This window comes from Aquamicrobium aerolatum DSM 21857 (assembly GCF_900113935.1).
In the GTDB taxonomy this organism is placed as follows: domain Bacteria; phylum Pseudomonadota; class Alphaproteobacteria; order Rhizobiales; family Rhizobiaceae; genus Aerobium; species Aerobium aerolatum.
The window spans coordinates 112444-167651 of the sequence record NZ_FORF01000008.1 but is presented as its reverse complement, the minus strand read 5'-3'; the positions used below and the strand labels follow the sequence as shown (position 1 = coordinate 167651).

Annotated in this window: 57 protein-coding genes (1 of these 57 running past the window's edge); 23 read left to right on the top strand and 34 right to left on the bottom strand. The window is 60.7% G+C overall.

Features of this window, described 5'->3' with window-relative positions:
* Positions 1–232 precede the first annotated feature (232 nt).
* Positions 233–1147, bottom strand: a complete 915-nt coding sequence (gene metF, locus BMZ42_RS08710; protein WP_091521094.1) for a methylenetetrahydrofolate reductase [NAD(P)H] — start codon at positions 1145–1147, stop codon at positions 233–235.
* Positions 1147–2166, bottom strand: coding sequence for an ArsR/SmtB family transcription factor (locus tag BMZ42_RS08705; RefSeq protein ID WP_091521146.1), 1020 nt, complete (start codon positions 2164–2166; stop codon positions 1147–1149). The genes metF and BMZ42_RS08705 overlap by 1 nt, the downstream gene beginning before the upstream one ends.
* Positions 2167–2253: 87 nt before the next feature.
* On the opposite strand from BMZ42_RS08705, the gene BMZ42_RS08700 reads away from it, so the two are divergent.
* On the top strand, positions 2254–2565 hold the full coding sequence (locus BMZ42_RS08700; protein WP_091521092.1) for a DUF2293 domain-containing protein: 312 nt from the start codon (positions 2254–2256) through the stop codon (positions 2563–2565).
* Positions 2566–2569: 4 nt separating this feature from the next.
* On the opposite strand, the gene BMZ42_RS08695 is transcribed toward BMZ42_RS08700, so the two are convergent.
* The 3 genes from BMZ42_RS08695 to ettA form a co-directional block, all read right to left on the bottom strand.
* On the bottom strand, positions 2570–3199 hold the full coding sequence (locus BMZ42_RS08695) for an MOSC domain-containing protein (protein ID WP_091521089.1): 630 nt from the start codon (positions 3197–3199) through the stop codon (positions 2570–2572).
* An 80-nt stretch (positions 3200–3279) separates the two neighbouring features.
* Complete coding sequence (locus BMZ42_RS08690) at positions 3280–4401, bottom strand: beta-ketoacyl-ACP synthase III (protein ID WP_091521086.1); 1122 nt, start codon at positions 4399–4401, stop codon at positions 3280–3282.
* A 223-nt stretch (positions 4402–4624) separates the two neighbouring features.
* The gene (gene ettA, locus BMZ42_RS08685; protein WP_091521144.1) at positions 4625–6274 is read right to left on the bottom strand and encodes an energy-dependent translational throttle protein EttA; all 1650 of its coding nucleotides are present in this window, start codon (positions 6272–6274) and stop codon (positions 4625–4627) included.
* A gap of 137 nt (positions 6275–6411) precedes the next feature.
* Here ettA and BMZ42_RS08680 point away from each other — a divergent pair, with 137 nt between their 5' ends.
* The 4 genes from BMZ42_RS08680 to BMZ42_RS08665 all read left to right on the top strand — a co-directional run bounded on the left by BMZ42_RS08680 (position 6412) and on the right by BMZ42_RS08665 (position 8608).
* A complete protein-coding gene (locus BMZ42_RS08680) occupies positions 6412–7056 on the top strand; it encodes a hypothetical protein (RefSeq protein WP_139207896.1) in 645 nt (214 codons plus the stop codon).
* A 111-nt stretch (positions 7057–7167) separates the two neighbouring features.
* Positions 7168–7602, top strand: coding sequence for a curlin (locus BMZ42_RS08675; RefSeq protein ID WP_091521082.1), 435 nt, complete (start codon positions 7168–7170; stop codon positions 7600–7602).
* Positions 7603–7668: 66 nt separating this feature from the next.
* Complete coding sequence (csgH, locus tag BMZ42_RS08670) at positions 7669–8034, top strand: curli-like amyloid fiber formation chaperone CsgH (protein WP_091521080.1); 366 nt, start codon at positions 7669–7671, stop codon at positions 8032–8034.
* 169 nt (positions 8035–8203) lie between these two features.
* Positions 8204–8608: a curlin gene (locus BMZ42_RS08665; protein WP_091521077.1), complete on the top strand. Its 405-nt coding sequence runs from the start codon at positions 8204–8206 to the stop codon at positions 8606–8608.
* 56 nt (positions 8609–8664) lie between these two features.
* On the opposite strand, the gene BMZ42_RS08660 is transcribed toward BMZ42_RS08665, so the two are convergent.
* The 3 genes from BMZ42_RS08660 to BMZ42_RS08650 form a co-directional block, all read right to left on the bottom strand.
* Positions 8665–9450 (bottom strand): ABC transporter permease, encoded by a 786-nt coding sequence (locus BMZ42_RS08660; protein WP_175556674.1) that lies wholly within the window; start codon positions 9448–9450, stop codon positions 8665–8667.
* A 2-nt stretch (positions 9451–9452) separates the two neighbouring features.
* A complete protein-coding gene (locus BMZ42_RS08655; protein ID WP_244523207.1) occupies positions 9453–10244 on the bottom strand; it encodes an ABC transporter ATP-binding protein in 792 nt (263 codons plus the stop codon).
* A gap of 103 nt (positions 10245–10347) precedes the next feature.
* A complete protein-coding gene (locus BMZ42_RS08650; RefSeq protein ID WP_091521072.1) occupies positions 10348–11382 on the bottom strand; it encodes an ABC transporter substrate-binding protein in 1035 nt (344 codons plus the stop codon).
* A 226-nt stretch (positions 11383–11608) separates the two neighbouring features.
* Between BMZ42_RS08650 and BMZ42_RS08645 the strand changes: the two genes are divergently transcribed.
* The 5 genes from BMZ42_RS08645 to BMZ42_RS08625 all read left to right on the top strand — a co-directional run bounded on the left by BMZ42_RS08645 (position 11609) and on the right by BMZ42_RS08625 (position 16099).
* Complete coding sequence (locus BMZ42_RS08645) at positions 11609–12538, top strand: alpha/beta fold hydrolase (protein ID WP_091521139.1); 930 nt, start codon at positions 11609–11611, stop codon at positions 12536–12538.
* 92 nt (positions 12539–12630) lie between these two features.
* Positions 12631–13806 (top strand): CaiB/BaiF CoA transferase family protein, encoded by a 1176-nt coding sequence (locus BMZ42_RS08640; protein ID WP_091521070.1) that lies wholly within the window; start codon positions 12631–12633, stop codon positions 13804–13806.
* Positions 13803–15452, top strand: a complete 1650-nt coding sequence (locus BMZ42_RS08635; protein WP_091521067.1) for a thiamine pyrophosphate-binding protein — start codon at positions 13803–13805, stop codon at positions 15450–15452. The genes BMZ42_RS08640 and BMZ42_RS08635 overlap by 4 nt, the downstream gene beginning before the upstream one ends.
* A 63-nt stretch (positions 15453–15515) precedes the next feature.
* Positions 15516–15794, top strand: a complete 279-nt coding sequence (locus BMZ42_RS08630; RefSeq protein WP_091521065.1) for a type II toxin-antitoxin system ParD family antitoxin — start codon at positions 15516–15518, stop codon at positions 15792–15794.
* Positions 15791–16099, top strand: coding sequence for a type II toxin-antitoxin system RelE/ParE family toxin (locus tag BMZ42_RS08625; protein ID WP_091521063.1), 309 nt, complete (start codon positions 15791–15793; stop codon positions 16097–16099). Before BMZ42_RS08630 ends, BMZ42_RS08625 begins: the two co-directional genes overlap by 4 nt.
* 8 nt (positions 16100–16107) lie before the next feature.
* On the opposite strand, the gene paaE is transcribed toward BMZ42_RS08625, so the two are convergent.
* The 5 genes from paaE to paaA all read right to left on the bottom strand — a co-directional run bounded on the left by paaE (position 16108) and on the right by paaA (position 19815).
* Positions 16108–17187, bottom strand: coding sequence for a 1,2-phenylacetyl-CoA epoxidase subunit PaaE (gene paaE / locus BMZ42_RS08620; protein ID WP_091521061.1), 1080 nt, complete (start codon positions 17185–17187; stop codon positions 16108–16110).
* A gap of 7 nt (positions 17188–17194) precedes the next feature.
* Positions 17195–17701 carry a 1,2-phenylacetyl-CoA epoxidase subunit PaaD gene (gene paaD, locus BMZ42_RS08615; RefSeq protein ID WP_244523209.1) on the bottom strand — a complete coding sequence of 169 codons (507 nt, stop codon included), beginning with the start codon at positions 17699–17701 and terminating at the stop codon, positions 17195–17197.
* 62 nt (positions 17702–17763) lie between these two features.
* Entirely contained in the window at positions 17764–18522 is a 759-nt protein-coding gene (paaC, locus tag BMZ42_RS08610; RefSeq protein WP_091521056.1) for a 1,2-phenylacetyl-CoA epoxidase subunit PaaC, read from the bottom strand.
* On the bottom strand, positions 18522–18809 hold the full coding sequence (gene paaB / locus BMZ42_RS08605; protein WP_091521054.1) for a 1,2-phenylacetyl-CoA epoxidase subunit PaaB: 288 nt from the start codon (positions 18807–18809) through the stop codon (positions 18522–18524). The genes paaC and paaB overlap by 1 nt, the downstream gene beginning before the upstream one ends.
* A gap of 10 nt (positions 18810–18819) precedes the next feature.
* Entirely contained in the window at positions 18820–19815 is a 996-nt protein-coding gene (gene paaA / locus BMZ42_RS08600; protein WP_091521052.1) for a 1,2-phenylacetyl-CoA epoxidase subunit PaaA, read from the bottom strand.
* 99 nt (positions 19816–19914) lie between these two features.
* Between paaA and BMZ42_RS08595 the strand changes: the two genes are divergently transcribed.
* Positions 19915–20334: a PaaI family thioesterase gene (locus tag BMZ42_RS08595; RefSeq protein ID WP_091521049.1), complete on the top strand. Its 420-nt coding sequence runs from the start codon at positions 19915–19917 to the stop codon at positions 20332–20334.
* A gap of 3 nt (positions 20335–20337) precedes the next feature.
* On the opposite strand, the gene BMZ42_RS08590 is transcribed toward BMZ42_RS08595, so the two are convergent.
* The 4 genes from BMZ42_RS08590 to paaI are packed head-to-tail and all read right to left on the bottom strand — an operon-like array spanning position 20338 to position 23608.
* Positions 20338–21204, bottom strand: a complete 867-nt coding sequence (locus BMZ42_RS08590; RefSeq protein WP_091521047.1) for a PaaX family transcriptional regulator — start codon at positions 21202–21204, stop codon at positions 20338–20340.
* A 38-nt stretch (positions 21205–21242) separates the two neighbouring features.
* Positions 21243–21842, bottom strand: a complete 600-nt coding sequence (locus tag BMZ42_RS08585; RefSeq protein WP_091521045.1) for a TetR/AcrR family transcriptional regulator — start codon at positions 21840–21842, stop codon at positions 21243–21245.
* The gene (gene paaK / locus BMZ42_RS08580; protein ID WP_091521042.1) at positions 21842–23152 is read right to left on the bottom strand and encodes a phenylacetate--CoA ligase PaaK; all 1311 of its coding nucleotides are present in this window, start codon (positions 23150–23152) and stop codon (positions 21842–21844) included. The genes BMZ42_RS08585 and paaK overlap by 1 nt, the downstream gene beginning before the upstream one ends.
* Positions 23153–23176: 24 nt before the next feature.
* Positions 23177–23608 (bottom strand): hydroxyphenylacetyl-CoA thioesterase PaaI, encoded by a 432-nt coding sequence (gene paaI, locus BMZ42_RS08575; protein ID WP_091521040.1) that lies wholly within the window; start codon positions 23606–23608, stop codon positions 23177–23179.
* An 87-nt stretch (positions 23609–23695) separates the two neighbouring features.
* On the opposite strand from paaI, the gene BMZ42_RS08570 reads away from it, so the two are divergent.
* The 5 genes from BMZ42_RS08570 to BMZ42_RS08550 all read left to right on the top strand — a co-directional run bounded on the left by BMZ42_RS08570 (position 23696) and on the right by BMZ42_RS08550 (position 30422).
* Complete coding sequence (locus BMZ42_RS08570; protein WP_091521037.1) at positions 23696–24934, top strand: cytochrome P450; 1239 nt, start codon at positions 23696–23698, stop codon at positions 24932–24934.
* On the top strand, positions 24931–26961 hold the full coding sequence (paaZ, locus tag BMZ42_RS08565; protein ID WP_091521034.1) for a phenylacetic acid degradation bifunctional protein PaaZ: 2031 nt from the start codon (positions 24931–24933) through the stop codon (positions 26959–26961). The genes BMZ42_RS08570 and paaZ overlap by 4 nt, the downstream gene beginning before the upstream one ends.
* Before the next feature lie 185 nt (positions 26962–27146).
* Entirely contained in the window at positions 27147–27896 is a 750-nt protein-coding gene (locus tag BMZ42_RS08560; protein ID WP_091521029.1) for a class I SAM-dependent methyltransferase, read from the top strand.
* 73 nt (positions 27897–27969) lie between these two features.
* Positions 27970–29088: a 5-methyltetrahydropteroyltriglutamate--homocysteine S-methyltransferase gene (locus tag BMZ42_RS08555; RefSeq protein ID WP_091521026.1), complete on the top strand. Its 1119-nt coding sequence runs from the start codon at positions 27970–27972 to the stop codon at positions 29086–29088.
* Positions 29089–29174: 86 nt separating this feature from the next.
* Entirely contained in the window at positions 29175–30422 is a 1248-nt protein-coding gene (locus tag BMZ42_RS08550; protein ID WP_091521024.1) for a glycerate kinase type-2 family protein, read from the top strand.
* Here BMZ42_RS08550 and BMZ42_RS08545 read toward each other — a convergent pair.
* From BMZ42_RS08545 to BMZ42_RS08500, 10 genes are all read right to left on the bottom strand, one after another.
* Positions 30419–31651: a mechanosensitive ion channel family protein gene (locus tag BMZ42_RS08545; RefSeq protein WP_091521021.1), complete on the bottom strand. Its 1233-nt coding sequence runs from the start codon at positions 31649–31651 to the stop codon at positions 30419–30421. The genes BMZ42_RS08550 and BMZ42_RS08545 overlap by 4 nt on opposite strands.
* A gap of 168 nt (positions 31652–31819) precedes the next feature.
* Complete coding sequence (locus tag BMZ42_RS08540; RefSeq protein WP_244523205.1) at positions 31820–32179, bottom strand: helix-turn-helix domain-containing protein; 360 nt, start codon at positions 32177–32179, stop codon at positions 31820–31822.
* A gap of 63 nt (positions 32180–32242) precedes the next feature.
* A complete protein-coding gene (proX, locus tag BMZ42_RS08535; protein WP_091521016.1) occupies positions 32243–33283 on the bottom strand; it encodes a glycine betaine/L-proline ABC transporter substrate-binding protein ProX in 1041 nt (346 codons plus the stop codon).
* Between the two features lie 82 nt (positions 33284–33365).
* On the bottom strand, positions 33366–34298 hold the full coding sequence (locus tag BMZ42_RS08530; RefSeq protein WP_091521013.1) for an ABC transporter permease: 933 nt from the start codon (positions 34296–34298) through the stop codon (positions 33366–33368).
* A gap of 2 nt (positions 34299–34300) precedes the next feature.
* A complete protein-coding gene (locus tag BMZ42_RS08525; RefSeq protein ID WP_091521011.1) occupies positions 34301–35479 on the bottom strand; it encodes a quaternary amine ABC transporter ATP-binding protein in 1179 nt (392 codons plus the stop codon).
* Between the two features lie 366 nt (positions 35480–35845).
* A complete protein-coding gene (locus tag BMZ42_RS08520) occupies positions 35846–36976 on the bottom strand; it encodes a substrate-binding domain-containing protein (RefSeq protein WP_091521008.1) in 1131 nt (376 codons plus the stop codon).
* Positions 36977–37013: 37 nt separating this feature from the next.
* A complete protein-coding gene (locus BMZ42_RS08515) occupies positions 37014–38003 on the bottom strand; it encodes an ABC transporter permease (RefSeq protein ID WP_091521007.1) in 990 nt (329 codons plus the stop codon).
* Complete coding sequence (locus tag BMZ42_RS08510) at positions 38000–38992, bottom strand: ABC transporter permease (RefSeq protein WP_091521004.1); 993 nt, start codon at positions 38990–38992, stop codon at positions 38000–38002. Before BMZ42_RS08510 ends, BMZ42_RS08515 begins: the two co-directional genes overlap by 4 nt.
* A complete protein-coding gene (locus tag BMZ42_RS08505) occupies positions 38989–40500 on the bottom strand; it encodes a sugar ABC transporter ATP-binding protein (protein ID WP_091521002.1) in 1512 nt (503 codons plus the stop codon). The genes BMZ42_RS08510 and BMZ42_RS08505 overlap by 4 nt, the downstream gene beginning before the upstream one ends.
* The gene (locus tag BMZ42_RS08500; RefSeq protein ID WP_091520999.1) at positions 40497–41348 is read right to left on the bottom strand and encodes a sugar phosphate isomerase/epimerase family protein; all 852 of its coding nucleotides are present in this window, start codon (positions 41346–41348) and stop codon (positions 40497–40499) included. The genes BMZ42_RS08505 and BMZ42_RS08500 overlap by 4 nt, the downstream gene beginning before the upstream one ends.
* Before the next feature lie 287 nt (positions 41349–41635).
* On the opposite strand from BMZ42_RS08500, the gene BMZ42_RS08495 reads away from it, so the two are divergent.
* Positions 41636–42685: an AraC family transcriptional regulator gene (locus BMZ42_RS08495; RefSeq protein ID WP_091520998.1), complete on the top strand. Its 1050-nt coding sequence runs from the start codon at positions 41636–41638 to the stop codon at positions 42683–42685.
* Between the two features lie 124 nt (positions 42686–42809).
* The gene (locus BMZ42_RS08490) at positions 42810–44012 is read left to right on the top strand and encodes a BaiN/RdsA family NAD(P)/FAD-dependent oxidoreductase (protein WP_091521137.1); all 1203 of its coding nucleotides are present in this window, start codon (positions 42810–42812) and stop codon (positions 44010–44012) included.
* A 20-nt stretch (positions 44013–44032) separates the two neighbouring features.
* On the opposite strand, the gene BMZ42_RS17980 is transcribed toward BMZ42_RS08490, so the two are convergent.
* Positions 44033–44182, bottom strand: a complete 150-nt coding sequence (locus BMZ42_RS17980; protein ID WP_175556673.1) for a hypothetical protein — start codon at positions 44180–44182, stop codon at positions 44033–44035.
* Between the two features lie 102 nt (positions 44183–44284).
* Here BMZ42_RS17980 and BMZ42_RS08485 point away from each other — a divergent pair, with 102 nt between their 5' ends.
* The gene (locus BMZ42_RS08485; RefSeq protein WP_091520995.1) at positions 44285–44857 is read left to right on the top strand and encodes a DNA-3-methyladenine glycosylase; all 573 of its coding nucleotides are present in this window, start codon (positions 44285–44287) and stop codon (positions 44855–44857) included.
* A 78-nt stretch (positions 44858–44935) separates the two neighbouring features.
* The gene (gene ku, locus BMZ42_RS08480; protein WP_091520994.1) at positions 44936–45736 is read left to right on the top strand and encodes a non-homologous end joining protein Ku; all 801 of its coding nucleotides are present in this window, start codon (positions 44936–44938) and stop codon (positions 45734–45736) included.
* Between the two features lies 1 nt (position 45737).
* Here the strand turns inward: ku (BMZ42_RS08480) and ligD are convergent, their stop codons facing one another.
* Together ligD and ku (BMZ42_RS08470) are read right to left on the bottom strand one after the other, a co-directional pair.
* Positions 45738–48254, bottom strand: a complete 2517-nt coding sequence (gene ligD / locus BMZ42_RS08475) for a DNA ligase D (RefSeq protein WP_091520991.1) — start codon at positions 48252–48254, stop codon at positions 45738–45740.
* 3 nt (positions 48255–48257) lie between these two features.
* The gene (ku, locus tag BMZ42_RS08470) at positions 48258–49091 is read right to left on the bottom strand and encodes a non-homologous end joining protein Ku (RefSeq protein ID WP_091520989.1); all 834 of its coding nucleotides are present in this window, start codon (positions 49089–49091) and stop codon (positions 48258–48260) included.
* 439 nt (positions 49092–49530) lie between these two features.
* On the opposite strand from ku (BMZ42_RS08470), the gene BMZ42_RS08465 reads away from it, so the two are divergent.
* Positions 49531–49737, top strand: coding sequence for a hypothetical protein (locus tag BMZ42_RS08465; protein WP_091520987.1), 207 nt, complete (start codon positions 49531–49533; stop codon positions 49735–49737).
* Between the two features lie 443 nt (positions 49738–50180).
* Here the strand turns inward: BMZ42_RS08465 and BMZ42_RS08460 are convergent, their stop codons facing one another.
* Positions 50181–50450: a DUF982 domain-containing protein gene (locus BMZ42_RS08460; RefSeq protein ID WP_091520985.1), complete on the bottom strand. Its 270-nt coding sequence runs from the start codon at positions 50448–50450 to the stop codon at positions 50181–50183.
* Positions 50451–50611: 161 nt separating this feature from the next.
* Between BMZ42_RS08460 and BMZ42_RS08455 the strand changes: the two genes are divergently transcribed.
* On the top strand, positions 50612–51052 hold the full coding sequence (locus BMZ42_RS08455) for a BA14K family protein (RefSeq protein ID WP_091520982.1): 441 nt from the start codon (positions 50612–50614) through the stop codon (positions 51050–51052).
* 62 nt (positions 51053–51114) lie between these two features.
* Here BMZ42_RS08455 and BMZ42_RS08450 read toward each other — a convergent pair whose 3' ends face one another.
* Positions 51115–52182, bottom strand: a complete 1068-nt coding sequence (locus BMZ42_RS08450) for an FAD-binding oxidoreductase (RefSeq protein WP_091520979.1) — start codon at positions 52180–52182, stop codon at positions 51115–51117.
* 4 nt (positions 52183–52186) lie between these two features.
* Entirely contained in the window at positions 52187–53413 is a 1227-nt protein-coding gene (locus BMZ42_RS08445; RefSeq protein WP_091520976.1) for an aromatic ring-hydroxylating oxygenase subunit alpha, read from the bottom strand.
* Between the two features lie 150 nt (positions 53414–53563).
* On the opposite strand from BMZ42_RS08445, the gene BMZ42_RS08440 reads away from it, so the two are divergent.
* Positions 53564–54442, top strand: coding sequence for a LysR substrate-binding domain-containing protein (locus BMZ42_RS08440; RefSeq protein WP_091520974.1), 879 nt, complete (start codon positions 53564–53566; stop codon positions 54440–54442).
* Between the two features lie 10 nt (positions 54443–54452).
* Here BMZ42_RS08440 and BMZ42_RS08435 read toward each other — a convergent pair whose 3' ends face one another.
* Positions 54453–55208, bottom strand: partial view of an NADH:flavin oxidoreductase gene (locus BMZ42_RS08435; protein WP_091520971.1) — the final stretch only. The gene runs 1281 nt beyond the window's last position; only the last 756 of its 2037 coding nucleotides appear in the window; its start codon lies off the right edge, out of view; the stop codon is at positions 54453–54455.

Below are 55208 nucleotides of genomic sequence, written 5' to 3'. Positions count from 1 at the left end.
GTCATCGGGGCAGGTTCGCCTAGAATCGACTGCGTTGTCAGCAGAGGAGGCTGTACGATGGGACTTGCCAAGCCGATCAACGCCTTGATGATTTGTGCTGCCTTTGCCTTTGTCGGCGCTCTGATTGTGGGCGTACTGGTCTGACGGACCACTCCGTCGCATCCCATAGCAATTACGCAACGAAAAGGCCGGAGAAACCCTCCGGCCTTTTTGTTTGAGCATTTCGCCTTCCTCAAGCAGCTGCCGCCGCACTTGCCTCCGGCGCAGGCCGTATGCCGATGAGGTGGCAGATTGCAAAGGCAAGGTCGGCGCGGTTCATCGTGTAGAAGTGGAACTCTTCGATGCCGCGCTCCACAAGGTCCAGAACCTGCTCGGCAGCAATCGCCGATGCGACCAGCGCATGGGTCTGCGGGTCACGCTCGAGACCGGCAAATCGCTCGGCAATCCATGCCGGAACATGCGCGCCGCAGCGCGCCGAGAAGTTTGCCACCGCGCCAAAATTATGGATCGGAAGGATGCCCGGAACGATCGGGATGTAGATGCCGGCGCGCCGGACACGCTCGACATAGCGCTCGTAAAGGTCGTTATCGAAGAAGAACTGGGTGATCGCCCGCGTCGCTCCATTGTCGACCTTGCGCTTGAGCATGTCGATGTCGGTGGCGAAATCCGCGCTTTCAGGGTGCTTTTCAGGGTAGGCCGACACAGACACATCGAAATCGCCGATGCGCCGGATCGCAGCGACCAGCTCAGCACCATTGGAATAGCCCTGCGGGTGCGGGCGATAGGCCTCGCCGACACCGGATACCGGATCACCACGCAGCGCCACGAAGCGCGTCACGCCCATCTCGGCAAACTCTCGGACCACCGCATCAACTTCGTCGCGGGTGGCATCGACGCAAGTCATATGCGCTGCGGGTTTGAGGCTGCTTTGCGCCAGAATGCGACCGACGGTGCGCGCCGTGCGCTCGCGCGTCGAGCCCCCTGCCCCGTAGGTCACGGACACATAATGCGGCGAGACGGTCTCAAGGCGCGTGATCGTCTCCCACAGACGGCTTTCCATCTCGTCCGACTTGGGTGGGAAGAATTCGAACGACACCTTGATGCGCTCACCGAGATCGGCACGGCGGGAGAGTCTTGGCTCGGCCATCAGACGATTTCCTTGGAATGTAGAGAATGAAGCTGGGAGGGATCTGCAATGAGGAGGCGCTGATCGCGCGCCATCCAGAGCTTGACGGTGAGGCCTGTCGCATCGTTCTCGGGCGCAAAGCTACGCTCTGCTTCAAGTTCGAGGCCGGCTTCTTCAAGCCAATCCGCGATCTGCCGGTCGGAGAAGCCGAGACGCAAATGGGCGTGTTCCTCGCGCAGAAAGTCATGCGCATGCGGCGCAAAGTCGACGATCATCAGCCGGCCAGCCGGACGCAGAAGGCGCGCTGCTTCGGCAACCGCAACGCCCGGCTCCTCAAGATAGTGCAAGACCTGATGCATCGAGACCAGATCGAACGCATCGCGCTCGACCGGTGGCGCGTAGAGGTCGCCCTGGCGCACCTGGGCGTGCGCAATCCCGGCCTTGTCGAGATTGGCGCGCGCGACCGTCAGCATCTCGCGCGACAGGTCGATGCCGACACCACGACGATAGAGCGGCGCAAAGAGTTCGAGCAGCCGGCCCGTGCCCGTGCCAAGATCGAGCATCGCCTGGAAGGGACGATCACCGACAAGTTCACGCATCGCATTTTCGACCGCGCCATCCTGCACATGCAGCGACCGGATCTCGTCCCAGCTCGCGGCGTTGGCGCTGAAATAGTCGGCTGCCTTTGTCTGCCGTTTGCGCTTGACCGCTTCAAGCCGCTCCAGATCCCGCTCGACGACCGGGTCGGCGGTGTCCACGCGCGACGTAATTCCATTCAGGAAATCACGCACATGCTCGCCATCCGCGACCCTGAAAAACGCCCACGATCCCTCCTGATAGCGGTCGATCAGCGCTGCTTCCATCAGCAGCTTGAGATGACGCGAGACGCGCGGCTGCGACTGGCCGAGGATCTCGGTCAGGTCGGTCACGGTCAGATCGCCACGTGACAGAAGCATCAGAATACGGAAGCGGCTGGATTCCGCTGCCGCCTTCAGCGTATCAACCATCACGTTCAGATTTATCGAGGAGCGCATCAGCATGGCAACGTCCAAAAACACATAAAGATATATTTATGTGAATCTGAGCGCTTTGACAAGTCGAATTCGCAGACGCGCGGTTACCACTCCATGATACGCAATACCAATCGACAAAGAGCCATCGCGAAGGCCCTGACCGCATTGCTGCCGATGGCGCCCTATTCGGATATTGAAAAGATACGGGAGATGGCGAGCGCGCGCGACCGGCGCGACCTGCCCGCGTCAATCGCAGTCTGGATCGCGGCGATCACCTATGTCCGCCACGAGCACAGCAGCTATGACGAGCTTCTTTCAGATGGATATGATCGCGACGCGGCGCGCTTCTTCGTCGTCGACGAGATCAACGAGACGCTGACGCGCTGGCGTGCAACCCGTCTTCTGGATGCGGATGATCCGGACTAGCCTGTCAGCGATAGATCCACTGATCCGGCAACCGGACCGAGACTTCTTCGCCAGCGGAAATCGTGCCCGGTTTTTCAACCCACGCAACGAGGCCGCGCTGGCGACGAGCCACTTTCGGGAACAACAGCGATCCCGCGTCGACATCCGCCATGCCGGCATGACGCGCGATGGAGCGCCCCGCGAGCCGGCAGGGAATGTTCTGACCGTCGACCTTCAGGGTCACGCCATTCTTGAAGAACAGGATCGTTCCCGCAGGCAACATTGACAGCCGGGCGATCCCCTCAAGCACCAGATTGGCCCCGATCCATTCCGGCATGACCTCTGTAAGGTCCATCTTGCGGGCCACGTCCGCAAGTTCATCTGCCGCCACGATGGTAAGCTGGCGCTCGTTGCGGATTTCAGTGCCGCGTGGATACCACGGCTCGCGCCCGCCCGAGCGGCGTGTAAGTCCCGTGTGAAAATCATTAGCGATGCCAGCGAAATCAAGTTCCAGCGTTTGCGTCGCAGCCGTCACGAAATCATTGTTGGCAGCGGTGAAAAGCCCGGCCACGCGTGCGCTGATCTTCTTGCCGGGTACAATTTCCGGCTCGTCGTCGCGGCGTTCGAAAAGCTCTGCTGTCACGTCAATCTCCATCAACACCGCGCTTTGATGGGTTGAAACGCGCGCAACGTCCAGAGAATTCGCCTGATCGATCTATTCGTGCCGTTGATGGCTCACATCATCCGCAGCAGCGCGCCGCCGATAGAGTACCCGGCTCCATAGGTGCACAACAGGCCATAATCGTCGGCCTTCATGTCCTTGTGGTTCTGGTGAAGCGCAACGATAGCCCCGGCAGCAGCCGTGTTGCCCAGTTCTTCCAGAATGGTCGGCGCAATGTCGTGACCGATCTCGCGCCCGAAGGCGAGCTTCAGGATCATCTGGTTCATGCGCGCATTGGCCTGATGCAGCCAGAAACGACGCACCGTTTCGGGCGTGCGGCCATGTTCCGCAAGGAAGTCGACGATGAAGCGGTGGCTGGCAACCGTCACATCCTTGAACACCCGGTTGCCCTGCTGCTTGATCAGGTTGCCTTCGCTCTGGATGACACTGGTGTCTTCTTGCGCGGCGCGGTTGAGATAGCTGAAATTGGAGCGGATATTGTTGGAAAACTGCGTCCAGTTGCGGGTGTCGAGAACTTCAAAGCGCCCTTCGACCTGGCGGTCATCATCGACAGCCTCCAGCAACAGCGCTGTCGCGGCATCGCCGAAGATGAAATGGGTTTGCCGGTCGCGGAAGTTCAGATGTGCGGTGATGAGCTCCGGCGTCACCACCAGCGCGCGGCGGTGGGCACCCGAGCGCAGAAGGTTGAACGCGACATGCAGGCCGGACGCAGCGGACGAGCAGCCGAGGCTGAGATCGAACGCAGCGCCCTTGGCGCCGATGGCCTGCTGGATCTCGATGCCGATGGAAGGATAAAGCCGTTGCAGATGCGAGCCGGCGCAGATGACCAGATCGACTTCCTCTGCGTCGATGCCGGCTTCCTGCAACGCGGCATTTGCCGCCTGCGCGCCGAATTCTGCGGTGACGGAAAGCTCGTCGTCGTCGCGCGCCGGAATATGCGGCGCCATCCGGTCGAGATCGAGAATACCTTCGCGCGCATAGACGTGACGGCGCTTGATCCCCGATGCGTGATAGATGAAATCCGCGCTGGATTTCTGAAGCGGATCGAGCCCCTGTGCCTGACGCGAAAGATTTTCACGATCGACCCAGCCATTGAAGCTCTCAACGAGTTCTTCGTTCGAAATCACCGCGTCCGGGATGCTGACGCCTGTACCGCTGATAATGACGCGTTTCATGTTCTTGTCCTGACAATGCAGCCACGAGACTGCGGCGCGGCCGTTCTCAGGTCACGTCACTTCAAATTATCTGCATCGCGTTTACGTAAGCTTAACCGCACTCTCAACCACCGCCCAACGAATTGCGCGCACATCTTTGTGTAGCGCACATCACCCCACCAACGAAAACGCCCCTCCAGCCGGTGAGGCCGAAGGGGCGTTTTTCAAAGATTAGCGCTTCTAATCAGCGCGTCAGGCGCTTGTAGGTCATCGCCTTCGGGTTCAGCGCGTCAGGGCCCAGACGGCGGACCTTGTCCTTCTCGTAGTCTTCGAAGTTGCCTTCGAACCACTCAACATGGCTGTCGCCTTCGAACGCCAGGATGTGCGTTGCCAGACGGTCGAGGAACATGCGGTCGTGGGAGATGATGACGGCGCAGCCGGCATAGTTTTCCAGCGCATCCTCAAGCGCGGCCAGCGTCTCGGTGTCGAGGTCGTTGGTCGGTTCGTCAAGGAGCAGCACGTTGCCGCCGGACTTCAGCATCTTGGCAAGGTGAACGCGGTTGCGCTGACCACCCGAAAGATTGCCGACCTTCTGCTGCTGGTCACCGCCACGGAAGTTGAACGACGAGCAATAGGCGCGCGTGTTGGCCTCGAACTTGCCGAGCTTGACGACTTCGGCACCGCCGGAAATCTCTTCCCAGACGGTCTTGTTCGGGTCGAGCGCGTCACGGCTCTGGTCGACATAGCCGAGCTGCACGGTCTCGCCGACGCGGATCGAACCGCTGTCCGGCGTCTCCTGCCCCGTGATCATCTTGAACAAAGTCGTCTTACCAGCGCCGTTCGGACCGATGACGCCGACAATGCCACCGGGCGGCAGCTTGAAGGAGAGATCGTCGATCAGCAGGCGGTCGCCAAAGCCCTTCGACACGCCATCGACTTCGATGACGACATTGCCCAGACGCTCGCCATACGGAATGACGATCTGCGTATCCGTCGGACGGCGGTTGTCGGCAGCCTCGAGCAGATCCTGGAACGCCTGGATACGGGCCTTCGACTTGGTCTGACGGGCTTTCGGGCTCGACGAAATCCACTCGCGCTCACGGCTGATCGCGCGCTGGCGTGCGTCGTCTTCACGGCCTTCCTGCTTGAGGCGCTTCGCCTTGGCTTCCAGATAGGCGGTGTAGTTGCCTTCGTACGGAATGCCACGGCCACGGTCGAGCTCGAGAATCCAGCCGGTGACGTTGTCGAGGAAGTAGCGATCGTGGGTGATCAGGATCACGGAGCCCTTATAGGCTCGCAGGTGCCGTTCCAGCCACGCGGTCGTTTCTGCGTCAAGATGGTTGGTCGGCTCGTCAAGCAGCAGCAGGTCCGGCTCGGACAACAGCAACTGGCACAGCGCAACGCGGCGGCGCTCACCACCCGAAAGCTTGGTGACGTCGGCATCCTTCGGAGGACAGGCCAGCGCTTCCATCGCCATCTCGACCTGCTGCTCCAGATCCCACAGATTGAGGCGATCCATCTCGTCCTGGAGATGCGCGGATTCTTCCGCGGTCTCGTCCGAGTAGTTCATCATCAGCTCATTGTAGCGCTCGATGATGGCGGTCTTCTTGGCAACGCCCTGCATGACGTTTTCGAAGACGTTGAGTTCGGGCTCGAGATGCGGCTCCTGTGCGAGATAGCCAACGGTCGCACCGTCTGCGAGCCAGGCCTCACCGCTCCAATCCTTGTCGATACCCGCCATGATCTTCAGGACGGTCGATTTACCGGCGCCGTTCGGGCCGAGAATACCGATCTTCGCATCGGGGTAGAATGAAAGATGAAGGTTCTCGAGAACCTTCTTGGCGCCGTAAGCCTTGGTCAGGCCCGACATGTGATAGATGAACTGGCGTGCCATGGCGCGCGAAAACTCCGTTGTTCCTGTGCGGGAAAAATCGTTGGGGCGTATGTAAGCGATCCAAAGCCGAAGGGCAATCGCTGCAACTGACCCGATGTCACCAAACTCTTGCCATTGTCGTGCTGCATGGGCCAGCAATGACCCGACCCCGCCATTTTCATAACGTCGCCATCCGATCCGGCATCAGTGCAATGGTGCTGCTTGTCCTTGCCGCCTGTCAGGCAACACCGGGCAGCGGCCTGGCATCGTCTGCCGCAGATGCGTCCATCGGGCCGCGCCAATGCGCAGCTCCCCTGCCCGATGGCCCACCGGCCAAACCGGATCGGCTGACGGCCTTTGGAACCGCAACAGCATGGAATGTCGGACGGACGGTCGGCCGCAACGCCATTGCCGGGGCTGGCGGAATGGTGGCCGGACCGGTCGGCGGTGCGGTCGCCGGCAAGCTTGCTGCCAGCGCTTTGCCCTCCGAGTTCGACATTCGCGGCAACTGGCAGATCACGGATGGCGTTCCCGATTGCGCTTGCGCCCTCTCGCTGGCTGCGCCCGGCTCGTGGTCCGGCGCAAACACGGAACGCGGCACGGCACGGGCTTCGGGATGCAACAACGCACTTCTGGCCAGCGCCAACGATTTCCGGCTCGACGAAACGATGACCGGACTTGATGCAGAGTTTTTAGTGTACGCCTCCAACGGAAACCGCATCGCGGTTCTGCGGCGTGACGGCCCGGACTATTATTCCGGCGCGCTGTCCAACGGGCGGACGATAACGATGTGGCGGGAGTGATTTTCGCGTGAACGCCGGCTGAACATCCGGTTCAGGTCTGGTTCGAGGGGCTGGGGAGATAGTGGCGTTGTTCTCGAAACGAAGCCAACCCCAGAGACCGGAGCCAAAGACATGAACAAGAATTTCTTTCTCACCGCCGCCGTCGCAGCAATCATGGGCTTTTCCGCAATCCCAGCCATGGCCAACAGCGTCTGGCTCGACCAATACGGCGTGCGCAACGAGGCCGGCGGTCGCCAGACCGGCATCAACAACAACATGGGCATCTATCAGGACGGCCGCCGCAACAGCGCCATCGGCAACCAGTTCGGCCGCAGCAACACCATCGCCATCGGCCAGAACGGCCGCCGCAACACCGCGCAGGCGCATCAGACCGGCCGCTACAATCAGGCTGGTGTCGGCCAGTTCGGCTCCAACCACAACGCCGTCGTGGTGCAGGACGGCAATGGCAACATCGCCGCAGGCGTCCAGGTCGGCAATGGCTGCAGCGGCAACGTCGCGCAGACCGGCAGCGGCAACGTCGCAGCCTTCGTCCAGACCTGCCCCTGATCGAGGTTCACCGCCGCACCGGAGCCCCCCAGCTCCCGTGCGGCACCGAACGAAAGGAACAGAGCGATGACCAATCTCAAGCAATTTTCGATCTGCGCAGCGCTTGTTGTGGCCGGGCTTGGCGCAGCATTCAGCACCGCGGGAGCCAGCCAGCCGGGCTCTCAGCCGGTGCAGTGCGAGATCGCGACGAAGAAATCGTCAGGTGGCATGACAAGCATCGAGGGCCGCGTGCATGCGTCCAAAGCGATCAGCGGCACCTACACGCTGCAAGTCAGCGGCCCCGGTGCCAATATCAGCCAGGGCGGTGATTTCGACGCCGGCGTCGGCAAACCGCAGGTTCTGAGCTCCGTCATGCTGAGCGGCAGCGGCCAGCGCATCAGCCTTGACGTTACCGTCGGCGGCCACACCACCTCATGCACCAAACGCCTCTGATGGTAGCGCAACACCAATGGTAAAGGCCTCGGATATCTCCGGGGCCTTTTCTTCATGCGGGCGTATGAACTCCCATTAACGCGCAATGAATGACCGGTTCCAAACCGGTTCAGACGCGGTGGTGCATTCTCCAGATATCGAAGCAAAAGACCTTCAGAGGAGAACGCAGATGACCACCCGCAACGCACTTGCAACCGCTCTCACCGCCCTCGCCGTCAGCACCGCTGCTCTGGCGGCACCAGCCCACGCCGGCTCGGTCAGTTTCAATCTGCAGCCGCGCAACGCTGATGAACACCGCGTCATGCGTGCCGGGCTCGGCATCTACGCGCTCGTCAACGCAGTGCAGAGCGGCAGCATCCGCCAGATCGGCAGCGGCAATTCCGCCGGGCTGGCGCAGAACGGTTCGGGCAATCTCGGCATCGTCCACCAGGAGGGCCAGGGCCACAGCGGCACGCTGGCGCAGAACGGCAATGGCAACCGCTACGGCCTGTTCCAGTTCGGTCGCAACACCAGCAGCAACGTCACCCAGAACGGCAATGGCGGCACCGGCGCGACATTCCAGTTCGGCTGGTAATGGAAAAAGGGCGCGGAGTGATCCGCGCCCTTTGAGTTGATCGCTGACCTTCGGGATCAGGCGTTGGCCAGCTGGCTGCGGTGTGCCCAGCCTGTCATGCGGGTTTCGACCCAGGCCATCACCGCGTACATGACGATACCCTCAATCGCGAGCATAATCAGACCGGCGAACACGAGCGGCACGTTGAACTGGCTTTGCGCCGCCGCCATCATGTAGCCAAGGCCGGAATTGGCGGCGATGGTTTCGGAAATCACCGAGCCGACAAAGGCCAGCGTGATCGCCACCTTCAGCGAACCGAAGAAATACGGCATCGAGCGGGGGATACCGACCTTGAGCATGATGTCCATCTTGCGGGCCCCAAGCGCGCGCAACACATCTTCCGTTTCCGGCTCGATGGTGGCGAGGCCGGTCGCGACGTTCACGACGATCGGGAAAAACGCGATCAGGAATGCCGTGAGCACTGCCGGAATCGTTCCTATGCCGAACCAGATGACGAGAATCGGCACGACAGCGACCTTCGGGATGGCGTTGAAGCCCACCATCAGCGGGTAGAGCCCCGCATAGATCATGCGCGACCAGCCGATGAGCAGGCCCAGCGCCAATCCGCCAACGACCGCAAGACCAAACCCCAGCGTGGTGGTGAACAACGTCTGGATCGAGTGCCGCTGGATTGCCGGCCAATACTGATAGAGCGCGCCAACGATGGCCGACGGCGCGGGAAGGATCGTCGGACGGATCGCGAACAACCGAACCGCCAGCTCCCAGACGACGAACAAACCGATCGTGTAAATCCACGGAGCAAGCGCGATCCAGTTGATGCCTGACTTCTTTGTACCTGACATGCTCATGCCACCTGCCTCGCATCTGCGATTTCGCCGCGCAACTCCTGCACTTTCTTGGTGAATGCGGGATCGTACATCAGCTCGAGTTCGCGCGGACGCGGGAAGTCGATCTTGTGTTCGTGAAGCACGCGGCCCGGTCGTGCGCTCATCACGAACACCCGGTCAGCCAGATAGACGGCTTCACGCAGATCGTGGGTCACCAGAACGATGGTCACGTCCTGCTGCGCGTGAAGATCGCGAATGACCTGCCACAGTTCTTCGCGGGTAAATGCGTCGAGCGCGCCGAACGGTTCGTCCAGCATCAGCAATTCCGGCTCATGAATGAGCGCCCGGCACAGATTGGCGCGCTGCTGCATGCCACCCGAAAGCTGCCATGGAAACTTGTCGCCAAATCCCTTGAGGCCGACGATTTCGAGCAGACGTTCCGCCTGCGCGACATATTCGGCCTTGTGGGCGCGGAGCCGCTTGCGGTGCTTGTCGACAATCTCCAGCGGCAGGAGAATGTTGTCGAGCGTTGTGCGCCACGGCAACATCGTCGGATTCTGAAACGCCATGCCGACAATCGACACCGGCTTCGTCACCTGCTGGCCCGCCACAACGACGGAGCCTGTCTGGGGAATATGCAACCCGGTCACAAGCCGCATGAGCGTGGATTTGCCACAGCCGGATGGACCTACAACGGCTGCAAACTCGCCCTTCTCGACTGCGATATTGAGGCCGGAAACTGCAAGAACTCCCCCCTCGCCTCCGTATCGCATATCGACGTTTTCAATTCTGACCAGATGGTCTCCCATATTTTCCCCTTAGTCCCCTGCGAGTTCCCAAAAGAAAGTCGCCCCGCTTTGATCCAGGATGCCGATCTGGCTGCCCGGATATCGCGGAGCGACGCTCTTTGCCTTACTTGAACCGGCGCTCCTCCACCGGCGGCAGATACTGCATATCAACGACATCCTCAGGCTTCACATTGCCTTTCAGGTCCATCGACAGCCAGAGCTGTTCGAACGCGCGTGCAAGACGATCCATCTCGATGTTGCCAAAGCCGTTGGTCTGAACCGCTGCGGTGTTGATGTTCATCGCGTTGGCCATCTTCAGGCGTTCAGTCTCAACGGCAAGATCGAGAATCTCGTTACGCTTGAGAACCGCTGCGGCACCCGCATCCGGGTCCGCCACGGCATCTGCGAACCCCTTGGCAAGCGCACGCAGGAAGCCCTTCACAGCCTCCGGGTTCGACTCCGCGAACTTGGTGTTGACCAGGATCGCATTGCCGTAGAGATCAAGACCGTTCTCTGCCATCAGGATCGGCACGATGTCCTCGTCAGGCACACCCTGCGCCTTGAGGTTGAGGATCACCGAGAAAGCAAAGCCGAACACGGCGTCGACCTCGCCCTGCGCCAGCATCGGCTCACGAACCGGGAAGCCGATGCCCTCCAGCGTGATGGTCGAGGTGTCGAGCTTGTTGACGTCAACAAAGGCAGGCCACTGCGCGAATGCACCATCTGGTGGCGGCGCACCGAGCTTCTTGCCCTCCAGCGACTTCGGGTCTTCCGTAATGCCGAGCGAACGACGACCGACGATCGAGAAGGTCGGGATATCGTAGATCATCATGACCGCACGAACGTCCTGCGTGGGATCCTGATCGAGAAACTTGATCAGCGAGTTGATATCGCCGAAGCCCATCTGGTAGGTGCCGGTGGAAACCCGCGGGATCGCCTCGACCGATCCTGCACCGGTGTCGATGGTCACGTTGAGTCCTTCGGCAGCAAAGTGCCCATTGTCCTCAGCAAGAAAGAAACCCGCTGCTGGCCCCTCGAAACGCCAGTCGAGCGTAAATGAGATGTTGGTCTGGGCTGAAGCGGGGATTACCGCAGCAGCCGCAATAAGCCCGCCCGCAAGCATAGTGGCGGCCATAGAAAAAGTTCGTCGTGAAAGCATATAGTTCCCCTGTATTCATTTTGTTTTATTGATGAGCATGAAACAGTGAGACTATGAACTTGGCAACCCCTACGTCAGGTGACAGCGCAGGGCGATGTCACAAAAACATTCCCAACGACAGTCGCAAAACGCTGTTTTCGGCAACTGTTCGGCCTCCGAAATACGCAATACGTCAAATCACCACTTGCGGTTGAAAGTCTTTCGCAAAAATCAGAACGAGAAGTTCATGACATTTGAAAACAGGCGCGAGGTGGCGTCCCCAAGCGGTGCACGGCTCAACCTCTACAATACCAGCCTGCCAAACCCGGCAGCGGTCATACAGATCAACCACGGGCTCGCCGAGCACGCAGCGCGCTACGCACGGTTTGCCGCAGCACTTCGAGACAACGGATTTGTCGTCTATGCCCATGACCATCGGGGGCATGGCCATACCAAGGCAGATGGAGCGCCTCTCGGCTCATTCGGGGCGACGCACGCGACAGAACTTCTTCTGAGCGATGTCGGCGCTGTGCACGACCTGATCGCGCAGGAGCATCCCGGCGTCCCTGTCATCGTCTTCGGACACTCCATGGGCGCGCTGATCGGCCTCAATTTCGTCCTTGCACATTCGCAACGCATTGCGGCTGCGGCGATCTGGAATGGCAATTTTTCCGCCGGATTGGCAGGGCGCGCTGCACAGCTGATCCTCGCATGGGAACGGTTCCGTCTCGGCTCAGATGTGCCGTCGCGCATGCTGCCGAAGCTGACTTTTGACGCGTGGAGCAAACAAACCAGCGATAGCCGTACAGCGTTCGACTGGCTGTCGAGAGACACGGCAGAAGTCGACGCCTATGTCGCCGACAAACTCTGCGGCTGGAACGCGTCGGTGGGAATGTGGACCACGGTGTTCGATCTGATCTTTGCAGGTGCGGACGATCGCAACTTCTCGACCGTGCGAACTGACCTGCCATTCAATATCACCGGCGGGGAGAAAGACCCTGCGACTCACGGCGGCAAGGCAACAAATGATCTGGCCAAACGGCTCGAACGTTTGGGCTTTTCGAATCTTTTTTCAAAGGTTTACGAGCAAACCCGCCACGAATCTCTCAACGAGTTGAATCGTAACGTCATAACGCAGGATTTCATTCGATGGGCGACGAGCGTCCTGCGCAATTGATGCGAAAACCTCATGACCCTATCGAGATAACTCGATTACGAACCCAACACTGATCTGGTAACTCAGAGGGAGAAATCGAAGGAACTGCAAACATGGCCCACCCCCCTCTCAAAGGCATCCGTGTCATCGAACTCGCGCGCATTCTGGCGGGACCATGGGGCGGGCAGCTTCTGGCCGATCTCGGCGCCGATGTGATCAAGGTGGAAAATCCAGACGGCGGCGACGACACCCGCAAATGGGGCCCTCCTTTTGTAACCGGCAGTGACGGTGAAAACCTGTCCGCTGCCTACTACCATTCCACCAATCGCGGAAAGCGGTCGATCACGGCGGACTTTTCCACCGCCGAAGGGGTGGAAACCATCCGCAAGCTCGTTGCCACTGCCGACGTTCTGATCGAGAATTTCAAGGTTGGTGGCCTGAAGAAGTACGGCCTCGACTATGAGAGCCTGAAGGCGATCAACCCGCGACTGGTCTATTGCTCGATTACCGGGTTCGGTCAGGATGGCCCCTATGCGCCACGCGCAGGCTACGACTTTGTCGTGCAAGGGATCAGCGGCCTGATGTCGATCACCGGCGAAGCCGGACGCGAGCCGCAAAAAGTCGGCGTTGCCGTCTCGGACATCTTCACCGGGCTTTATTCCGTGATCGCGATCCAGGCAGCGCTGCGACACGCCGAAGCGACAGGCGAAGGCCAGCATATCGACATGGCGCTGCTCGACACGCAGGTGTCTGTGCTGGGCAACCAGAACCTCAACTATCTCGTGTCTGGCAAGGTGCCGGTGCAGATGGGCAACGCCCATATGAACATCGCGCCTTACGAAGTGCTGCCGGTTCAGGACGGGTTTTTCATTCTCGCGGTCGGCAATGACGGTCAGTTCCAGCGGTTCTGCAAGGTCGTCGGCCTTGACCATCTGGCCACCGATCCCGACTTTTCCACCAATCCCGCGCGTGTCGCCAACCGCGCGCGCCTGCGCGAAATTCTTGTCGAAACCCTGGCGACGTGGGAGCGCGGCAAGCTGTTGCCGCTGCTCGACGTCAACGCCGTTCCGGCCAGCCCGATCAACAATATCGGCGAGATGTTCGACGACCCGCAGGTGATCGCGCGCGGCATGCGCATGCAGCTCGACGACGGCATGGGCAACACGCTTCCTTCCGTGCGCGCCCCCATGGTCATGAGCGGCACGCCGTTGCAGTATGACCGTCCGTCGCCCCGACTCGGGCAGCACACGGACGAAATTCTCGCAGAACTGGAGGAACGGGAAAAATGAGAACAGGCGGCCAACTCATCGTCGACGCCCTTGAAGCAAATGGTGTCGAGCGGCTCTTCTGTGTTCCCGGCGAGAGTTATCTTGCTGTCCTCGACGCCCTGCACGACTCGAAGATCGACACCGTCATCTGCCGCCAGGAAGGCGGCGCGGCAATGATGGCCGACTGTGAGGGCAGACTGACCGGCAAGCCCGGCATCTGCTTCGTCACCCGTGGCCCCGGCGCGACCAACGCCTCCGCGGGTGTCCATATTGCCATGCAGGACTCGATCCCGATGATCCTCTTCATCGGTCAGGTCGCGCGCCGCATCAAGGAACGCGAGGCGTTTCAGGAAGTCGACTACAAGGCCTATTATGGTCCGATCGCCAAATGGGTGGTCGAAATCGACGATGCTGCCCGCATTCCCGAACTGGTGACACGCGCATTTTCCGTCGCTACCTCCGGCCGTCCCGGCCCGGTGGTGATCTCGCTGCCGGAAGACATGCTGACCGACGAGGTGGAAACGCTTCGACCACTGCCCGCGACGCAAGTCGAAACGCGCCCCGGCGAGCCGGAAATGACCGCCTTGCAGTCGCTTCTGGAGAAAGCCGAGCGGCCTTTCGTCATTCTGGGCGGGACACGCTGGAGCAGCGACGCTGTCGAAAAGCTGCGCGCAACCATTGAGCGCTGGGCGCTGCCGGTCGGCTGTTCGTTCCGTCGTCAGGCACTGTTCGATCACCTGCACGCCTCCTATGCGGGCGATGTCGGCATCGGAATCAACCCGAAACTCGCCGCCTATATCAAGCAATCGGACCTGGTCCTGCTGATCGGCGGTCGCTTCGGTGAAATGCCCTCGTCCGACTACACGCTGATCAAAAGCCCCTATCCGGACCAGAAGCTAGTCCACGTCTATCCGGATGCGGACGAACTGGGCCGCGTTTTCCGCCCGACACTGGCGATCAACGCCACCCCGACCGCCTTTGTCGACGCCTTCGCGCAGACAGCCCCCAAGACGACACCTGCCTGGGCGAACCGCACCGAGGAACTGCACCAGAACTACCTCGACTGGTCGACGCCGCCGACCACCGGCCCCGGCAATGTGCAGATGGGACCGATCATGGTCCATCTGGAAGGCGTGCTGCCGGAAGACGCGATCATCTGCAACGGCGCCGGCAATTTCGCCACCTGGATGCACCGCTTCCATCGCTATCGTCGCTTCAGCACCCAGGCCGCCCCGACTTCCGGCTCGATGGGCTACGGCCTGCCGGCTGGCGTCGCCGCCAAGCATGTCCACCGCGACCGCGAGGTCATCGTGTGGGCCGGTGACGGCGATTTCCTCATGCACGGGCAAGAATTCGCCACCGCCGTGCAATATGACCTGCCGATCATCGTGGTGATCCTCAACAACGGCATCTACGGCACGATCCGCATGCACCAGGAGCGCGACTATCCCGGCCGCGTTTCGGGCACATCATTGAAGAACCCCGACTTCGCCGCCTATGCGCGTGCCTTCGGCGGCCATGGTGAAACCGTCGCGACGACCGACGCCTTCGCCCCGGCATTCGAACGCGCCCGTGCGAGCGGCAAACCGTCGATCATCGAGATCAAGCTTGATCCCGAAGCCATCACGCCGGCGAAAACGCTGAGCGAGATCAGAGCGGGGAAGTAGGCATTCGATTGGTTGTCCCGCTCCGATGTGGTATGAATGTTTCATACTTCATCGGAGCAGGTCATGAACAAGATCGACCGCCGCACAATCAGTCTACCGACAGAACAGTCCGATTATATCGACCGCCTTGTCGAATCCGGTGAGTATGGTTCGGCCAGCGAAGTCGTCCGGGCTGGCATCCGGGCGCTGCAGCAGCACGACAAGGCCATCGAAAACTGGCTACGTACCGAAGTGGCCGAGACCTACGATCGTGTCAAAGCCGGCACGGAGCGCCTGGTTCCTGTCGATGAAGTCGTTGCGGAGCTGAACAAGCGCCGTCATGCGCGCGACCGACAGGCATGAAATCCCGTCGGGTTTCATTTTCGGAGCAGGCACAGGCGGACCTGTTCGAGATTGAAACCTGGCTGGAAGCACAAATCAGCAAACAGACCGCACGACGTTACGTCGACCGCCTGATCGAGACATGCACCAAGCTCGATCTTGCCTCCAATCGCGGAAGCTCCCGTGACGACGTGGTTGCGGGTCTACGCGTGATCGGCTTTGAGCGTAGGATCACCATTGCTTTTGTCGTCGATGAAACCGACGTCCTGATCTTGCGCCTGTTTCGCTCCGGCAAAGACTGGGAAACAGCGTTTGGCGACGACTGATCGCCACGTCACACCGCGTCGAAATCCAGCACCAGATTTTGCGACGTCGGGCGGGTCTGGCAGGCGAGCGTGAAGCCTGCTTCGATCTCCCATGGCTGGAGCGAGTAGTTGACCGCCATTTCCGCAGCTCCTTCGGCGACGCGGCAGCGGCAGGTGCAGCACATGCCGCCGGCGCAGGAATAGGGCAGTTCCAGCCCGGCGCGATGCGCCGCGTCGAGCACGGTCGCATCGCCCTCGCCCATCGGGAATGCGCGCCGCACCCCGTCAACGATGACTTCGATCTGGACACCTTGTTCGGCGGCCTTTTGCGCTTGTGCCGAGCGGGGACGGGCTGGTGCGGCTTCGCCCGATGGCGTGAAGCGTTCGAACCGGATGCGGTCTTCCTCGACGCCCAGTTGCGCCAGCGTTGAGGCGACATCGTCGATCATCTCGCCGGGACCGCACAGAAAGACGCCATCGGCCTTGGTGGGGTCGATCAGGCCACGCGCCGCCAGTTCGCGGATGCGTGCGCCGTCGATGCGGCCATTGAACAGGTCGACATCCTGCGTTTCGCGCGACAGCAGATGGATCAGCGAGAACCGCTGCAGGAAACGATCTTTCAGATCCTCCAGCGCTTCGAGGAACATGATCGTGCCGGAGGTACGGTTGCCATAGATCAGCGTGATCGTGCTGTCCGGCTCATGCGCCAGAACGGTACCCGCAATCGACAGCATCGGCGTGATGCCGGACCCGGCAGCAATCAGAATGTAGTCATGGCGTTCACCGATCAGCGAGGTGAAGCGGCCTTCCGGTGGCATGACGCGAATGGTGTCGCCGACCGACAAGCGGTCGTTGACGAAACTGGAGAACCGTCCGTCGGCGACCTTCTTGACGCCGACCCGCAGCGTGGTTTCGCCCGGCGCGGAACAGATCGAGTAGGACCGCCGCGCCTCCTCGCCGTCGATGTCGGTGGACAGTGTCAGATACTGGCCGGGGCGGAAAGCAAAGGCATCCTTCAGTTCGTCCGGAATTTCGAACGCGATGGCGACGGCCTCCGGCGTTTCGCGGGCGATGGACGCAACCTTGAGGTGGTGGAATCTGGGTGCCATGATCTGCCTAGATACACTTGAAATAGTCGAAGGGTTCGCGGCACGCGGTGCAGCGATACAGTGCCTTGCATGCAGTGGAACCGAATTCGGACAGACGTTCCGTTTCGCCGGAACCGCATTGCGGACAGGCCACCTGTGTTTCGCCAAACAGCGCTCGCACCGAGTTCGACGCTTTTTGCGGCGGCGCGATGCCGTAGGCGCGCAGCTTGTCGCGGCCTTCCGCTGTGATCCAGTCGGTCGTCCAGGCCGGCGCGATCACCCGCTCGATCCGCGCCTCGAACCCTGCATCGAGCAACGCAGCTTCGACGGCGAGTTCGATGGCGAGCACCGCCGGACAGCCGGAATAGGTCGGGGTGACACGGGCGATGGCGACGCCGTGGTCGTCTATCTCGACCGAACGCAGGATGCCGAGATCGGCCACCGTCACGCAAGGGATTTCAGGGTCGGGAACCGCAGCCGCTGCCGCCCAGGCGCGGTCTGCGCTGCTAACAACAAACGCTGCCGGGGTGGAGATGACCCCACCCGTCGGCTGCGCCGCCACCCTCCCCTCAAGGGGGAGGGAAAGACGGGCGGCGCTCACCAATTCGCTCCGGGATAGCTGCGCTGCATATATTGCAGTTCGGCAAGCAGAAAGCCCATCGCTTCGCTGTGCAGACCCTGCCGCCCGCCAGTTTTCGCCCATGGGGCAGCGGGGGCATCCAGAAACGCCTCGGCAAAGACGGACTGCACGGTCGCTTCGAACGGCGCGCGCAGAGATGCGGGGCTCGGCGCGATACCGGCTTCGGCCATGGCGGCGGTCACCGCATCGCTTTCGAACAATTCGTCAACGTAAGGCGCCAGCGCCGTCAGCGCCGCCTGCATCCGCGCCGTGCTTTCTTCCGTGCCGTCGCCAAGGCGGATCACCCACTCACCGCAATGACGGATGTGGTAGGCGACTTCCTTGACCGCCTTGCCGGCAATGCCAGCCAGCATCGCATCCTGCGACTCCATCGCCTTTTCCCAGAACGGGTGCATGAAGGCGGCGAAATAAAACTGGCGCAACATGGTGTGGGCGAAATCGCCATTCGGGCGCTCGACCATCAGGCAGTTGAGATAATCGCGCTCGCGCCGCAGATAGGCCAGATCATCCTCGCTACGGCCTTTGCCTTCAACCCCGCCGGCATATTGGTACAGCGCCCGCGCCTGCCCGATCAGGTCGAGCGCGATGTTGGGCATCGCGAGGTCTTCTTCCAGCATCGGCGCATGGCCGCACCATTCCGACAGCCGGTGGCCGAGGATGAGGTGGTCGTCAGCCAACCGCAGCAGGAATGTCACGAGCGCGGAACGATCCTCCATTACATATGCCCCACTTCTTCCGGAACTTCGTAGAACGTCGGATGACGGTAGACCTTGGAGATCGATGGCTCGAAATTCTCGTCCTTCTGCTCGGGATCGGACGCGACGATTGCCGCCGACGGCACCACCCAGATCGAGACGCCCTCGCCGCGCCGTGTGTAGACGTCGCGCGCGGCATGCACCGCCATCACTTCGTCAGCGGCATGGACCGAGCCGCAATGCTTGTGCGCCAACCCGTTGCGCGGGCGGATGAAGACTTCCCACAGCGGGATTTCGTGCTTTGTCATCGCTCTTCCCCTATTCTGCCGCAACCCGTGCCGCCTCACGGCGCAGCTTGCGTTTTTCCGCATGCGCGAGCGCCGCTTCCCGCACCCATGCACCCTCGTCCCAGGCCTTCTGTCGGGCCTCAAGACGCTCGGTGTTGAGCGGGCCGCCGCCTTTCACCACACGCCAGAATTCATCCCAGTCGATCGCGCCGAAATCGTAGTGGCCGCGTTCCTCGTTCCACTTCAGTTCTGGATCAGGAACCGTCAGCCCGATGAACTCGGCCTGCGGGATCGTCGCGTCGACGAATTGCTGGCGCAGCTCGTCATTGGTGAAACGCTTGATCTTCCAGCGCATCGACTGGTCGCCATGCTGGCTGTCGGAATCGTGCGGGCCGAACATCATCAGCGACGGCCACCACCAGCGGTTCAGCGCGTCCTGCGCCATTTCCTTCTGGGCATCGGTGCCGCGACAAAGCGTCAGCATGATCTCATAGCCCTGCCGCTGGTGGAAACTTTCTTCCTTGCAGACGCGGATCATCGCACGGGCATAGGGACCATAGGAGCACCGGCAGAGCGGGATCTGATTCATGATCGCCGCGCCGTCGACCAGCCAGCCAATCGCGCCGATGTCGGCCCAGGTCAGCGTCGGATAGTTGAAGATGGAAGAGTATTTCGCCTTGCCGGACAGCAGTTCCTCGGTCATCTGCTCGCGCGAGACGCCCAGCGTCTCGGCGGCGGAATAGAGGTAGAGACCGTGGCCGCCCTCATCCTGAACCTTGGCCAACAGCGCCGCCTTGCGCCGCAGTGATGGGGCGCGCGTGATCCAGTTGCCTTCGGGCAGCATGCCGACGATTTCAGAATGGGCATGCTGGCCGATCTGGCGGATCAGCGTGCGGCGATATCCTTCCGGCATCGGGTCGTTGGGCTCGATCTTTTCCTCGGCGTCGATGCGCCGCTGGAAGGCATCGAGAAACGCCTGATCTTCGCCGCTGTCGGTTTTCGCACCGATCAGTCCCTGACTGTACATCGCATCTCCTCCGTGGTCGGATACCACCCAACCGCATTTCAATATGTAACGAAAATTCCAGAAGATAGCAATATTTCGTAACACGAAAGGGAGTATCGCATGCCGGATTTTGGGGTGGCCGAAGCAGAAAAGGCGCTGGAGACGATTTTCGCGCCGTGGATTGTCGCGCTGGGGCTGAAGCCAACCGGCTTCGATGCGTCCGGAGGAACATTCGTGCTTCCCGAAAATCCAGCGCTTGCCCAGATCGGCGGCGTCATCTGCGGTCAGGCCACGACTTCGGCGGCGGACACGGCCAGCGTGGTCACCCTCGCCGCGCTGAACGGTCGGCTGCGCATGTGCACCACCGTTGACCTGACAACGCATTTCATCCGACCGCTAAAGCCCGGCAATGTCGACATTCGCGTCGACGTCCTCTCCAACGGGCGGCGCATGGCTTATACGCGCGTCGAAATGCGCGCGGAGGGCGATGAACGCATCGCGGTCACATCCACCGCGACGTTTGCCTATCTGGAAGACTGAATGTCAGCGCCAGCGGGACTGGAACCGCTCAGGGTCGGCTTGCGCTGGCATGCCGGCAGCGTCCAGCCATGCTTCACTGGCATCGCGCAGACGCAGATAAAGGTCGCCTGCGATCTCGCGCGCACGGGTTCCGGGCCAGTTTTCCGGCAACAAATCATCCGGCAGGCCGGGATCGCGCAACACGATGCGGCGCCAGTCATGAACCATCAGCGTGCGCGCGGCGATCGCATCCAGCTGCTCCAGCTTTGCGCTCCCGCTGAACACGTCCAGCAACGGTGCGTAGACTGAAACAAACCCGTCATAGGCGGATGAGATTTCGTCCGACGGCCACAGGCTGCGCAAATTTTCGGGGTGCTCGACACCCTGCCCGTGAATGACCAGCATGCCGGAAAGTTCAGCGGCGGCATCAGGCGCTTCCGCCGTGTCGGGGCGCAGGAACACACTGCCATTCACGCGCACAAACCCGATACTGGCAAGATCAGGCGCTTCCACACCCGGCGGCGCGATTGCAACCGTCCATTTGCCCGACCACGCCGGGGCGGCGCCTGCATAGATACGCCTTGTCGCCAGATCGAACGCATGGCGTCCGTGCGCATCGAGGCTGAAGAACGAATTGCGCCCTTGCTTGTCGCGAACCACCCAGCCATCGCCGGCAAGCCGCGACATTGCGGTGCGCAAGGCTCCGGGCTCAATTCGCAACCGGGTCATCACCTCCTGCAAATTGGCAAGCGATATCCGTCCGCCTCTTGGCACCACCGCATCGCCGAATATCGTGATGGCCAGCGACCAGACGCGAAGACGTCCCCGCTCATGCAGGGCTTCGATGAGACTGTCGATTGCATCTGATGGCGTGGTGGCGGTGACTGTCATGGCTGCTCCAATGCCACGAGCAGCCGGTGTGTGACAAGCTATCGAGCGAGTTCCCTGAGCCCGCCCACAAGCAGTCTGGTTGCAAGCTTTCCATAGCCTTCCCGGCTGAGCGCGCCGCCATCGCGAAACCACATATAAACCCAGTTGAGCATGCCAAACAGGCTCATCGTCACCGGCTTCAACAGCGCTTTGTCTTCAAAGAGCGCGGGCTCCACGTCTCTTATCGCTTGCGAAAAAATCGCCACCAGCCGCCGCTCCAGCGACTTCAGTTCCTGCTGCTCGGCCTCGGGCAGCAGCGAGAGCGATGCCAGCTGCACCTGATGTTGATCGTCAGCGTCGCGATAGGCTTCCAGCAGGGCAACGACCAGCCGCTCAAGCCTCTTGTGGGGATCAAGTGCGGGATCGTCCGCCTCCTCTACCACATCAACAAGCTCCGCCAAGTGACTCTGCAATATGTCGAATAGCAGCGCCTCTTTGGACGTGTAGTAATGGTAGAGCAACGCCTTCGACACGCCGCACTCAGCTGCCAGCCGCGCCATCGAGGCCCTGTCATAGCCATCGCGCGCAAAGACGATCGCCGCCTGGCGCAGGATCGCGCCACGCTTTTCGTCGTGGTCCTTGGCGCGGGATCGAGCCATCAGTTCTTGGGCCGGTTGTCGACGATGCGAATGGCCTTGCCCTGGCTGCGGGCCACCGCCTCAGGATCAGTCACATCGACGCGCACCGAGATGCCAATGTTCTCCTTGATATGCATCATCAGGCTTTCGGCACATGCGGTTCGGGCAGTTGGTGAGGCATCTGACGCATTTGCCTCGACATGCACGACCATCTCGTCCATGCGCCCCTCGCGCAGCAGCTCGATCTGGAAATGAGGTGCAAGCCCAGCGACCTTGAGGATCTGCTCCTCGATCTGGGTTGGAAAAACGTTGACCCCGCGCAGGATCATCATATCGTCGGTGCGTCCGGTGATCTTCTCCATTCGCCGCATCGTGCGCGCTGTCCCCGGCAGCAGGCGGGTCAGGTCGCGCGTGCGATAGCGGATAATCGGAAACGCCTCTTTCGTCAGCGACGTGAACACCAGCTCGCCCTTTTCTCCATCCGGCAGCACTGCGCCGGTCACCGGATCGATCACCTCCGGATAGAAATGATCTTCCCAGATGTGCAATCCGTCCTTGGTCTCGACGCACTCATTGGCAACACCCGGCCCCATCACTTCGGACAGGCCGTAAATATCCACCGCGTGCATGTCGAACGCTTCCTCGATCTCGGCGCGCATCGCATTGGTCCAAGGCTCTGCGCCGAAGATGCCGACCTGCAACGGAGAGTTGCGCGGATCAAGCCCCTGCGCGCGATATTCATCGAGGATCGACAACATATAAGACGGCGTGACCATGATCGTGCTGGCGCCGAAATCCTCGATCAGCGTCACCTGACGCGGGGTCATGCCGCCGGAGATCGGCACGACCGTGCAGCCGAGGCGCTCCGCGCCGTAATGCGCGCCGAGGCCGCCAGTGAACAGCCCGTAGCCATAGGCGATGTGAACAATGTCGCCGCGCCGCGTGCCGGACGCACGCATCGAGCGCGCGACGCATTCCGCCCACACCTCGATGTCGTGTTTGGTATAGCCAACGACGGTTGGCTTTCCGGTTGTCCCCGACGACGCATGAAGCCGCATCACCTGCTGGCGTGGCACCGCAAGCATGCCGAAGGGATAGTTCTGCCGAAGGTCCGACTTTACGGTGAACGGAAACCGCGCAAGGTCCGACAAGTGATTGAGATCGTAGGGATGCACCCCGGCAGCATCGAAAGACACGCGATAGTGCGGAACGTTGTCATAGGCATGCTTCAGCGACCATTTGAGGCGATGAAGTTGCAGTGCCTCAATCTCGTCTCGCGATGAAATTTCGATCGGGTCGAGTTCTTCCTTGCGCGGCGTCAGGTCTTTCATCGCGGCTCCTCCGCTTTGTGTGCGTCATTCTTCGAAATGCTTGCCTTCAATCGTCCGCGACGCGCCGCGAAACTCGGCGATCAGCTTGCCATCCTGATTGGTGACGCGCACATCGCAGATGCCAGAGCGGCCATATTGCGCGATCTCGCGCGCGGTCGCAGTCAACCGGTCGCCAAGCTTTCCCGGCGCGACGAACGTGATGGTGTTGTGCTGGGCCACCGCGATGCGGTTGTGAGAATTGCAGGCAAAGGCGAATGCTGAATCCGCGAGTGTGAAGATATAGCCGCCATGGCAAATATCATGGCCGTTGGTGTGATGCTTCTCGACCGTGAACGAAGTGGTCGCGGCGCCCGGCCCGACCGTATCCAGACTCATGCCAAGCCATTTCGAGGCGTCATCGCGCGCCCACATTGCCTCGGCACTGCGGCGGGCAATCTCCTCCAGTGTCATGCTCATGCGCTCCTCCCTCGCTGAGTTCAGACTTGCATAAACCGACCAGACGGTCAATTATACTCATGGAATTCGCGGGAGGAGGAACCGTGCATGGCAGAGCATAGGGCAGACGAGGAGCTTGCGGCTTCGTTCGAGATCACCGCATTGCCGCCCGGCTTTGCGGACGACCCCTTTCCAACCTATCGCGCGCTTCTGGAACACGCCCCGGTGAAACGCTTTGCCGATGGCTCGGTGATGCTGTCACGATATGCAGATCTCGACAGGGTTTATCGCGATACCAAGGCGTTTTCGTCCGACAAGAAGGTCGAGTTCCTGCCGAAATTCGGCGCGACGCCGCTCTATGACCATCACACGACCAGCCTGGTCTTCAGCGATCCGCCGCTGCATACGCGCGTGCGAAAGATCATGATGGGCGCCCTGACGCCGCGGGCAATTGCGGCGTTGGAGCCGGGCCTTGTTGCGCTGGTCGACAGCCTTCTCGCCAATATGGCTGAAAAGCGCGACGTCGACCTGATCGAGGATTTTGCCTCGGCGATCCCGGTTGAGGTGATCGGCAATCTGTTCGTCATGCCGCATGAGGAGCGCGGACCGCTGCGCGACTGGTCGCTGGCCATCCTCGGCGCGCTGGAGCCGACGCTGACGCCTGAGCAGCACGATCTGGGCAACCGCGCGGTCACGCAATTCAAGGCCTATCTCGCCGATCTGGCGGCGCGCCGGCGCAAAAGTCCCGGCGATCCGGCAACCGACGTGCTGACCCGCCTGCTGAACGGCAATGAGGGCGAGCAACTATCGGATGAGGAACTTTTGCAGAACTGCATCTTCATCCTCAATGCCGGACACGAGACGACCACCAACCTGATCGGCAATGCGCTGTTCGAACTGATCGAATGGCCGGAAGAAAAGCAGCGTCTGATCGATAATCCAGACCTGATCGACACGGCGGTCGACGAGTTCCTGCGCTTCCAGTCACCCAACCAGCTGGGCAACCGGATGACGACGGAGGCTGTGACATTCCACGATGAGGAAATCCCTGCAGGCACGCGCATTCATCTCTGCATCGGCGCTGCCAACCGCGACCCCCGCCAGTTCGAAACCCCGGACACTCTGGACCTCGGTCGCAAACCAAACCGCCACCTCGCCTTCGGGCAAGGACCGCATCTGTGCGCCGGATTCTCGCTGGCGCGCATGGAAGGGCGCATTGCAATCAGCAGATTCCTGCACAGATTTCCTGACTACCAGCTGTCGGGCCAGCCGCAACGTACTGGCCGCGTGCGCTTCCGCGGCTTTTCCAACTTTCCCGCCCGCGTCACGCCAGAGGAGCAGCCATGACAATTCTCACCCTCAACAGCTACGCCGCCGGCAAATGGATCGCACCACAGGGACAGTTGACGCCGCTGCGCAGCGCCATCACCGGCAAAAGCTTCGCGCAGCTTGGCAAATACGACCTCGACTTTCCGGCCATGGCCAATCATGCGCGCACTGTCGGCGGTCCTGCCTTGCGCGCCCTGACATTTCATCAACGCGCTGCAAAGCTGAAGGCGCTGGCGCAATATCTCAACGAGCGCCGCGAGCCGCTCTATGAACTGTCCTATGAGACCGGCGCGACCAAATCCGATTCGATGATCGACATTGACGGCGGCATTGCGACCCTGTTCGTCTACGCCTCGAAGGGCCGGCGTGAGATGCCGGATGACACCATTTTCATTGATGGCGCACTGGAGCAACTGTCCCGCAGCGGCAATTTCCTCGGCCAGCATGTCGCCACCTCGCTGCATGGTGTCGCCGTTCACATCAACGCCTTCAATTTCCCCGTCTGGGGCATGCTGGAAAAGCTCGCGCCGACACTGCTGGCGGGCGTACCCGCCATCGTCAAGCCGGCATCCGCAACCGCATGGCTGGCCGAAGCCGCATTCCGCATGATCATCGAGTCCGGCATCCTGCCCGACGGCGCAGTGCAGTTCGTCGCAGGGTCTACCGGCGATCTGCTCGACGGATTGATGTCGCAGGACGTCGTCTCCTTCACCGGCTCCGCGGCCACGGCTTCGATGCTGCGCAGCAAGCCAAACCTGCTTTCCAACTCTGTCCGCTTTATCGCCGAGCAGGATTCGCTCAATGCTTCGGTGTTCGGTCCGGACGCAACTCCTGACACGCCAGAGTTCGACGCCTTCATCAAGGAAGTGCATCGCGAAATGACGGCCAAAGCCGGCCAGAAATGCACGGCAATCCGCCGCATCATCGTGCCGGATGCCGCGCGCGAGGCGGTGATTGAAGCGCTGTCGGGCAGACTGGCAAAGACCGTCATCGGCGATCCACGCAATGAGGCAACCCGCATGGGTGCGCTCGCCAGCATCGCCCAGCGCAACGACGTGCGCGAGAAGGCAGCGATCATCGCGCGCGAGGCGCGGCTGGTCTATGGCGACGCCGACAAGGTAACGGTCGAAGGCGCGGATGCCGAAAACGGCGCGTTCATCTCGCCGCTGCTGTTTGCCTGCGACGATCCCGACAAAGCCGATCACATCCACTCCGTCGAGGCATTCGGGCCGGTATCGACCGTCATGGGCTATCGCGACATTGGCCATGCTGCGGCGCTCGCCAATCGCGGCGGCGGCTCGCTGGTGGCGTCGGTGTTCACCCATGACCCCGCAGTCGCGCGGCAGATGGTCGAGGCGTCTGGCGCCTATCATGGCCGCCTCTACTTCGCCAACCGCGACACCGGCAAGGATGCAACCGGCCACGGCTCGCCCCTGCCGCACATGATCCATGGCGGCCCCGGTCGTGCCGGTGGCGGCGAGGAAATGGGCGGCATTCGCGGCGTCATGCACTACATGCAACGCACGGCGATCCAGGGCAGTCCCGATCTGTTGAGCGCCATCACGAAGACATGGGTCGCGGGCTCAACAACAGACGAGGAAAAACGCCATCCATTCAGGATGCGCTTCTCGGAGCTCGATCTCGGTCACACCTTATGGACTGAAAGCCGGACAGTTTCGCTGGACGACATCGAGCATTTCGCCAATTTCACCGGCGACACGTTCTATGCCCATATGGACGAGGACGCCGCCAAGGCGAACCCGTTCTTCCCCGGCCGTGTCGCGCATGGCTATCTAATCCTGAGCTTTGCAGCTGGCCTGTTTGTGGACCCTGCTCCGGGCCCGGTTCTCGCGAACTACGGGCTCGACAATCTGCGCTTCATGAAGCCGGTTTCGCCCGGCGACAGCCTGAAGGTTCGCCTGACCGCGAAACACAAAACCCGGCGCAACGACGAGTATGGCGAGGTGCGCTGGGATGTTGCCGTTTTCAACCAGAGCGACGAGCAGGTTGCAGCCTACGAGCTGCTGACCATGAATGCCCTTTGATCGAGAAGATGTCGCATTTTGGAGGCGGCATGGCATTTAGCTGCCGCCTGCCCTACATAGCCGGGGAAATGTACCATCAGCTCGGCCACGTCGAGCGCCCCGGTTCTGCTGTCTGAACACAGGCAGCAGGTGACCTGGCGCTCCGTGGCGGTGCTCCATCATCGGTTCCATCACAGGCAAATCCCGTGTTCAGCAATTCCTACGACATCGACAACTACTCCACCGAGCACGACAATTTCTTTCTCGCGGTGCCCTTCGTGCCAACCGAGGAAGAAGTCGTCAGCGCCATGCTCAATCTGGCACGCGTCGGTTCCAAAGACGTCGTCTATGATCTGGGGTCCGGCGATGGGCGGATCCTGATCGCGGCAGCCAAGGAACGCGACGCGCATGGCGTCGGCATCGACATTGACCCCGTCCGGGTTGCCGATGCGATGGAATTTGCCGGCTGGGCCGGTGTCGAATATCTCGTCGATTTCATCGAGGACGACATTTTCACGGTCGATGTCAGCCCCGCCACGGTGGTGACGCTTTATCTTCTGCAGTCGATCAACGTCCAGCTTCGCCCCCGACTGCTCAAGGAGTTGCGCCCCGGCACCCGCATCGTTTCGCACGCTTTCGACATGGGCGACTGGCAGGCGGACGAACGCCTGAAGATCAACGGCATCAACATCTACAAATGGGTCGTGCCCGCGCAGATCGCGGGAACGTGGGAATGGGAAAGTTCCGGCAAGACATACCGGATCGAGCTGGAACAGAAATATCAGGAAATCACGGGCACGGCCTGGGAAAATGGCGAGCAGATTGAATTCGAAAGCGCCGGGCTCGACGGCAGCAGGCTGGAAATCGTGCTGACGCACGGCGATGTGGCATCGGGATTTTCGCTCACCTACGCCGAGGGCGCTCTGGCTTCGGTCGCGCCATTCGACGTGGAATAGCGCGAGCGAAGCTGATAGAGCGACGACACGTCATTCGACCGATTGCATTGTTCGCGCTACCCAGAGGAAAATCATGTCTCATACGCCACTCTATCGCGCCGATCACGTTGGCTCGCTTCTTCGCCCGGAATCCGTCAAGGTTGCCCGCAAGCAGTTCGCCGAAAAGACGATTTCGGCTGAGCAGCTGAAAGAAGTCGAAGACGAGGCGATCCGCGACGTCGTCAAGCTTCAGGAATCGGTCGGCCTCAAGGTCGTCACCGACGGCGAAATCCGCCGCTCGTTCTGGCACTATGACTTCATGCAGGACCTCGTGGGGTTCGAGTTCGTCGAGCGCAACGTCTCCACCGGCCACAACTTCAAGGGCGCCAACACCCGCCCGATCTTCCCGACCATCAATGGCGCCGTCGACTTCCCCGACGATCATCCGATGCTCGAGCATTTCCGCTTCCTCGCATCCGTGACCTCGGTGACGCCGAAGATTTCGATCCCCGGCCCGAGCTGCTGCCACTTCCGCGTCGCCAACGCCGACATCGGCTACAAGCCATACCGCGACGACATCGAGGCGCTGTTCGCCGACCTCGCGAAGACCTACGCCAAGGCTGTGCAGGCATTTTATGACGCTGGCTGCCGCTATCTGCAGATGGACGACATTTTCTTCGCCTATCTGTGCGATCCGAAAATCCGCGAAGAAAAGAAGCTTGAAGGCACCGATCCCGACTGGCTGATCGACCAGTACGCCTGGATGATGAACGAGGCGATCAAGAACCGCCCCGAAGACATGCTGATCGGCATGCATATGTGCCGTGGCAACTTCAAGTCGACCTGGATCGCCGAAGGCGCATACGATCCGGCTGCCGATGCGATCTTCAACAAGACCGGCGTCGACCTGTTCTTCATGGAATACGACACGGACCGCGCCGGCGGCCTTGAGCCGCTGCGCCTGCTTTCCAAGGGCAAGCAGCGCGTCTATCCGGGCTTCATCACCACGAAGACCGCAGAGCTGGAAAGCCTCGACGATCTGAAGCGCAAGTTCGACGAAGCATCGAAATATGCCGATCTCGACCAGCTCGGCATCGCGCCGCAGTGCGGCTTTGCCTCCACCGAGGAAGGCAATTCGATCACCGAAGACGACCAGCGCCGCAAGCTGGAACTGGTGACGGCGACGGCGCAGGCGGTCTGGGGCGAAGCCTGATTCCGACATACGAAAAGCCGCTGCACCCGCAGCGGCTTTTTACTTCGGCCATGGTTCGCGCTTGCCATTTTGGAAGAGTGCTCACGATGACTTCTTTCAGCCTCCTGCGAGAGCTTTCTTCACGCGCGGTTGCAGTCGCCGACCCGATGCTCATCGTTCCGAACCACCTGCCGCCGCGCCCTCCAGGCCGCGTCGTTGTGGTGGGTGCCGGCAAGGCAAGTGCCCGGATGGCGGAAGCCGTTGAGGCGGCGTGGGGTCCGTGCGAAGGCCTGGTGATTACCCGCTACGGACACGCCCGCCCCTGCCAGAGCATCGAGATTGTCGAGGCTGCACATCCCGTGCCCGACGCTGCGGGCGTCGCCGCGACCGAGCGGATGCTCGCGCTTCTCTCCAGCCTCGGCGCAGACGATTTCGTGCTCACACTGATCTCAGGTGGTGCGTCTTCCCTGCTCTGCGCGCCCGCGCCGGGCCTGACGCTTGAGGACAAGAAGGCCATCAATGCGGCCCTTCTCGCCAGTGGCGCGCCAATCGGCGAGATGAACCTCGTCCGAAAACATCTCAGCTGTGTGAAGGGCGGCCAACTCGCAGCGGCCGCATACCCCGCATCGATGCTCTGCCTGATGATCTCGGACGTGCCGGGCGACGAGCCTGCCATCATCGGCTCCGGGCCGACTGTCGCCGAAGACAGCGCGTCCTCGACCGCGCGCGCCATTTTGGACAAGTGGAAAATTCCGGTCTCGCCACAGGTCGATGCCGCTTTGCGCGAAAGCATGGTGGTTGGTTCGGCCGACCCGCGTCTTGCCTCCACCGAAAACCGCGTCATTGCCGCGCCAGCGCAATCCATTGCCGCCGCGGCGGACATGGCAATGGCGCAAGGCTGTGAAGTCGTCGTGCTCGGAACCGACCTTGAGGGCGAAGCGCGGATCGTCGCGCAGGAACAGGCACAACTTGCCTTGCGCTACCAGGCGGAACGCCCAGCAGGCTCACCGCCGCTCCTGCTGCTCTCCGGCGGGGAACTGACCGTCACGCGCACTGGCGATGGGTCCGGTGGCCCCAACGCGGAATTCTGCCTTGCCCTTGCCATCGCGTTGAATGGCGCAGACGGCATCTTCGCCATCGCCTGCGATACTGACGGCGTCGATGGAGCCGCTGAAATTGCCGGCGCGGTGATTGGACCGGACACGCTGACCAAGGCCCCCGCAGCTGGCGTTGACGCCAAGGCGGCGCTCCTCGACAACGACGCCCACAGTTTCTTTGCGGCGATTGAGGATCAGGTCATCACCGGCCCCACCCTCACCAATGTCAACGATTTCCGCGCGATCCTGATTGTCTAGACCAGAGCGGCCTCTGCCTGCGTCATTGCACGCAGGTCGTTGCCACTCGGGTTCTGGAATACGCGCAAGCCGAACTCCGGCAGGATCGCGATCAGGTGATCGAAAATGTCTGCCTGGATGCCTTCATACTGCACCCACGCCACGGTGTTGGTGAAGCAGTAAATCTCCAGCGGAAGCCCTTCCGGCCCCGGCTGCAACTGGCGCACCATGATCGTCATGCCCTTGTGCACGCCCGGATGGTTGCGCAGGTAATTGTCGACATAAGCCCGGAAGGTGCCGAGATTTGTCGAACGACGGGTATTCGCGGGCACCCGCGCGCGCGCGCCCAACTTGGCGTTCCACGCGGCCAGCTCGTCGCGCTTGTGCTTGAGATAGGTCTCCAGATGGCCGAACTCCTCCAGACGCTCCTGATCTTCCGGGCTGAGGAACGAGACGCTGGTCTGGTCGAGATACAGCGAACGCTTGATCCTGCGCCCGCCCGATTCCTGCATGCCGCGCCAGTTCTTGAACGGGTCGGTCACCAGCTTGCGGATTGGCACCGTCGTGATCGTGCGGTCAAAGTTCTGCACCTTCACCGTATGGAGCGCGATCTCGATGACGTCACCGTCGGCATTCTGGCCGGGCATCTCGATCCAGTCGCCGACACGCACCATGTCGGTCGAGGAAATCTGAATGCCTGCCACCAGCGACAGCAGCGTGTCCTGAAACACCAGGATCAGAACCGCTGCCATGGCACCAAGACCCGACAGCAGGATCAGCGGCGATCTGTCCACCAGCGTCGCGATCATCAGCAACGCGGCGATGACATAGACGGCGATCTTGACCACCTGGACATAGCCTTTGATCGGCTTCATCCGCGCTTCCGGACGCCGGTGATAGATGGTGTCGATGATGTTGAAGAAGGCACTGATCGCCATCGCGACCATCAGCATGATGAACGCCGTCGCCACGTTCTGCACGACCGCAACGACAAATGCCGGAAGATGCGGCACCAAAGCGATCCCGGCGGAAATGACCAGCGCAGGCATCACGTTCGCGAGGCGCTCGATGAACCCGTGACGGCGCAGTTCAGGGTCGCGGCCATAGGCGGTGTAGGTCAAAACCTTGTTCAACCCACGCAGCAACAGCGCCTTGACGACGAAATTTGCGAACAACGCCGCCAGGGAAAGAAGCACGAGCGCCCCACCGGTCGCAACCAGCGGATGAACGTTCACCAGTTCGTCAAACATTACAATTCCCGGAAACTCACTTCGAAAGACCCGCGCCTCTTGCACGGCCCCGCTGGCAAAAATGCGGCACCGCGCGCAGATACCCTACCGGATATCGGCGGCTTCTCCATGTTTAATTCATCTGGCTGGACAGGTAACGAAGCTCCCGCCCCTTCTGAGTGGGCTGCCCTACAGCTTGTTTCGCTGTGCAAGTCTGGCTGCGATGTCGTCAATGCGCTTGTTCAAGGCCGCCACTTCTTCGGACGCGTCTTTGACGGCCCGCAGAAGATCGTCTGGCTCCGTCGTCTTGACCTCGACCGGTCCTGCGCCCTGGCCAGAGAGCAGCCATGACGGGGTCACCCCCAGCAGACCCGCGATCATGCTCAGTCGATTGGCGCGCGGAACGTCGCGGTCGCGCTCCCAGGCTTCCCAGCTTTCCGCCAACACGCCAAGATGGCCCGCAGCCTCCTCGACGCTCATTCCCCGGTTCTCCCTGCACAACGACATCCGTCCGCCCAGCGTGTCGTCATCGTACGTGCCGGCATTCATCGAACTCATTCCTTCTCAACGCAGAAGATGGCAACGGCGACAAAGCGCCGTTGCCGCTTTTCATTACTTGGCCGCACGTGCCGTTTCGATCCAGCCATTGACCAGATCGCTATTGGCCGCGATCCACTCGGTGGCATGGCGTTCGACATCGGCATTGCTGCCTTCGCCATCATTCATCTTGGCATTCTGTGAAAAGATGTCGGCAATCGGGATCGACGCAGCTTCCAGCAATGCCTTGACCGATGGATTGGCCTTCAGGAATTCCGAATTCACCACCGGACGAATGTCGTTGGCCGGGAAGCCCAGCTTGCATGGATCGTTGACGCAACCGGTCACGCCCGGAAGCGTAGCAGCCGACTCCAGATCCTTCTGCGCCTCCGGCAGGTTCACTTCCGGAACTTCGATCCACATGACGTCTTCACCTGGCTTCAGGGCGTCAACCGTCCAGTTTGGCGTCCAGGTATAAAAGAAGATCGACGAGCCTTCGCCGTAAGCGGCAACTGCATCGGCCATCGACGCGGAGTAGCTCGCCTTGATCGGGTTGACGTGATCGCGCAAGCCGTACGCATCCATGTGGTGTTCGATGGTGATTTCGCAGCCCCAGCCCGGCGGGCAGGCAACTAGATCCGCCTTGCCGTCGCCATCCCGGTCAAAAGCCGCCTTCACGTCATCGCGCTTGAAATCGTCGAGCGTCTTGATGCCGAATTTCTCGACCGAAGCCTTGTCGACGAGATAACCTTCAAGAGCGCCGCCCTTGGCGACGTAGCCGACCAGTTCGGCACCTTGCGAATACGTGCTCTCATAGGAATTGTGCAGCGGGAACCAGCCGTTCACCCACAGGTCCAGATCGCCCTGCGCCACGGCCTGATAGAATGGCGGATTGTCGAGCGTCGTCGGCCCTTCAACCGTATAGCCGAGCTTTTCGATCAACTGCTTGTAGATGGCGGCCTCGAACCAGCCGGTATCCCAGGTGGCTTGCGCCATGCGCACGGTCTTGCCTGCTCCTGGTCCTTCCTGCGCATGCAAGGCTGCAACGGGCATCGTCAGCATGGTGCCCGCCGCGAGAGCGATCGCGAAAATCCGCGACAATGATGGGTTGGTCATGAGTGTTCTCCTTGTCTTCTTCTTGCGTACCCGCCTGAGCCGGGAACATGAGAACCGCGCAAAGGACGCGATTGGAGCAGGATTAGCCTGCCCTTTCGGTTTTCGCCGCTTCTCCCTGAGATCGCAGCGAAAAAACAGATTTCAAAGTGTCCAGCAGGGATGGTCCGCGCTGCCCTTGAGCTTCGCCCATCGCCTGGCTGATACGATCCAGAATGATCGCGAGCAGGACAATCCCGACGCCGCCGGCGGTCGCATTGCCGACATCCAGTCGTCCAAGACCGGTAAAGACGGTCAAACCAAGTCCGCCTGCCCCGATCAGCGCTGCGATCACCACCATCGACAGCGCGAGCATCAGGGTCTGGTTCAGCCCGGCCATGACAGTGCGCATCGCCAGCGGAAACTGGACCTCGATCAGCATCTGCCAGGAGGTCGCGCCAAAAGCGATGGCTGCCTCTGTCAGATCTTCGCGCACGTTGCGGATGCCGAGATCCGTCAGGCGAATGATCGGCGGCAGCGCAAAGATGATGGTCGCGATGATCCCCGGCACCACGCCGACACCGAACAGCATCACGATCGGCACCAGATAAACAAACGACGGAATGGTCTGCATGATGTCGAGGATCGGACGCAGGATCGCACGGAACAGATTGCTGCGCGCCGCCGCAACACCAAGCGGAACGCCGAGCACAACGCAGAAAAACACCGCAGTCACGACCATTGCCAGCGTGGTCATCGTCTCCGACCACAGGCCGATCATGTCGATGAACGACAGCGCAAGCAATGTGAACAGCGCCACGCCACGCCCCGCCACGCGCCATGCAATCAGCGCAAGCGCCAGCGTGAACACGATCATCGGCGTCGCATTCAGAAATGCCGACAGCCCGTTGAGCACCTGCGTCACCGGCCACTGCATCGAACGGAATGTCGGACGGAAGTTGGGCACAAGCCAGTCGCGAACGAAAGAGTTTACCCAGGCGGCAAACGGGATCGTGAGATCTTCACCAGGACTCCACACGATTACGCCCTCCCGCTGTTCAGTTGCGTGAAGACGGCACTGGGCTGCACAACACCAGCCAGAATCCCCGCTTCGTCACTCAATGCGATCGGCAGTCCCTTCTCCGCGAGCGGATACAAATCGAACAGCCGCGTCTGCGAGGTCGCAACCGGGAAGTCGCGCCTCACCACCCCGGCAACCGGCCCCCCGGCACGCACGGCCGCGCTGAGATCGCGATAGGTCACGAGCCCGGCCAGCTTGCCATTCTCTGTCACATGCATCCCGTCGACGCCGAAGTCTTCCATCTGGGCCAGCGCTGCACCAGCGTCGAGCGTTGCGACTTCCATCGAGCATGGCGGCGTTGCGATGCTTCCGGCCTTGAACACCAGGGACCGGTCGATGTCCTTGGTGAAGGCCGTAACATAGTCATCTGCCGGGCTGCCGACGATTTCCTCTGCGGTGCCGGTTTGAACAATCAAGCCACCGCGCATGATGGAGATCGTGTTGCCCAGCGTGAGCGCCTCAGACAGATCATGCGTGATGAAAACGATCGTTTTCTTCAACACCCGTTGGAGTTCGAGCAATTCCTGCTGCATGTCGCCACGGATCAGCGGATCAAGCGCACTGAACGGCTCGTCCATCAGGAGGATTTCCGGCTCCGACGCCAATCCGCGCGCCAGCCCGACACGCTGCTGCATGCCGCCCGAAAGTTCATCCGGGTAGCTGTCGGCGCGAGCACCCAGCCCAACCTGCTCCAACGCGGTTTGCGCGCGCTCCCGCCGTTCCGCTGCACTGATCCCGCGGATCTTCAGCCCGAACGCAACGTTGTCGACAACAGTCTTGTGAGGGAAAAGCGCGAAGTGCTGAAACACCATCGCAACCTTCTCGCGGCGGACCTTGCGCAGCTGTTCCGCTGAACAGCTGGCCACGTCAACGCTGTCGATCAGGATTTCACCGGATGTCGGCTTGATGAGGCCGTTGATCATCCGCACCAGTGTCGACTTTCCCGAGCCGGACAGGCCCATGACGACAAATATTTCACCTTCCGCGACGCGGAAATTTACATCCTGAACACCGACCGTCTGTGCGGTCGCGCGAAAAATCTCGTCCTTTGTACGGCCCTGCCTGAGTAGTTCTAATGCACTATCCGGGTCAGAACCGAATATTTTGTAGAGTTTCTTAGCTTCGATCTTATAGCCCATGAATAAATTCCATGGATTCAAATACAAGCGCCACTAATGACCCAAATTGAACCCTTTTCTGATCCTCATTCATCCCCACCAGGAACAGCAATACTCAGCGTTCCCTCAGCCGAGACAGCGAACGTCTCCACCGGAACCCTAACGACGAAACCACTCCGGGTCCACCCAATCAACGAATGATACGTTACGCAACGGAATATAAAGAGGTGGAAACCGACCGAATATGTCCGATTTGCGCAATCTGGATTTGCCCATTTCCACGATCTTCGGGGCATGAAAAACGCGGCAGTCGGATCGCAAAATTTGGCCGAAAACGAAAAAGGGCGCCCTTGAAGGACGCCCTTTGGCTTGCGACGCGGTTCTGTTTTACTTCGTTCCACCCCAGGCTTCAGGATAGTTCGGCATGTCTTCACACCCGCACATTGCGTAGTGCAGCGGCGGCATCTTTTCATTGATGAAGCTGTCGAGATTGTCCTGTGTCACGGCCGGCTGCGGCAGAACCCATTCCGGTCCCGGAACCGATTCACCCTTCAGGATACTGACCGCCGCGATGATCGGCGTGCGCCACTGGTAGCTCGGATAGGTCGGCGCAATCGCCTTCATGTCGAGCGCGCGCCACTTCTGCAGGAAGTCCTGCTGGTCTTCACCGACGAACACCGGAATGTCGTGGCCGCCATCTTCAAACGCCTCGATGGCCGCAACCGCGGTTGCACCCGCGTCCATCCAGACAGCGTCGATCTTGCCGCGCTGCAGATAGTCTTCAACGATCGACTTGGTCTTGGCGTTGTCACCGTCGGTGAATTCCGCGCCGACGACATTGAGGCCCGCCTCATCGAGAATGCGGCGACCAGCGGAATAACGCGTTTCAAGAACGTCGACGCCTGGCAGGATGCGCAGCATCAGGACGTTGCCACCCTTTTCGACGTTGTCAGCAATGAACTGCGCGCCCTGGATACCAAAGCCGTAACCGCCAACCGGATGGATGAACGTCACCGGGCAATCCGTCTGCACGCCACGGTCGAAGACGATGACCGGCAGCTTGGCGCAGGCCGCTTCGACCGCAGGGGTCAGGGCGGCAGTGGTGTTCGGCGACACGATGAGGATGTCGCAATTGCCGCCTGCCAGAAGGTCCTGAATGTCGGCGATCTGCTTGTCATCCGAGCCTTCGGCATCAACATGCACGAAATTGCCGATTTCCGGATGCAGGGCAACTTCCTGCGTCATGTTGGTGAAGCCGACGACGCGCCACGGATTGTTGACGCCGGCATTGGAGAAGCAGACCGTCGAAGCGCCCTCCTTCTTGTACTTGGACGTGTCAGCCATCTGATCGACCAGATACTGCACCCATGGCTGACCTTCCGGCCCGTGCGGGGTCATGGTCAGCTGCTCCTTCTGACGGGCGAATTCTTCCGGATCGTTGAAGTTCTGCGCCCCGGCGGTCCCGGCCAATGCCAGTACCAATCCAATTGCGGTAGCATATGTCAGGACTTGCTTCATCGGTGGTTCCTCCCTTTCGATGATCGTGAATTCACTGTTATTGCCCCGTACGTTTGCGGCGATACATTGCAAGCGCCACCGCAGCGATGAGGATGAGACCCTGCACGACCTGACGCACAGGCTGTGGCAGACCAAGGAAATTGAGCAGCGTGAAGATTGCGGTCAGCGTCAGTGCGCCCGCAATGGCCGCAGGCACGGAGCCGCGTCCGCCGAGAAGCTGGGCCCCGCCAAGCACCGCCGCAGTGATCGCCTGCAATTCGTAGCCGGTGCCGACATCGGTCGACACACCGCCGAACCCGCCGAGCAGGATACCCGCAATCACGGCACTCAACGATGAAATGACAAAGGCGGACACCCGCACCCGGTTGATCGGAACGCCTGCCAGCTGGGCAGCGCGCGGATTGTCGCCGACCGCGTGGATCATGCGTCCCAGATTTGTGCGATGCATCAGCCAATAGAGCGCGAAGCCAACCACCGCCATAACGATGACAGCCACCGGCAGCATCTGGATCAACGGCACGTCGCGGATGTTGAAGCGGCCGAAATAGCGAAAGCTCTCTGGCAAATAGCCGCGCGGCGCACCGCCCGACCACATGAACGCAATGCCATTGAGGGTGATCATCATCCCCAGTGTGGCGATCAGCGACGGAACCTTCAGAAAGCAGACCACCAATCCGTTGACCAGCCCGACACCGAGCCCGATCCCCAGCATGACGCAGATCACCCACCAGGTTGAACTCGGGTCATTGTTGGACAGCATCGACGAGCCGACCACCACCAGCGTGATCAGCGAGCCGACCGAAAGATCGAACCCACCCGACACGATGACGTAGACCTGGCCGGCGGCCAGAATTGCCAGCGGCGCGGCACGCTTGAGGAAATTCATGTAGCCGCTCGGCTCCACGAAATTCGGATTGTTGAGGATGATGGCGACGATCAGGGCCGCAAGAATGAAATAGACCGGATTGATCTGCGGCAGACGCCGTGTCTGTTTCGGTTGAGGCGAGGAGAGCGTGTGGTCGGTCATGCCACGATCCTCCTCGTGCGCACCGCGTAGAATGCCACTGCGGCGACGATGATGATGCCACGCAGGACCTGCTTTACGAATGCGTCCACGCCCAGCACGTTGAAGATCGAGTCGATCAGGGAGAAGATCATCACCCCCGCGACCGTGCCCCAGATGCCGCCGCGCCCGCCAGCCAGCACGGTGCCGCCGATGACCACCACCGCAATCGATTCCAGATCGTAAACGCCGTTGGCGCCAATCCACGGCGCGCCGGAGCGTAGCCGGCTCGCGAGATACAGCCCCGCCACGGTCGCACACAGCGAACAGATCACATGCGCGGCGATGATCACCTTTTCGGTCGAGATACCGGCAAACCGCGCCGCATCCTGATTGCCCCCGACGGCATAGATGTTCGACCCAAACCGCGTGAACCGCAGCACGAAGAACGCGATCAGCGCGAGGGCGAAAAAGAACAGGATTGCAAATGGCAGACCGAACACATTCCCATACGCAAAGAACTGGAACTGCGTCGGAACTGCACCGGCAAAATTGGACACGAATGCCGACAGGCATCCTTGTATGACAAGGCTCATGCCGAGCGTGGCAATCAGCGGATTGACGTCAAGGCGGGTCACGATCAGCCCGTTGATAAGCCCGACGATTGCACCAAGGATCAAAGACGCGCCGATCGCCGGGACAATCATGGCCGGATCGCCATTCATCACCACCGATGCAAGAACGGCCACCGCCGAGATCAGACTGGCGACAGAAAGATCTATCGACGCCACCAGGATCACGAAGGTCTGCCCTATCGCCGTGATGCCGAGCGCGATGGAGCGCCCGATGACGGCGAGAAAATTGTTCCAGTTGAGGTACTGGGTCTGGCCGGTTGCAAGGCAGGCGACGACATACATGGTCACTGCTGCAAGGAGCAGCAATGCCGGTGCCCATCGCTCAAACCGGACGCGCATGGCAGGTGCGCGAACCGAGCCGGCAGTCGCATCGCTCATGCCGCCACCTCCGTTTCACCCGTTGCATCCAGCATGATCGCCGTTTCGCTCGCGCCGGCTTTGTGTTCGGCAACGATGGTGCCTTCCCGCATCACCAGTATGCGGTCGGCAGCTCCGATCACTTCAGGCAAGTCGGACGAAATCATGATGATGCCCGCTCCGGCGCGCGCCAGATCGCGCATCAGATGGTAGATGCCAGCCTTGGCGTTGACGTCGATGCCGCGCGTCGGTTCGATGAAGATCAGCACCTTGGGCTTGAGCGCCAGCCAGCGCGCCACGATTGCCTTCTGCTGGTTGCCACCGGATAGAAGCTTGATCTCCTGATCATAAGACGCCGCCTTGACCTCCATGCGGTCAAGCAGTCCGTCCATTCCGGACACGTCGGTAAAGTCGTTCTTCTTGTGGCTGCCGACGAGACTGCCAAAGGCGCGCGGCGACAGCATCCCATTGTCGCGCACCGACTGCATCAACGTCAGCCCCTCGCCCTTGCGGTCGCCGGGCAGCAGGCCGATGCCGGCGCGGATCGCCTGACGCGGATGGGTAAAATGCACCTTTTCGCCCGCCAGCATCATGGTGCCGGTGTCGAACGGACGCGCACCAAACATGGCCATCGCCAGCGCGACGCGCCCTGCCCCCTGAATGCCGGCAAAGCCAAGGATTTCTCCGGCCTTCAGCTCGAAATCGATATTGCGCAGCGCGCTATTGCCGCCGCCCTGCACCGACAGCACCGTCGCGCCAATTTCGTCCGCCGTCGCAAACGGCGCATAAAAATCGGCAATGTCGCGCCCGACCATCGCGTGCACGATGGCGGAAGGCTCCGGCACATGGTCGAAGCGCGCCGCCACCTCGCCGTCCTTCAAAACAGTCACCCGATCCGCCAGTCGCGTCACTTCGCGCATGCGGTGGGTGATGTAGATCACCGCCGTGCCGTGATCGCGCAGCTTGTCGACGATTTCGAACAATTCGCGGCATTCGGACTCGTTGAGCGCTGCCGTCGGTTCATCCATCACCAGAACCCGCGCATTGAGTGAAATCGCCTTGGCGATCTCGACCATCTGTTGCGAGGCGACGTCGAGTTCCGACACCAGCGCATCGGGATCAATGCGGCTGCCGGCGCCGAACATGTCGAGCACCCGCTGGGTTTCGGTCCGCATCGCCTCGTCGTCCAGCATCCAGTTGCGGGTGATCTCGCGTCCGAGAAAAATATTCTGCGTCACCGTGCGTTCCGGCAGCAGCGAAAATTCCTGATAGATCACCGAAATTCCGGCTGCCAGCGCATCGACAGGATGCCGGAACCGCACCGGCTTGCCCTCGACGAGAACGTCGCCGTCATCGGGCTGGTACACGCCTGACAAGATCTTGATGAGCGTCGATTTGCCCGCGCCGTTCTCTCCCACCAGCGCATGGACCTCGCCGCGCTGGCAGGCAAAACTGACATCGTGCAGCGCCACCACGCCGGGAAAGCGCTTGCCGATACCCTTCATTTCAATGACGGGCGTCTGTGTCATGCCGCAGCATCCCACCCGCGACGGATGAAGTCTATCGATTCCGCAAACAGCGTGTCGTAGTCGGGAAAGAGCGGACGCCACACGCGCGTTGCCGCCGCCAGTTCCGGCAACCCGCCGCCAAACGCTTCCAGCGTCACCCAGCCATCATAGCCGGTCTGGCGCACCGCGGAAAACACCTCGGCAAAGTCGATATGCCCACGCCCCGGAATGCCCCGATCATTCTCGGAGATATGCAGCACGCCGATATGTCCCGAGATCGTTTCGATGGCGCGCGGCTGCTTCTGCTCCTCGATATTGGCATGGAACGTGTCGTACATGATGCTGAAAGTGGGATGATCCACGGCATCGACATAGGCTTTCGCCTGTTCCATCGTGTTGAGGAAATGCGTCTCGAAGCGGTTGAGATGCTCCAGAGCCAGATTGATGCCGTGGCGCTGCGCCGTCTCGGCCATCCTGTGATGCGCCTCCGCGCCATAGCGGATTTCGTCGGCACTGGGACCGGAACCGGTAAAATGCCCGATCGGCGCATGGTACGGTCCGCCAATGCACTCCGAGCGCAGCGCGCGCGAGCACTCCATGATCCAGTCTAGATGCGCCACCCCGCGCGCGCGCACGTCCGGATCGCTGCTCAACGGGTTGGCGTCGGGCGACGGCACCACGGAGGTCGAGGTGCGGCGCAGGCCGATGGCGTCGAGTTCGCCGGCAAGCCATTCATAATGCGCCGGATCACCGGTCAGCACCGGCACTTCGACGCCGTCATAGCCAAGCTGCTTCAACTGCCGCAGGCGCGGCAGGTGGGCCTCGGTGATGAACCCGGCAAGACACAACAGATTGATGCCGACCTGCATATTCCTCCCTCGGCCGTCATTCCGGCCAATCGCCACACGACGTTTGGTTTTCACCGTCGCGACTCTGACGACCTTTGTTCTTTTTCTGCACACCGAATGGCCAAGCCATTGTCTCTGCTGGCGCTTCTTCTCCTCCCGAAGCAAACCGACAGAACTCTTTGACTTTTCTGACGTCCTGAACCTACTCTCCTGCCAACGCCTGATAGAAATCAGCATTGCCGATGTGAAACGCCCGCGCGTTCAAAATCTGCAAGTGGTAAAAAACGAACATCGGGGAGGAGAATCCGATGCCAGAACTCGACAAGGCCAGCGCCGTGGCGCGGCCCGCCGTCTTTCGCGAGCCCGGCGCGCTGCTCTATGCCGGCAATTGCAAGGATCTGCTCGACGCTTCACTTGCCGGCAAGGTGACGCTCAGCGCCTGGACCCGCCGTGGCTATCCCGGCAACGATCTTGGCGACGCGCTGCCGCAGGTCTGCTCGGTCGGCGGCTGGGATGCCACCCGCCCGCAGGATTGGGGCCTGAAGGAGCACTGCAACGAGGGCGTCAAGATCGCCTATCTGGCGCGCGGCACCCTCACCCTCACGCTCGATGGCCAGCACTACGAGATTCAGGAAGGACAGATGTTCGTCGTCCGGCCCTGGCAGTTGCACGCCTTTGGCGACCCGTTCGTCGCGCCGAGCCAGATCGTCTGGGTACTATTCGACATGGGCATGCGCCGCCCACACGAAGACTGGCTGTGGCCCGACTGGATCGCCTGGCCGCAGCGCGACCAGAACCGCCTGACCGAGCTTCTCTCCAAGAACGAGCAGCCCTGGTACACCGCCTCGCGCGAGGTCGCCCGCAGCTTCAACGACATTGCAGACATCGTCGCCATGAACGACATCGAAGGCAGCGAGGCCCGGATGCGTCTGCTGATCTCGATGATGCTGCTGCAATTCAAGGATCAGCTGGAAGCCCAGCAACCGCAGCTCGACCACGCGCTTGCCGCCTCCCGGCGCACCGTCGACATTTTCCTGCAACGGCTCTGGCACGCGCTCGACGACGACTGGACGCTCGACAACATGGCTGCCGAGTGCAATCTCTCCCGCACCCAGTTCGCCAAGCACTGCCAGTCGCTGACCAACATGACGCCAGCGCGTTATCTGCAGATGATCCGGCTTGAAGCGGCCCGCACCATGCTGACCACCAACGCCACGCGCTCGATCACCGAAGTCGCCTTCGACTGCGGCTTCTCGTCCAGCCAGTATTTTGCCACCTGCTTTCGCAAACAGTTCGGCATTTCACCCGGCCAGTTGCGCCCCGACATTCGCAGAGCAGCCGCAGCGCTGGCAACCTGAAGGCGGGGACAACACCCGCCAGCGCATGAGAAATCGTTTCCGGTAGTGACATTGGCGACAAAAACGGCTTGATGCGCCGAATTGAACCAACCAACAGCCACCCGAACGGAACGATTGCATGTGGATTGAAACTTTCGACACGGTCGTGCTCGGCGCGGGTGCCGCAGGCATGATGTGCGCGATCCACGCAGCGGCCAAGGGCGGCAGCGTGCTGATCATCGATCACGCGAAGACGCCCGGCGAAAAGATCCGCATCTCTGGCGGTGGCCGGTGCAATTTCACCAATATCGGCACGACGGCGCGCAATTTCGTCTCCGGCAATGCGCATTTCGCAAAGTCGGCACTCGGTCGATACACGGCACGCGACTTCATCGCGCTGGTGGAACGGCACGGCATCTCCTACCACGAGAAGACGCTAGGCCAGCTCTTCTGCGACAACTCCGCCAAGGACATCATCGAGATGCTGTTGAAGGAGATGGCGCAGGCCGGAGTGCAGCTGCGGCTTCGCACGACGCTGGAGCAGCTGCGAAAAACCGAGTCCGGCTTTGCTCTGACCCTTGGCGGCGATGGCGCAGCGAAGATCACCTGCCGTACCGTTGTGGTTGCCACCGGCGGCAAATCGATCCCGAAGATGGGCGCCAGCGGCCTTGGCTACCAGATCGCCAGCCAGTTCGACTTGCCGGTCACGGAAACCCGCCCCGGATTGGTGCCGCTGACCTTCGGCGAGGACATGCTGCAGGATTTTCGCGAGATCGCGGGTGTTGGACTCGACGCGTGCGTCTCGTGCGGCAAGACGTCCTTCGAGGAAGCCGTCCTCTTCACGCATCGTGGCCTGTCCGGCCCGGCGATCCTGCAAATCTCGTCATACTGGCGTGAAAAAATGCCGATCAAGGTGTCGTTCCTGCCAAGAACTGATGTCTTCGACGAGCTTTGCGCGTCAAAGCGCGAGAACCCACGGCGCAGCGTTGCCAACGCGCTTGGCGAAATCCTTCCCAAACGCCTCGCCGCCTATCTGGCGCAGGCAAATGGCTGGGCCGGGGTGATGGGCGAGACGAGCGACAAGAAGCTCGCGGCAATCGCTGCGGTCGTTCAAGGCTGGGAAATCCACCCGATTGGTTCCGAAGGTTACCGCACAGCAGAAGTCACGCTCGGCGGCGTGGACACCGACGCGCTGAATTCACGCACGATGGAAAGCAAATCCGTGCCGGGCCTCTACTTCATCGGCGAGGTTGTCGATGTGACGGGATGGCTGGGCGGATACAATTTCCAGTGGGCGTGGTCGTCCGGATGGGCGGCAGGAACAGCAATCGCCGGAACGGTCCAGTAAACCGGGACTTCCTACCGTCGCTATACTGTTTCCAGAACCAGTACCAGAAACGGTGTCGGATCCTTGAGAAAACGGGGTCGATAGACCACTTTGGCCGCGACGCCTTTTTCCGCAAGCGCATCCACGCAGGCTCCGGCAAGCCCGCTGCTGCTGAATCTGGTGATCAACATTCCAATCAACCCCATTACAGTGTTGAAATGTTCGTGACCGACTTATGGTTCCCACAGAGCGACCGATATTTATATCGCAACTGATGACGCGCAGAGATGCAAATGACGTGTGACAGGAGCCCTCGAACGGCCTTCTTCGACCGCAACGCAGTCACAGTGGCACAAGAGCTTGTCGGCATGACCTTCACCTTTGCCGGGGTCGGCGGTGTAATCGTCGAAACCGAAGCCTATCTGCCCGACGATCCCGCCTCGCACAGTTTTCGCGGCCCTACTCCGCGCAATCGCGCAATGTTTGGCGAAGCCGGAACCGCCTATGTCTACCGCTCCTACGGCATTCACTGGTGCATGAATATTGTCTGCCAACCCGGCAGCGCTGTTCTCCTGCGCGCGCTGGAGCCGACAGACGGGATCGATGAGATGATAAGAAGGCGGGGACTGGACGGAACGCGCCTGCTGGCATCCGGCCCCGGCCGTCTGACACAGGCGCTCGACATCGACCTGCGTGTAAACATGCAGCCGCTCCTGTCGGCTCCGTTTGCTCTCAAGCCAGGAGCTGGTTCCGTTTCGATCGCCACTGGGCCACGAATTGGCATTTCGCAGGCGATCGATCGCCCCTGGCGCTTCGGTTTGGCCGGGTCGCGTTTTCTCAGCAAGCCGTTTCCGAAGTCCGCCTGAGATGGCCGGCATGACCTCGGCAGGAACGAACCTGGCATATAGCGCGTTGCAGCTTGTGTTGTACCGAACAGGTGAACGATGGCGCCGCGCAGTTTCTGGAAAGGCTATTTGCGACTCTCGCTGGTGACTTGCCGGGTGGCGATGACTCCTGCCACCACCACCAACAAGAAGGTCCGGTTCAATACGATCAACCGCGCTACCGGAAATCGCGTCGAAAGCCGCTATGTCGATGAGACGACAGGCAAGCCGGTGAAAGAACAGGATCAGCGCAAGGCCTACCCAATCGCCGACGACCGCATGATCGTCCTCGAAGATGAGGAGCTTGAGGCCGTCGCGCTGGAAAGCACGCGCACCATCGACATTGACAGCTTCATCCCCCGCGACGACATCGGCTGGATTTGGCTCGACACCGCGCATTATCTGACGCCCGACGACAAGATCGCCGAGGAAGCGTTCTCGGTGATCCGGGACGCGATGGCCGCGACCGGCACCGTTGGGATCGCACGGCTGGTGCTTTATCGGCGCGAGCGCGCGGTGATGCTCGAACCGCGTGACAAGGGTATTGTCGTCTGGACTCTGCGCTATGGCGACGAAGTCCGCGACGGCGAGCAGCTTTCCGGAATCGAATCCTCAAAGCCTGATCCGAAGGCCTTGAAACTCATCACAAAACTCATTGACGAGCGCACTCAGGATTGGTCGCCGGCGTTGGTGGAAGATCCCGTTCAGAAACGCCTCAAGCAGATCATCGCTGCCAAGAAACGCAAACAAAAGCCGGCCCCGGCGAAAAAGCCGACGAAGAGTGACACACCCGACAACGTCGTCTCGATCATGGATGCGCTGCGCAGGAGCGTCGAAAACGAGAAGAAGAACCAGCGCTAGACTAACGCCGCTTCTTGCGCGGACTGGGAGCCTCCAGCGGTGCCGCAGCCTTCCTGAAATCCGCCCATGGGTCTGCCGTCAGATTATCGAGCCGCGCCATCGCGTTTGCCACCGTGAAATGGCTGGACTCAATCGCCGGGCTCAATTCCTTCCACCCCACTGGCATGGCAATTGTCGCGCCGTTGCGCGCACGGGTCGAATAGGGCGCAATTGCCGTGGCGTTGCGACCATTGCGCAGATAGTCGACGTAAATTTTGCCCTTTCGCTCCGCCTTGCTTGCTTTTGCGATGAATCCATCCGGGTCGTCAGCCTCCATCGCATCCGCAATATCGCGTGCAAAACCCTTGACCTCGTCCCAGCCAGCCTTCGGAATAAGCGGTGCGACGACATGCAGCCCCTTGCCCCCCGTTGTCTTGACGAAAGCTGCGAGCCCCGCGTCCTCAAGCCGCTGACGCACCTGCCGGGCGGCGTCGAGCATCGTTGCCCATTTCACCCCGTCGCCGGGGTCCAGATCGATCACCACCTGATCTGGATGCTCCAGATCGTCCAATGACGACTGCCAGGGGTGGATTTCCAGCGCCCCACCCTGAACCAGCCCAACCAACCCATCGAGCGAATCCACGAAGATCAACGTGTCATCGTCCTTGTCCTGAGGATCAACGAGCGTGCGGATTTCGTCTGTCATGCCTTTCCAGCCATGCTTCTGGAAGAAACATTGCTCGGCAATCCCGCCGGGACAGCGCAGCAGCGCCAGGGCGCGATTGGCCACGAAAGGCTGCATAAACGGCCAGACCTGCGCATAGTAGTTTGCCAGCCGTTCTTTCGTGACGCCCGCATCCTTCCAGTAAACCCGATCCGGGTTGGTCAGCTCGACGGTAAATTGCGCGCGTGTGGGCACTTTTTCGGGCATCGCCGCCTTCTCCCCTTCGCGTACGACCTCTTTTGCAGGTTTGTCTTCGCGCAGGCCACGGAAGGCTGCGTGCCGCATCAGGCCGTCCGCCGTCCATGTGCTGAACTCGACCTCTGCGACAAGCTGCGGCTTCACGAACTTCACGCCGCGACGCGCCGCCGCGTCCAGTTTTCCGGAGAATGGCGACGTCTGACGCTCGATCTTCGCGAGGCGCTGGAAAAGATCGGCGGCAACCTCGCGCGAAAAGCCGGTGCCAATGCGCCCGACATGCCTGAACTTTCCATCCTCGAACACGCCCGCCACGAGCGATCCGATCTGAGTGTCAGAGACGGTCGAGGGCACATAGCCCCCAATTACGACCTCCTGGCTCGCGCTGCATTTGGATTTGATCCAGTCCTTGTTGCGGCCTGACTGGTAGGTGGCCTGCCCCTGCTTTGAAACCACCCCTTCAATCCCCAGCTGGCAGGCATGGCGCAGCACAAGCTCGCCATCGTCGTCAAAATGCTCGCTGAACCGCAGGCAATCTTCCGCATTTTCGAGCAATTGCTGGAGTGCGACCTTGCGGTCCACCAAGCTTTGCGCGCGCAGATCCTCGCCGTCGAGATATAGAAGATCAAACGCATAGAACACGAAGCGGTCCGTCTCGCCGTCGCTGAGGGCAGCTTGCAATGCCGAGAAATCGGAAGTTCCCCCTGCCCCTTCGACCACCAGTTCGCCGTCTATGATGGCCTTGTCGGCCGGAAGCGCCTTGAACGCCCTAGCGATGCGGTCGCCAAATCGCTCGGTCCAATCGAGCCCGGTCCGTGTCAGCAGCTTGAGGCTGCCATCTTCCAGACGCGCCTGAAGACGGTAGCCGTCAAATTTGATCTCATAAAGCCAGCCCTTGCCGGTCGGAACTTTTGGCTTCAACGTCGCCAATTGCGGCTCAACGAAGTCCGGCATCGGAGATTGCTTGGCTTTCTTCGACGATTTCCTGTTCGATGCAGCCTGAACTTTGGCCTTCTGATCGATTTTCCCGGTCTTTGAAGACCATCCGGGAGCCTCGCCCGCGACCTCATCGATCTGACGCCCGGTCTTTACCGACTCCGGGCGCGCTTCAAGAATATCCTTCGCGTCCTCGGTGTTGGCGAATTCGTCATCGCCCTTGATGAGCAACCAGTTGTCGCGCTTTTCGCGTGGGCGTTTGGGCAACCGGACCAGATGCCAGCGCCCTTCAAGCTTCTCGCCCGAAAGCTCGAACTCCAGATGGCCCTTGGCCATCCCCTTCTTGATGTCGATCAGCGGCTTCCATGTGCCGCGATCCCAGACGATGACGGTGCCGCCGCCATATTCGCCCTGAGGAATGGTGCCTTCAAAATCACCATAATCGAGCGGGTGGTCCTCGACATGAACGGCCAGCCGCTTTTCCGATGGCACAAGGCTTGGACCGCGCGTCACCGCCCAGCTGGCAAGCACGCCATTCATTTCCAGGCGCAGATCATAGTGCAATCGGCGTGCGGCATGTTTCTGGATCACGAAACTGTTGCCGCTAGTGGTGGTGCTGGAGCTTCCGTCCGGCTCCGTCGTCTTCTTGAAATCGCGTTTCTTGCGGTAGGTTTCGAGCGGCATGGCCTAGCTGGCCTTGCGCTTGGAAGCGGGCGCGGCGGGTTTCGCCTTTTTCTTCGCCTTGTCTGCGGCAGCGGCGCTTTCGCGCAGAGCCTGCATCAGGTCGACCACCTTCTTCTCGGCCTCCCGCTTCGGCTTCTCGATTTCGCGCCCTTCCGCCTTGGCCCGAACCAGTTCAGCAAGGGCCGCGTCATAGCGGTCATCGAATGTCGAAGGATCGAATTTGCCACGCTTGGTGTCGATGATGTGCCTGGCTAGATCGAGCATCTCGCCGGTAATCTTCAGCTCCGGCATATCGGCAAAAGCGTCGCTTGCGGAGACGACTTCATAGTCAAAGTGCAGCGTATTGGCGAGAAATCCACCGTCATGCGGCTGGATCAGCACGCTGCGCACTCGGCGAAACAGCACGGCGCGTGCCAGCGCAGCGACGTTCTGCTTGCGCATCCCATCGCGGATCAGCGCGAACGCGTTCTCCGCCACATCGTCTGAAGGCACGAGAAAATAGGGCTTGTCGAAATAGGCCGTATCGACCTCTGAACAGGGCACGAATGCCGCCACTGACAGGGTCTTGTCACCCTCCGGCACTGCGCTTGCGATCTCTTCAGGTTCGAGAATGATGTAATTGTTGCGCGAAGTCTCGTAGCCCTTGACCTGATCTTCGCGCTCTACCGGCTTGCCGGTTTGTTCGTCGACATATTCACGACGAACGCGGTTGCCGGTCTTCCTGTTGACGATGTGAAATGAAATTCGCTCTGACGTGGTGGCGGCCGAATAGAGGGCAACGCCGCATGACAGCTCACCCACGCTCAGATGCCCCTTCCAGATCGCTCTTGCAGCCACGCGACTATCCTCAGGCCTTGGTCACAACTGAACCCGAAGAAGCGGGAAAAGTTCCCCAGAGCACGCTTACGCACAGCGCTTCAGGTCAGCCCACGCAAGCGCTTGTCTGGCCCCCGACCGATCATTGCGACCTGCCAAATCGCATTCGATCGAGACCGCCCGATCGCCAGACGCAACAAAGCTTCGAGCCCCGTTGCGCTGTTAGCCGGCACGATTTGACAAACATGCGGGAATGGCCGACATCTTCCCCATGAGCACCTTCCCTGCCATTATTCCTTACTGTCAGGACTGCCGCAAACCCGGCTAGGTGCCTGGTGCCTCTACCTGCGAGAGCAAGAGCGGCACCAGGTTAAAAACCCGCACAATTCCATTTCCCGACATTGCACCGAGCGGTCGCTACGCGCGCTCGTGCCGTCTCCATGCGTCAGAGGATCCCCTGATGAGCTTTTCCTACAGCTATACTTTCCCGATGAACGGTCCGAACAAGCTGCCACGTTTCAAGAAGTGGGCCGTCGAAAATGCTTCCGACATTCCGGTAAGCCTTCCGCCCCAGGTTCCCGTCAAGAGCGAAGCGTTGACCATCCGCCTGAAGTCGGTCGCGGACCGCGAGGCACTCAGTTCTCGTCTCGCCAACGTCAAGCTGTAGCCAGATCGCAGGGTTTCTTGAAAATGAAGTCGCCTCATCCATGCCCGTCGTGCGGCTGCACGATGTCCGACAGCAATCATTGCCCAAGCTGCCGCCAGCCGCTGGACCCGTCGGGCTCAATGCCTGAACATCTGTTCGCTCCGCCGACACAGGGCCGTCAGATGCCGCAACGCACACGCGCGAAATCCTGATAGCTGCCCGCTCAAGCATGTCTCCCCAACTGGCAACCGGGCTCGGGATAAAGACGTGCGCAAATGAGCATGTCTCCCGAAAGTGGCAACCGGTTTCGGGATAAAGACATGCGCAAAAATGAGCATGTCTCCCGAACCAGTTCGGGAGACAAAAAAGCTGCCGGCGCTCCAACGCTCCGGCAGCTTTTTTATGCACTCAATTGCAATGGTGAAGTCTCGTCCAGACGCGCAAGAAACGGGGCGCTGGGCGACTCAGCTTTGCAAAGCAAGCTGCTTTTCGTCGACGTAGATGCCAGCTTCCCTGAAGGCGGCGACGACCGCACGGCGCGCGGTCATGGCTGGCTTGTTGCCGGATGTAACGTCAGAGCAGGCCTGCAACGCCGCACGATGCTTGTCGCTGCGCTTGCCCGACCATTGGGTCAGTAGAAAATCGGAAGTCTCGCGAACGGTCTGCAATGCGACGAGCGCACCGGTGGGTTCGACTTTGACGGTGACGGGAGTTTCAAACCTATTATTATCCATATGTTCTCATAGGCCATGCTGGTCGCAAAAGCCAATGTCAGGGCAGCTTTCCATCGTTGAAACTTGCCTATAGCATTCAAAACGCCGAATATTCTGGAAAATCTAGCTTTGAATTATCTTCTGTTCTGACAGAATCCATCTCTGCAAGAAAGGAATATACCATGAGAAAAGCGGCCATTTCCTTTATCGCGTCCTTCAGCGTGCTGACATTTGTTGTCCCCTCGTCCTCCGCTCCCTATGTCCCCCAGCCCACTCAGGCATCGTCAGATGTGGTCGACGTACAATATCGTCGCGACCGGCACTATCATGACCGGTTTGAGCGCCGTGGCCGGGATACCTACTGGCGCGGCCATCGCGGCTATCGCCATGCGCGGCCTGGCTATCGTCGCCATGGTGACTACTGGTTTCCGCCGGCAGCCTTTGCGCTGGGTGCGATCATCGGCGGCGCGATGAAGGCACAGGAGCCACCGATTCGCTACCGTCCACGTGGCGGCGCCCACGCCGAATGGTGCTTCAGCCAGTACCGCTCATACCGTGCCTCCGACAATACGTTTCAACCCTATAACGGCCCACGCCGTCAGTGCGTCTCGCCTTACGGTTGAACCAGCCAACCTGCACCGACAATTGCGCGTCGAGGAGGCGCAATTGTCGGTGGGGACGCGCACTACGCGTCGATGCTGACAGCGCCAATCGGATTGGAACAGCAGGCGAGGATATAGCCTTCCTCGATATCCTCGTCGGTGATGCCGCCATTGTGCAGCATGTGCACCTGCCCTTCGGTCTTGAGCACCTTGCAGGTGCCACAAATGCCCATCGTGCAGCCTGATGGGATCACCAGCCCGGCAGAACGCGCAACCGCCAGCAATGTGTCGGTCTCGTTGCACTTCACGGTCACGCCCGACAGGTTGAAACTGACCTCGGAGGTATTTGCATCCTGTGGCACCACGTCGTCGGGGACGACCTCGACCTCGGCAGTCGGCGCATGAAAGCTCTCCTGATGATAGCGCTCCATGTCATAGCCGAGCCCGACCAAGGCTTCGCGCACCGCGCGCATGAACGGCTCCGGTCCACAGCAGAACACTTCGCGCTCCAGGTAATCCTGCGCCATCAGCCCCAGCATGAGCTGGTTGAACATGCCGCGATAGCCGGTCCATGGCGTATAGGGGTCTGTCCCCTCCACCACCCAGTGAAGATCGATGCCGTCGACGCGCGCGGCCATGTGCTCCAGCCGTTCGCGAAAGATGATGTCGGACGGACGGCGCGCGCAATTGACGAACACGACATCCATGCTCCGACCGGAATCGTAGAGAAAGGTCGTCATCGTCATCATCGGCGTGATGCCGGAACCGGCGGAAATGAAGAGATATTTCTCCGCCGGGTGCTGCATGAACGAAAACTTGCCGGCAGGTCCGACGGCACGGATCCGCATACCCGGCCGCAGATTGTCGAACATCCACCGCGTGCCGACCGAATCCGGCTGCGCCTTGACGGTGATCGTCAGCGAGGTTGGCCGCGAGGGCGACGACGAGATCGTATAGGTACGGTAGATCGGACCGCCCGGCATCGGCAGTTCGATGGTGATGAACTGCCCCGGTTCGAAATTGAACAGCCGGCGTGATGGGCTCTGGAAACAGAACGTCATCACATTCGGCGCCTCGGGCAGAAACGAGACGCATTCCAGCGCCTCATCATCCGACCAGAATTCCAGCCGCGGCTTCAGCGCCGTATTCATCGCGCTACTCCGCAGCGATCGCCAGCGGGGTGAGCGAACGCTCCAGCGATCCGGCATACCAGTCGACAAACTGGATCACGCCGCTTTCCCAATCCGGCGAATAAGGACCGGGCTGATAGGCCGGCGAGAGGATACCGCGCTGGTTCGTCTCGGTGATCTCACGATCCTCATCATTGGTGGCGTTCCACACCTCGGTGAGACGCTTGAGATCGTAATCGACGCCCTCGACCGCATCCTTGTGAACCAGCCACGTCGTCGTGACTTCGGTTTCCATCGGGCTGATCGGCGTGACGCGGAAGGTCAGCGAGTGGTCGGGCAGGAAGTGGTTCCAGGTGCTGGGATAATGGAACATCAGCAACGAGCCGGCATCGGGCAGTTCTACCCTGCCCAGCTTCTTTGCCACCGCCGCCTTGCCGTCCATCGTGAAACTGACGGCGGGGTCTTCCAGCGGCATGCGCGCGACGCGGTATTGCCCGTCATCCGAGATCATGAACTGCGCCGGTGCGCCCGCAGAAGCGCAGCGGTCAAAATGCGCCTGCAGCTTCGCCGAGATCGAGCCGTCTGGCGAAACGCCTGCAATTTCAGGATCAAGCGGGAATGACCGGCACAGCGCAGGGTGATTGGCGCTGCAGTGGTAGCATTCGCGGTTGTTCTCCCACACCAGCTTCCAGTTGGCCCTCTCGATGAAGGTGGAAGTATGCGCCACCTTGGCGTCGTTCAGATCGTGAACGTCCAGATAGGGCGACGCCATCCTGGCAAACGCATCGAAATCGGGGGCCGTGGGCGCGAGGCAGACATAGATCAGCCCCTTCAGGTTGCGCAGGTGAACCGGCTTCAGCCCATGTTGTGTCGGGTCAAAGTCCGGCCCCATATTGCTGGCCCATAGCAACTTGCCGTCCAGATCATAGGTCCACTGGTGGTACGGGCAGACCAGTTTGGCCACCTGCCCCTCGCGCGACTTGCAGACGATCGAGCCGCGATGCCGGCACGAATTGTGAAACGCGCGGATTTCCCCGTCGCGCCCTCGCACGATGACAATTTCATAAGCGCCAACGCGCATCGTCACATAGCTGCCGGTCTTGATCAGCTGGCATGCCGGAATCGCGTAAAGCCAGTCGCGATAAAAAATATGCTCCAGATCGGCCTGATAGACGTCCTGTGACACGTAGAACGGCTGCTGGAGAGCGTGCGCTGGTGCGCGATGGGCAAGAAGCTCATGAATATTCGCCATTTTCGCTATCCTCCGCCGGCAATCAAGCTTAACCTCAGCTAAAATCATCCTCGCAGTACGGCCTTCTGACAACTGCAGAAAATTTCATCTTGAGTTAGATGAACTAATGCAAAACCAGTTCTCCGACACATTTCCGGCGTAAGGTTTCCAATGACATCTCCCTACGATCTGTCGTCGATGACGGCGCTGATCTGCTTTGAGGCGGCGGCGCGAAACTCCAGCTTCAAGAAGGCGGCACAGGAGATGAATGTGACGCCCGCCGCTGTCAGCCATCAGATCAAGGCGCTGGAAGCCGATCTTGGCTGCATGCTGTTTCAACGCCGTCATCGCAGCGTCGAGCTGACTGAAAAGGGAGCGTTCCTGTTTCTCGCAATTCAGCGCGGCTTCGAAGCCGTTTCAGATGGCGTCAGTCAGTTGCGCACCCGGACCGAAACGGTCGACGTCACCATCGCCACCTCCACCGCAATCAGTTCACTCTGGCTGACGCCCAAAATGCCCGGATTTTGGAAACTTCACCCGGAGATCACCGTCTCGCAGATCATCAGCGACGTGCCGGTCCACCACAGCCGATGCGATCTGAGTGTGCATTATGGCGACGCGCGCAGCGACGATGCGGACGTGCGAGAGCTATTCCGCGACCACATCGTCGCCTTGGGAACCCGCCGCTTTGCCGCCGAGCATTCGATCCACAGCGTCGACGATTTGCTGCGCGTCCCGCTGGTGCATCTGAGCGGCGAAGACACCGGCTGGACGACCTGGGCCGACTGGTTCGCCGCCCTCGACCGCCCAGCGCCCAAGGGGCGCAAGTTTCACGTCAACAACTACATGATCGCTTTGCAGGCAGCGCAGGATGACGTTGGCGCGGTGCTCGGCTGGGACGGCCTGGTTGGCGACCTGATGCGAGACGGGCGCTTGGTGCGGCTCGTGCCCGAAGGCATCCCCTCACCTGGCGTCTTTTATCTCAAGACCCACCCCCGCGCCTCCGCAAAGGCACGGCTTTTCGCCAACTGGCTGGCCCGAACCTCATAGCCGTGCGGGGTCACAGATTCTTGGCTACCCGCAACCCGTCATAGATCGCCGCATGCGTGTTGCGCGCCGCCACAGCATCACCGATCCGGAAAAGCTGGAACCGGCCATCCTCATTGCGCATCACATTCTGCGGCTCGCCTGCAATCAGCGCCTCGTAGGACACCTCGCCAAGATTGGACGACAGCGGCTTCAGCGAGAAATACAACTCGTCCAGCGGGATCGTGCCATGGTTGACGACGATCTGGTCGAAGACGCGCTGACGGGCGACGCCGCCATAATCGCTGCCAAGATGTGCGCGCAGTTCGTTGCCGTGCCGCTCCACCGCCTCGAGCCGCCAGGTCACGGTGAAGGTCACATCATACTTCTGCAGAGAACGCATGTAGGGAACGAGGTTCATCGCCATCACTTCCGGCGCAAACGAACGGTCCGGCGTCATGATCTCAACCCGCGCACCCGCCTTTGCGAGAATTTCAGCGGCCTGCAAGCCGGCATGGTCTCCCGCGTCGTCGAAAACGAGCACATTGGCGCCCGGCTTCACGTCGCCTGAAATGATGTCCCAGGCCGACACGACAAGGTCATTGCCTGTCGACAAAATCTCCGTGTGCGGCAACCCGCCCGTCGCGACGATGACGACGTCGGGATTTTCGGAGGCAATCGTCTCCGGCTCTGCCCAGCTGTTGAACTGAATGCGCACGCCCAGTTTTTCACATTGCGCAAGACGCCAGTCGATGATGCTGATCATCTCGCGCCGGCGCTCGCTCTGGGC

What these genes read in the sequence shown, in the direction of transcription:
- metF (WP_091521094.1), bottom strand. Translation starts at nt 1,147, where the DNA reads ATGGCCGAGCCAAGACTCTCCCGCCGTGCCGATCTCGGTGAGCGCATC.
- BMZ42_RS08705 (WP_091521146.1), bottom strand. Translation starts at nt 2,166, where the DNA reads ATGCTGATGCGCTCCTCGATAAATCTGAACGTGATGGTTGATACGCTG.
- BMZ42_RS08700 (WP_091521092.1), top strand. Translation starts at nt 2,254, where the DNA reads ATGATACGCAATACCAATCGACAAAGAGCCATCGCGAAGGCCCTGACC.
- BMZ42_RS08695 (WP_091521089.1), bottom strand. Translation starts at nt 3,199, where the DNA reads ATGGAGATTGACGTGACAGCAGAGCTTTTCGAACGCCGCGACGACGAG.
- BMZ42_RS08690 (WP_091521086.1), bottom strand. Translation starts at nt 4,401, where the DNA reads ATGAAACGCGTCATTATCAGCGGTACAGGCGTCAGCATCCCGGACGCG.
- ettA (WP_091521144.1), bottom strand. Translation starts at nt 6,274, where the DNA reads ATGGCACGCCAGTTCATCTATCACATGTCGGGCCTGACCAAGGCTTAC.
- BMZ42_RS08680 (WP_139207896.1), top strand. Translation starts at nt 6,412, where the DNA reads ATGACCCGACCCCGCCATTTTCATAACGTCGCCATCCGATCCGGCATC.
- BMZ42_RS08675 (WP_091521082.1), top strand. Translation starts at nt 7,168, where the DNA reads ATGAACAAGAATTTCTTTCTCACCGCCGCCGTCGCAGCAATCATGGGC.
- csgH (WP_091521080.1), top strand. Translation starts at nt 7,669, where the DNA reads ATGACCAATCTCAAGCAATTTTCGATCTGCGCAGCGCTTGTTGTGGCC.
- BMZ42_RS08665 (WP_091521077.1), top strand. Translation starts at nt 8,204, where the DNA reads ATGACCACCCGCAACGCACTTGCAACCGCTCTCACCGCCCTCGCCGTC.
- BMZ42_RS08660 (WP_175556674.1), bottom strand. Translation starts at nt 9,450, where the DNA reads ATGTCAGGTACAAAGAAGTCAGGCATCAACTGGATCGCGCTTGCTCCG.
- BMZ42_RS08655 (WP_244523207.1), bottom strand. Translation starts at nt 10,244, where the DNA reads ATGGGAGACCATCTGGTCAGAATTGAAAACGTCGATATGCGATACGGA.
- BMZ42_RS08650 (WP_091521072.1), bottom strand. Translation starts at nt 11,382, where the DNA reads ATGCTTTCACGACGAACTTTTTCTATGGCCGCCACTATGCTTGCGGGC.
- BMZ42_RS08645 (WP_091521139.1), top strand. Translation starts at nt 11,609, where the DNA reads ATGACATTTGAAAACAGGCGCGAGGTGGCGTCCCCAAGCGGTGCACGG.
- BMZ42_RS08640 (WP_091521070.1), top strand. Translation starts at nt 12,631, where the DNA reads ATGGCCCACCCCCCTCTCAAAGGCATCCGTGTCATCGAACTCGCGCGC.
- BMZ42_RS08635 (WP_091521067.1), top strand. Translation starts at nt 13,803, where the DNA reads ATGAGAACAGGCGGCCAACTCATCGTCGACGCCCTTGAAGCAAATGGT.
- BMZ42_RS08630 (WP_091521065.1), top strand. Translation starts at nt 15,516, where the DNA reads ATGAACAAGATCGACCGCCGCACAATCAGTCTACCGACAGAACAGTCC.
- BMZ42_RS08625 (WP_091521063.1), top strand. Translation starts at nt 15,791, where the DNA reads ATGAAATCCCGTCGGGTTTCATTTTCGGAGCAGGCACAGGCGGACCTG.
- paaE (WP_091521061.1), bottom strand. Translation starts at nt 17,187, where the DNA reads ATGGCACCCAGATTCCACCACCTCAAGGTTGCGTCCATCGCCCGCGAA.
- paaC (WP_091521056.1), bottom strand. Translation starts at nt 18,522, where the DNA reads ATGGAGGATCGTTCCGCGCTCGTGACATTCCTGCTGCGGTTGGCTGAC.
- paaB (WP_091521054.1), bottom strand. Translation starts at nt 18,809, where the DNA reads ATGACAAAGCACGAAATCCCGCTGTGGGAAGTCTTCATCCGCCCGCGC.
- paaA (WP_091521052.1), bottom strand. Translation starts at nt 19,815, where the DNA reads ATGTACAGTCAGGGACTGATCGGTGCGAAAACCGACAGCGGCGAAGAT.
- BMZ42_RS08595 (WP_091521049.1), top strand. Translation starts at nt 19,915, where the DNA reads ATGCCGGATTTTGGGGTGGCCGAAGCAGAAAAGGCGCTGGAGACGATT.
- BMZ42_RS08590 (WP_091521047.1), bottom strand. Translation starts at nt 21,204, where the DNA reads ATGACAGTCACCGCCACCACGCCATCAGATGCAATCGACAGTCTCATC.
- BMZ42_RS08585 (WP_091521045.1), bottom strand. Translation starts at nt 21,842, where the DNA reads ATGGCTCGATCCCGCGCCAAGGACCACGACGAAAAGCGTGGCGCGATC.
- paaK (WP_091521042.1), bottom strand. Translation starts at nt 23,152, where the DNA reads ATGAAAGACCTGACGCCGCGCAAGGAAGAACTCGACCCGATCGAAATT.
- paaI (WP_091521040.1), bottom strand. Translation starts at nt 23,608, where the DNA reads ATGAGCATGACACTGGAGGAGATTGCCCGCCGCAGTGCCGAGGCAATG.
- BMZ42_RS08570 (WP_091521037.1), top strand. Translation starts at nt 23,696, where the DNA reads ATGGCAGAGCATAGGGCAGACGAGGAGCTTGCGGCTTCGTTCGAGATC.
- paaZ (WP_091521034.1), top strand. Translation starts at nt 24,931, where the DNA reads ATGACAATTCTCACCCTCAACAGCTACGCCGCCGGCAAATGGATCGCA.
- BMZ42_RS08555 (WP_091521026.1), top strand. Translation starts at nt 27,970, where the DNA reads ATGTCTCATACGCCACTCTATCGCGCCGATCACGTTGGCTCGCTTCTT.
- BMZ42_RS08550 (WP_091521024.1), top strand. Translation starts at nt 29,175, where the DNA reads ATGACTTCTTTCAGCCTCCTGCGAGAGCTTTCTTCACGCGCGGTTGCA.
- BMZ42_RS08545 (WP_091521021.1), bottom strand. Translation starts at nt 31,651, where the DNA reads ATGTTTGACGAACTGGTGAACGTTCATCCGCTGGTTGCGACCGGTGGG.
- BMZ42_RS08540 (WP_244523205.1), bottom strand. Translation starts at nt 32,179, where the DNA reads ATGAATGCCGGCACGTACGATGACGACACGCTGGGCGGACGGATGTCG.
- proX (WP_091521016.1), bottom strand. Translation starts at nt 33,283, where the DNA reads ATGACCAACCCATCATTGTCGCGGATTTTCGCGATCGCTCTCGCGGCG.
- BMZ42_RS08525 (WP_091521011.1), bottom strand. Translation starts at nt 35,479, where the DNA reads ATGGGCTATAAGATCGAAGCTAAGAAACTCTACAAAATATTCGGTTCT.
- BMZ42_RS08520 (WP_091521008.1), bottom strand. Translation starts at nt 36,976, where the DNA reads ATGAAGCAAGTCCTGACATATGCTACCGCAATTGGATTGGTACTGGCA.
- BMZ42_RS08515 (WP_091521007.1), bottom strand. Translation starts at nt 38,003, where the DNA reads ATGACCGACCACACGCTCTCCTCGCCTCAACCGAAACAGACACGGCGT.
- BMZ42_RS08510 (WP_091521004.1), bottom strand. Translation starts at nt 38,992, where the DNA reads ATGAGCGATGCGACTGCCGGCTCGGTTCGCGCACCTGCCATGCGCGTC.
- BMZ42_RS08505 (WP_091521002.1), bottom strand. Translation starts at nt 40,500, where the DNA reads ATGACACAGACGCCCGTCATTGAAATGAAGGGTATCGGCAAGCGCTTT.
- BMZ42_RS08500 (WP_091520999.1), bottom strand. Translation starts at nt 41,348, where the DNA reads ATGCAGGTCGGCATCAATCTGTTGTGTCTTGCCGGGTTCATCACCGAG.
- BMZ42_RS08495 (WP_091520998.1), top strand. Translation starts at nt 41,636, where the DNA reads ATGCCAGAACTCGACAAGGCCAGCGCCGTGGCGCGGCCCGCCGTCTTT.
- BMZ42_RS17980 (WP_175556673.1), bottom strand. Translation starts at nt 44,182, where the DNA reads ATGTTGATCACCAGATTCAGCAGCAGCGGGCTTGCCGGAGCCTGCGTG.
- BMZ42_RS08485 (WP_091520995.1), top strand. Translation starts at nt 44,285, where the DNA reads ATGACGTGTGACAGGAGCCCTCGAACGGCCTTCTTCGACCGCAACGCA.
- ku (WP_091520994.1), top strand. Translation starts at nt 44,936, where the DNA reads ATGGCGCCGCGCAGTTTCTGGAAAGGCTATTTGCGACTCTCGCTGGTG.
- ligD (WP_091520991.1), bottom strand. Translation starts at nt 48,254, where the DNA reads ATGCCGCTCGAAACCTACCGCAAGAAACGCGATTTCAAGAAGACGACG.
- BMZ42_RS08465 (WP_091520987.1), top strand. Translation starts at nt 49,531, where the DNA reads ATGAGCTTTTCCTACAGCTATACTTTCCCGATGAACGGTCCGAACAAG.
- BMZ42_RS08460 (WP_091520985.1), bottom strand. Translation starts at nt 50,450, where the DNA reads ATGGATAATAATAGGTTTGAAACTCCCGTCACCGTCAAAGTCGAACCC.
- BMZ42_RS08455 (WP_091520982.1), top strand. Translation starts at nt 50,612, where the DNA reads ATGAGAAAAGCGGCCATTTCCTTTATCGCGTCCTTCAGCGTGCTGACA.
- BMZ42_RS08450 (WP_091520979.1), bottom strand. Translation starts at nt 52,182, where the DNA reads ATGAATACGGCGCTGAAGCCGCGGCTGGAATTCTGGTCGGATGATGAG.
- BMZ42_RS08445 (WP_091520976.1), bottom strand. Translation starts at nt 53,413, where the DNA reads ATGGCGAATATTCATGAGCTTCTTGCCCATCGCGCACCAGCGCACGCT.
- BMZ42_RS08440 (WP_091520974.1), top strand. Translation starts at nt 53,564, where the DNA reads ATGACATCTCCCTACGATCTGTCGTCGATGACGGCGCTGATCTGCTTT.